Here is a 57,671-nt window from a genome sequence, read left to right on the forward strand (position 1 = left end):
AAATCGGATATGGCATTTATGGACCATTCTGAACATTCAAATAGAATAAACGAAGTCCAAGGAACAAATCCACTATCAGGAGTCTACGACAGTTATTTTGTAGTTAAGGACGCCTTGGTTAGAACAGATGGGGTTTTGGCTTCTACAAACGCTAAAACGCTCTTAAATGCCATTAATGAAGTGAAAATGGATCAACTTTCAATGGGCGTCCATATGTTGTGGATGAAAGTGTTGAAAAATTTGAAAGAAGATGCATCAAAAATCGCTGATACAAAAGTCATTGGTCAACAAAGGAGCAACTTTGACTCACTGTCAAAAAACATATATGAGGTAATGAAAGTTTCCAAACAAGAATCTCCAACCTACTACCAATTTTGTCCAATGGCAAATAATGGAAAGGGAGCCAATTGGTTGAGCAAGGAGGAAACCATAAAAAATCCGTATTACGGTTCACAAATGATGAGTTGTGGTAAAACTGTGGAAACAATCGAGGAATAAGAAAATGAATAAAAAAATCAAATGGCTGATTGTATTCATAGGAATGCTCTCTATACCTATCTTATTTGCCCAAAATATTGTCCGCTACGATTTAACCGTTACCGATACCATTGTCAATTATTCCGGAAAGGAAAAAAGAGCAATCGCTGTAAATGGTTTAATTCCTATGCCAACACTCACCTTTACCGAAGGTGACATTGCAGAAATTGTAGTGCATAATAAATTAAAAGAAAGTACATCCTTGCATTGGCACGGTCTTTATTTACCGAATAAGGAAGACGGTGTTCCCTACCTCACTCAAATGCCAATTGAACCAAATGAAACGTTTACCTATCGTTTTCCAATTATTCAAAATGGAACACATTGGTATCATAGCCATAGTGGATTGCAAGAACAGATTGGGATGTATGGCTCTTTAATATTATTAAAAAAAGACGATGATCCAACTTTTCGTAGGGGGATAGACGATGTACCTGAAGCACCTATTATTTTAAGTGAATGGACAGATATTGACCCTGAAAATGTTCATCGCATGCTTCACAATGCAAATGATTGGGCAGCCATTAAGAAGGGAACCGTTCAAAGCTATTCGGAGGCAATAAAGGCGGGTTATTTTAAAACCAAATTAGGGAATGAGTGGAAAAGAATGCTGGCGATGGATGTTAGCGACGTTTATTACGAAAAATTCTTAATAAATGGGCAGAATGAATGTAAACTATCCCAATTCAAAGCTGGTGAAAAAGTCCGCCTACGGATTTCAAATGGTGGTGCATCCTCTTATTTTTGGCTGAACTATGCTGGTGGTAAAATGACGGTTGTAGCCAACGATGGAAACGATGTTGAACCAGTAGATGTAGATCGATTAATCATAGGGGTTTCTGAAACTTATGATGTTATTGTTTCCATTCCAAATGAAAATACTTCTTATGAGTTTTTGGCTACTCCTGAAGATCGCACAAAATCTGCTTCAATTTATTTAGGCAATGGTATAATTCAGCTTAAAAGCAGAATGCCAAAACTAAAATATTTTGAAGGAATGAAGATGATGAACGACATGATGAATATGGATGGGACCATGGATGATATGGGAATGGACATGTCGTTGCAGAAAATGGACATGAATACGGTCATGTATCCAGAAATAAGTGGGGATCCAGATATGAAAATGGATGGTATGAAAATGGATGAAAAAATGGATCATTCCAAACATTCAACCAACACAGTCCAAGACCTAGTAACCTTGAATTATGGAATGTTAAAATCACCTTTCCCCACCACCTTACCAAAAGATGCGCCAGTACGTGAACTTAGATTTGAACTTACAGGCAACATGAATCGCTATGTTTGGAGTATGGACAACAAGGTCCTTTCGGAAAGCGATAAGATCCTAATTAAAAAAGGAGAAAATGTAAGGATAACACTTTATAATGGTTCTATGATGAGACATCCTATGCACTTACATGGGCACGATTTTAGGGTATTAAACGGTCAAGATGAATATGCACCATTAAAAAATGTGCTAGACATTATGCCTATGGAGACAGATACTATAGAGTTTTTGGCAAATGCAGAAGGAGATTGGTTTTTTCATTGCCATATTTTGTATCATATGATGGCAGGTATGAACAGGGTATTTTCTTATGAAAATCAAGCTCCAAATCCCTATTTACCCAACAAAGAGTGGGCATATAAGAAACTTCAAGCAGAAAGTAATACATTTCATTTTATGGCTGAAAATGACTTTGCGACCAATGGGAATGATGGTATGCTGATGATGCAGAATACACGTTGGAGTATTGGCACAGAATGGCGTTTGGGTTATCATGATGAACACGGTTATGAAACAGAAACCCATATTGGACGATATATTGGAAGAAATCAATGGTTAATGCCTTTTGTGGGTTTTGATTGGCGTTATAGAGAACAAAATGGAGAAGTTGAAAAAAACCTATTTGGCCAAACAAATACGAAGGACCAGAGAGCAGTTTTGAGTTTAGGAACCGAATATACTTTACCAATGCTTGTTAAACTGCAAGGCGAAATTTTCTCGGATGGTAATGTGCGTTTTCAGTTAATGCGAGAAGATATTCCAATTTCGCCGCGAATTAGATGGGCTTTTATGGTAAATACAGATAAGGAATACATGACTGGGTTAAAATACATTGTTACTAGGAACATGGGTATATCAACACATTATGATAGCGATATGGGTGTTGGTTTTGGAGCAACCATAAGTTATTAAAACAGGTTTGAAACTTTCAATAGTTCTCGTTATTTCCACAAAATATCGATTATTTCTCATAGTGTCATGATTTAGCTAACCTTCTTTGAGAAATATAAACGAAGGAATCAGCTGGGTGAGTTAGGAAAAGGAAACTCGCGACCCTCATTATGGGGAGGCTATGATGACATGTGGGGAAGTCAAGTAAGTCATTTCAAATCAAGGATAAAAATTAATTCTAAATGTAAAAGGATATATACCTTCCATGGATCCCATGACAATTAGCAGATAGCAAAGAAATTCATTTGAGGAAGAAGTACTACAACTTTAAAATATTTTTGACTTCAGAAAGTATATTCTAAGATAAAAAAAATACACATCTTTTTATTTGTGCTAACATGCACAACCTTATTAGCCCAAGAAAAAATAACAATCACCGGTCAATTACTAGAAGAATCTACCAATGAACCTTTGTCCTTTGCCAACGTTAGCGTAACGAACTCAGCGACCAATACTTTAGTTACGGGAGCTATCACAGATGAGAATGGAAGATTCAAAATTTAAGACATTCCTTTGGGTAAATACCTGATTAGTTTTTCATTTATAGGGTTTTCCCCTGTAGAACAAAAATTAACCGCTAGCGGACTCAATACCATTTTTGATTTGGGTAAGATTAACATGAAACCATCTGCTCAAGAACTTTCAGAAGTTGAACTCGTGGTCAAACAGGCTACTACCAACGCCGATCTAAAAAAAACATTTAATCTGGCGAATACTATTGCACAATCTGGGGGTTCTGTCTTAGATGCGATGAAGACCATGCCAGGAGTGGCTTTTGATCAAGATGGAAAGGTAATACTAAGGGGCAGTGATAAAGTAGTTGTTTTAATCGATGGGAAACAATCAAGTCTCACTGTTTTTGGCAATCAAAAGGGATTATCAAATATTCCAGCATCCAACATAGAGAAAATAGAAATTATAAATAATCCCTCGGCCAAATACGATGCCAATGGCTTTGCTGGGATAGTCAAAATCATTTACAAAAAGGAGAAACAGAACGGTTTAAACGGTGAAGTAGGCCTCTCTTTTGGGGTGGGTGCTCTAGGGAAACGAAAACATGATACAGAAACAGACCTAGGTTCGTATTCCGTTAATCCTAAATTAATACCAAGTATTAATCTTAATTATAGAAAAGGACCCTTAAATTATTTTTTACAGTCAGAATTTATAATTCAGGAAGCCCTTCTTAATAATGAATTTAGTACAAGGAGCTATGCTAATGGTGATAACATTATTTCCCAAGTCCCAGAGAATAGAAGGCAGTTTAGGTCTATTATCACCTCTGGTATAGACTGGGAAATGGATGACAATAATTCAATGACCTTTTCAGGAATGTTCGATAGGGAAAAACACATAGATACAGCCCAAGTAGCCTATATAGATTTGGACACCGATCGGAGAATAAGATATTATAATTGGCAAGAAGAGGAGGTGACCAGTTATATTAATGTTGCTGCCAACTACAGGCATAAATTTGAGCAAGTGGGCCCTACACTCTCCGGTAACATTTAATATACCAGAGGTTTGGAAGATGAAAGTTATTTTTTAAATGATAGTTCTTCGGTACGCGTGGGTTGGGATGCCACTAATAGTAGGGCCATAGAGCACACCACCAGTATTTCTACGGATTATGCAAAATCTTTACCCTATGGAAAAATAGAATTGGGGGCAAAGGCCCGCATACGAAGGTTGCCGGCGGATTATACTATAACTAAAGGAACTAATTCTATTATTTATCCCGATTTGGGTGATTTTTCTGATTGGGGAGAAAATCTTTATGCAGGGTATGTCAACTATATATTGGAAAAAGAAAATTATTACATTGAAGGAGGATTGAGGGCTGAGCAAACCAACGTTTTTTACAAAGTAGATCCTACAAATATCTATTATGCAGATAATGATAAATATGATTATTTTGAACTTTTTCCAAGTGTTCGTTTTACCTGTAAAATGAATCAAAGGAACAAGATATCTCTATTCTATAACAGGCGTGTGGATAGACCTGGGGAACCCGAGCTTCGTATTTTTCCAAAATATGATGATCCCGAACTATTGAAAGTGGGGAACCCTTATTTAAGGCCCCAATTTACGGATGCAGTGGAATTGGCACATAAGTTTTCTTGGGACAATGGTTCCTTGTTTTCTGCGGTTTATCATAGAATGATCAACGATCAATACCTGAGAATATTGAGTATTGATGATTCTAATCCTGATTATGATATAGTAAGTAGAATTTATCAAAATACGGGTAATGCAACAAATTCTGGAGTGGAATTGTTATTTAGTCAGGATATTTCCCAAAGCTGGAAATTATCGGGAAGCATCAATTGGTATCAAAACAATATAATTGCCTATCAGGGAACCTTATTATTTCCATTTGAAAGAACTTTTTCCATTGCATCTTCCAGTGATTTAGCAGGTGATTTTAAAATTAGTAATGAAATAATGCTCCCAAGGGATGTTACGTTCCAAATCATAGGGTTATACTATTCGCAAAAGAATATCCCACAAGGAAAGGAACTTGGACGTTCATCCATCGATGTGGGGATTAAAAAGAAATTATGGGATTCAAAAGGAGAGCTATTTTTATCGGCATCTGATATTTTTAATAGGTTTGGAATACGTCAAGAATTGGTCACTGAAGGATTGGTAACCCTTTATGCTAATTATTATGAAACTCAAATTATCAGATTGGGCCTGAAATATAAATTCTAAATAGGAGTTACTTGCTTTTTTTCTTTAAGGGTAGTATATAGTATTAAAACGAAAAGGAAAGTCAATAAAACGATAGATGAACCAATCGTTCCTAAATCCATTCCTCCTTTATCTAAGGGTTTGGTCAAAAAGTCCCCAAAGGTTGCTCCAAACGGTCTTGTCAATACAAAAGCTATCCAGAACAGGAAGATAGTAGAGATTTGGGTGAAATATTTTGCGAAGACCACAACCAATAGTAGGGACCCAATTAACAAAGCTCCCCCTGCAAAACCTAAACCTGAATCATCGGCCAAATAATCTCCCAATGCTGTTCCTAGAGTGTTGGAGATCAGAATAGTAATCCAATAAAATAGTTCTGGTCTAAAGGTTTTTATATTGGTGACCGACAAGCTTTTTTCGCTTTTATACCATATGAAAAGGATGATACATAGCAAAACAACCAATATGAGGGATCCCTTGGCATAACCCAAGCCCATGGTCCTATCCATATAATCGGACATGGTAGTACCAGCTGTGCTTGTTGCAATGATAACCAACCAATATATAAATGGAATGTATTTCTTTGAGTTTAATTGTATGATTAAACTAAAGATAAAAAAACTGATTAAAATAATAGAACTTAACCCATATCCAATATTCAAGGTCATGGACAACATGTCGCCTCCCGTCTCCCCAAAGGTGGTAGCACAAATTTTCATGATCCAAAAGATTAGATTTACTTCGGCTATTTTGCGCATGGCATTCAAGTTAAAGAATTGATGGATGTTTTTCTTTGTCCTATTTCTCAGTTTAAATGTATTTGGCAATTCTAAAGAGAACTTTAAGTGTGGGGTAAATTAAGATTCAAAAGTAATTAAGGTTTGCTTTAAATTTTACACCTACTTTTACTCAGATATTTTAAATACCAGATATGAAGTTTTTAAAAATAGTAATTGGGGCATTGTTCATATTTGGTTCTGTTGCATTTGTTTTAAGTATTAATTTACCCCAAGATGTAAAAGAGGCTTTCTCTGATAAATATCCTAAGGCAACATCGGTTCAATGGGACAAGGATTCCTACTCTCAATGGCAAGCAGAATTTAACATGGATGGACAAACATACATCGCCATCTTCCAGGACGATGGTACTTGGATGACTACCAAAAAGGAGAAAGTTTTGATTTTCAGAGATTAGCTAAAATTAGCAATCGATGAGGTCTAGGAAATGATCACAAGAATTACCGGTATACTTTAATTTTTCTTAAGATTTGGACAGTAGTTTTACTGTTTAATATTAAATACCCTTTCGCATTATGTGGGCCAAAATTTTCCCTAAGCGCTTTTCTGTATTAAAAGCATTTGTTTTATTGTTTTTGTTCATTTCATTCTTAGTGAGGTTAAGCCTTTTTTTATGGGCTTTTAACGAGGTAGATAAAAATTTTTCAGAAGTTCTGAGGACCTTTTTTACCGGTCTCTTTTTTGATATTGGCACCATTTCTTTTTTCACCATCCCATATCTAATTTATTTAATGATTCTCCCCAATAGGTGGGTGGGTTCTATTTTAGATAAATCGATTACTTTTTTCGGTTTCTTTTTAGGACTTTTTATTATCTATTTTTCGTTTTTGGGAGAATTTACATTTTGGGAAGAATTTCAGAGACGTTATAATTTTATAGCTGTTGATTATCTGGTGTATACCTATGAGGTGGTTAAGAATATTAACGAATCTTATCCGTTGCCCATCTTGATAAGCATATTATTGCTATTGGTGTTCTCTAGTTTGTATTTGGTTGTAAAATTGGGTCTCTTTAAAAATACATTTCACGATAAGCCATCTTTTAAATCAAAATTAAATGGGATGACGCCCTGGGTATTGATCATGATTTTTTTCAGTACAGTGGTTACCAACCAACAGTCAGAATGGTCATTAAATACTTATAATAACGAACTTTCTAAGGCTGGGATCTACTCTTTTTTTGCGGCTTTCAGAAACAATGAACTTTCCTATAAAGAATTTTATCCCAATATAGACCTAGACAAAGCTTTTGATGTGGTGCAGGCAGATTATATCAAATTTGGGGATAAAATGTTAGACCCAGGAAACAAGTCTATATATAGAGGTATTCATAATACCGACAGTCTGGCTGTTGTGGCAATACCCAATGTAATCTTTATATGTATTGAGAGCTTAAGCGGTAAGTTTATGAACGCTTTAGGTGGAGATCAGAATATTACCCCTGTTCTAGATTCTCTTGCCAATGAAAGTATATTTTTTACCAATTTATACGCCACGGGAACAAGAACAGTAAGGGGAATGGAAGCCATTACGCTTTCTATACCTCCAACTCCCGGGAGCAGTATTGTAAAGCGTCAGAACAATAGGGATCTTTTTACTATTGGGGAAGTTTTTAAGGTGGAAGGTTATGAAAGAAATTTTTTCTATGGTGGGGATGGATACTTTGACAACATGAACACCTATTTTGGGGGAAATGGTTTTAATATTGTAGATAGGGGTAGGGGTTTTTTGTTGGATACCAGTATTAACACAAAACGGACAAATATTGAAGACAGTGAGGTAACCTTTGAGAATGCATGGGGGGTTTGTGATCAGGATGTTTATAACAAAGTGATCATGGAGGCCGATAAGGCCCACGCTTCTGGTACACCTTTTTTTGATTTTGTAATGACCACCTCAAACCATAAGCCATATACCTATCCTGAAGGAAAAATAGATATTCCGTCAGGAACGGGAAGAAATGGGGCCGTGAAGTATACGGATTTTGCTATTGGTGAATTTTTGAAAATGGCTAGTACTAAACCTTGGTATAAGAATACTGTTTTTGTGATTATGAGCGACCATTGTGCAAATAGTGCAGGTAAAGGAGAATTGGATGTTCAGAACTTCCATATTCCTGCCATGATATTTAATGCCCCTAATGGTACTTCCAAAAAAGTAAACACCTTGTGTTCTCAAATTGATATCTTTCCAACGTTATTCGGTCTATTGAATTGGGATTATTCTTCCAATCTTTTTGGATATGATATTTTTAAAATGACCCCAAAGGAGGAGAGGGCATTTATAGGTAACTACAGGAAATTGGGATACTTAAAGGGCAATAAGGTTTTAGTGCTAGGAGATCAGGAAACCGCCAATTTTTATTCGTGGAATCCGTTGGATAATAGTCTAAAGGCATTGCCCATGGACAATGAATTTCTAGAGGAGAGTATTTCTTTCTATCAGGTGGCAGATTACCTATACCACAATGATGGTTTAAAATTAAAGCAGTAAGGATAATGGAGTTTATACATTTTATAGTCAATCCTGTTGCTGGGTATGGTAAAAACCCTATTACGGAGCCTTTTTTAAAAGCATATTTTGAAGAGGAAAATTATACAATTCAGGTAAAGTATTCCACCTTTAAAAAACAGGCCATACTTTTAACAAAGGAATCTATTTTGGAAGGGGCCACTATCATTGTTGCCTGCGGTGGTGATGGAACTATAAATGAGGTGGCATCCTGTTTGGTAAGAACTCCTATTATTTTAGGCATTATTCCTATAGGGTCAGGGAACGGTCTAGCATCCAACCTTCAGATACCTTCAAATGTAGAGAAGGCTATTGCCATCATAAAGAATAAAAAAAACACCCAAATTGATGTGGGTAGTATCAATGACAGATACTTTTTTAGTAATACAGGAATAGGTTTTGCCGCTAGCGTAATAAAAAATTACGAACAAAAAAGGACGCATACCCTTTGGGGATATATTACGGCAACTTTTAAATCGTTCAAAGAATTTGGTGATGCTGTGGATAGTGAAGTGAGTATAGATAAAAGTCAAATCATGGATAATCCATTTATGATTTTCATTTCTAATTCTAATGAGCTTGGATACAAGGTGAGCTTAACACCAAAGGCATCATTACAAGATGGTTATTTGGATGTTGTTATAGTGCCTAAAATAGGTCGATTAAAAATAATATTTCTTATTCTTCTTATGCTCTTCAATAAGCAGCATATTTTAAAAGAGGTCAAGACCTTTCAAACAAAAAAAATTCAACTTTACAAAAATAAGGGAGTAGATTTTGAGCCTCAAATAGATGGAGATGTTCAGTTGATGGGAGAAAGAACATTAAACATAGCCCTAGAAGAAGGAGCATTAAATGTTTTTGTTACCCAACCCTTCGGGATAGTTATGGGATAATTTTAAAATATAAAATGATATCTCTATATAACTAACTGGTTTTATGTATCTTATACTTGATACTTTTATGATTAAAAAGTCTTTTGTGGATTTTTTTTAATCTCATATGACTAAATTTTGTTGTAATTTGTTAGTGTTTTTAACACTATTAGGTTTAAATGTTATTCAAAACCCTTGATTTTGTTGAGGTTTAAATTGTTTTTTAAGTCTTTAAAATTAACAACATATCCGATTGTAATTTAAATACATTTGTAGCGTTTTAATAAGAAAGAATTATTGATGAAAACTGGCTTGAAACTTCTCTGGATTGTTTGCTTATGCGTTACGGGAGTATACGCACAAAACGATTTGCCCTTACAAGGGGATAATTCTACAATTAAACCTCTTCAAAGCCTTTTTAGTTCTAGGTTGCAAGGTAATTTGGAAAAGCAACTAATGTCCAATCCACAATGGAAAAGACTAATAGAACAAAAGAAAATGGCCGTGGGTATTGTGGATCTCAACGATCCAAATAATGCAAAATTTGCAAGGGTCAATGGAAATTATATGATGTATGCCGCCAGCCTTCCTAAAATCGCCATTTTATTAACAGCCATGGACGCTATCGATAAGGGAGAGTTACAAGAAACAGCTGAAGTGAAAAAGGATATGCGATTGATGATCAGTAAATCGGATAATCAAGCCTCAACCAGGATGATTGATAGAGTAGGGTATGAGAAGATAGAGTCCGTTATGACGGATCCTAAATATGAATTTTACGACAAACAACATGGTGGCGGTCTTTGGGTTGGCAAGCGTTACGGCGGCGGTGGCGATACCAATAGGGAGCCCCTTAAAAATTTAAGTCATGCTGCCACGGTTACCCAAGTATGCAGGTATTATTATCTTTTGGCCAATGGCCAATTGGTCAATGAAAGACGCTCCAAGCAGATGTTGAATATTATGGAAAATCCAGAATTACATCATAAGTTCGTAAATACTTTGGATCAAATAGCCCCTACAGCGCGTTTGTTCAGGAAATCTGGATCTTGGAGAACCTATCATTCAGACTCCATTTTAGTTTGGGGTAATGAACCCAACAGACGATATATATTAGTAGCACTAATAGATGATGCAGGTGGTGAACAAATCATAAGAGACCTTGTGAAACCTGTAGAAAAAGCCCTTCGAAACACCTTGTTATAGCATTTCATTTCTTTATCAAGGAAAATTTATCTAAAACCATATTGGCAATACTTTTTCTGCGAAGTAATTTGGCTTTGCATCACATCCCTATTTTGTTTTTTGACCCCTTTGGTGGTGTATATTCTTTAGCTACCTTTAGGGCTTAAAGTATAGGAAAAACAGCTTATTTTTATAAAGGTTAATTCCGGAACTTTGCCATTAAAAGTAATAGAAGTACGAACTACATGTTGATTCTGAATACCTTAAAAGGTTATGTACTAAAAGTATTTGATATAAAGGAAGAAGAGCTTTATAAAACACTTTTACTACAACTAAATATTTTTTTATTGATTACGACTTTACTCATCGTAAAGCCAACTATCAATTCTTTATTTCTCTCGGAACTAACCTCAGATGCATTGCCTTTGGGTTACGTCTTAACCGCCATTATGGCAGTGATAGGCTCTTATTTTTACGATAAGATCTTAGAGAAATATCCCTTGAATTTTGTTATAGAAAGAACGCTGATTGGATCAGTTATTTCGTTGGTGATTTTTGGAATCGCTTTCAATTTTAACCTTGGAAAGGGATTTCTACTCTACATTCCTTATGTATGGGTAGCCATCTTTGGATTACTTACAGCTTCTCAATTCTGGATACTTGCGAATCTGGTATATAATGTAAGGGAAGCCAAACGTGTCTTTGGCTTTATTGGTGCTGGTGCTATTGGAGGGGGGATCTTTGGGGGATACCTTACCTCCCTTTTAACCACCTTTATCAGTTCTCAAAATTTATTGTTTTTTGCAGCTTTGCTTTTAGTGTGCTGTTTGCCTCTTACAAGACATATTTGGAAGAATGAAGTCGTTAAACTAAATCCATTTCAGGTTTCTCAACGTTCCGATCCAAAAGGAGAATCGCCCTTTAAACTCATTCGCCAGGATAGACTACTTAGTTTAATTGCAATCGTCATAGGAATTAGCGTGCTTGTGGCTAAATTGGTGGACTATCAATACAGTGATTATGCTTCCCGTCTTATTGATGATAAGGATGAATTGACTTCCTTTTTTGGCTTTTGGTTTTCTAGCCTAAGTGTTATTTCTTTATTGATTCAATTATTCCTAACCCAGCGTATCGTCGGGACCTTTGGAGTAGGTAAATCCCTGCTATGGTTACCCTCCGGAATTCTTATTGGTTCTGCTATTCTCTTGTTAATTCCACAGCTATGGGTAATTGTTTTTATAAAAGTAGTAGATGGCAGCTTAAAGCAATCTGTAAATAAGGCCGCAACGGAGTTACTTTCTATACCAATTCCTATTGAAACCAAAAAGAAAACCAAAACCTTTACAGATGTTGTTGTAGACAGTATAGCTACGGGATTAGCAGGATTTATACTTATATTTTTTATCAATGGGTTGGATATTTCTTCCACCTATATCAGTTTAATTATTATCGTCCTTATATCCGTTTGGCTTTATTTTATTTATCATTTAAGAAGAGAGTATATTGTTTCGTTTAAAAAATTATTGGAAACTGCCCACACAAAAAAAGAAAAGAATAACAGAAAGGAGATACCCGTTACTTCCATCGTAGATACTGTGATTCGTGTTTTTCACTCAGGGGAAGAAGGACAGATTCTTCATATGTTGCAGAAAACATTAGAGGTTAAGAATGAGCGATTCTTTTTTGCAATAAAAGGATTGTTAGAACACGAATCGGCTGAGATAAGGGCATTGGCTATTGAAAACCTTTATTTTTTAAAAACCCAAAATTTATCGTTCCAAATGGAATCCATGGTGCATGATAAAGATCAGCACGTAACGACTGCCGCCTTTAGGTACCTGTTGAAGAATTATAACAACGATACTGTTGAGCTTTTTAGAAAGTATCTGAACAGCACTGATGCCACCATTGCAAATGCGTCTTTGATAGGGCTATCTATGGAGCTGAGAAACAATCAAAGATTACAAGATCGATTTAGTTTAGACCATAGAATTGGACAAGCATTGGAACAGTATGTTGAAATTAAATCCCAAGTACACAAAAAGAATAAATTAGTATCTATTCTGGAAACGATAGGTAACGCCAAGACGGAAAGATATTACTACATTATCAAAGAACACCTTTCCTCAAAAGATGTAGATGTATTGAATACAGCCATTTGTAGTGCTTCTAAAACGTTAGATAAGGAGTTTATAGAGCTAATTGTACCTCATCTTTCAAAAAAGGAATCTAGAAAAGCGGCTACGGAAGCCCTCTTTCATTTTGGGGAACCCATTTTGGATATGTTGGTTGATACCATCCGTAATGAGCACATAGATCTAGAAGATGCTATATATATAGTTCCGGTGATAGAAAGATTCGCTTCACAGAAAGCGATTAACACTTTAATTAAAATAACAGAAGACACAGAACATGCTATTAAAATTGAGGCTATAGAGGCGCTTAAAAGATTAAAATGGGAATACCCCAATTTACAAATAAAGGATCGATTTGTAGTTGATAAAATATTGGATGAATGCCATCTATATCAAAATACCTTGTCTGTTATTCATTCTCAGATTGTCATTCAATATAAAAAGAAAGACCAAAGTCCGGAAACCTTGCAAGAGAATGAAGCCAGAAACGGCCTGATCCATTTATTGGAGCAGCGATTGGACAGACAATTACAACGTATTTTCAGATTTTTGGGTATAAAGTATCCTCCAGGTGATATAGACTCTATCTTAAATACTATTCTAAATGGCAAGGAAGAGCAACGTGTTCATGCCGTGGAGTTCTTAGATAATATATTAGACAATCAACTTAAAAAGGAACTGATTCCTGTAGCAGAATCCACTCTCATGGAAACTATTTCAGAAGAACAAATTAAAAAGTTGAATCTCAAGGTGTACAGTGAATCCGAATGCTACCATGCTCTATTACTCAGAAGAGACGTGAAATTGAAGCAGGCAGTGCTCTATTTGATTGAAAAGACCAAGGACAGTAAGTTTATTCCCTTGTTAGAGATGGCCCTTGATGATAAGAATGAGAAGATAAGAAAAAAGGCTGCCGAATTATTAGACAGCATTAAAGTTTAAGTACTATTTCTTGCGCACTATTTTATCTATACTAGAAGCTAGCATCATATGGTCCGTTGCCGAATTTTTGCGAAGTACGTTGGTCATAAGGACTACCATATACCTGCAATTATCTGGATGTTCTATAATAGCCACGGAATTCATAAAGTTACTTACGTTCCCCATGTATTTACCGCAAGTTTCGCCTTTGGTACGGTCACATTTATATAAACTACCAGATTTAAAATATACTGCGGCCTCTTTTAGCACAGGAGATTGTGCATAACGTATCCTGCGATCTGTCATATACATCAACCGTTTCATTTCCAAACTCGATGCCTTATCAACAACATTTCCTTGCTCTAATTGAACTAAAAATTTCATTAGTCCAATAGGAGTCCCAATACTACCGCCTTTATCACCAACATAGGTATTTGCCCCTTTGGTGAAAAAGCTCCCCAAGCGCCATTCATCGCTAGTAATGCCCAATGTCCGTAGAGGTAGATTAACTACATCATTTCCCAGATCGGTGAGTTCCTTTCTAGGGGTGTTTTTAAAATAATCATCTGCCTGCTCTTGGGTTAAAGCGGGGTAATCTTTCCCAAAAGCAGCCATCAACAGTACCTCTCTCCATACAATACTTGCAGCACCGTTATTACTAACAGATATCATATGGTCTGCCCATTCATATAAAGTAAACACATCGCTGGCTATCACCTGCCTTTTTACCAATTTTTTTGTTTCAATAGTATAAATGGGTATAGTATGTTCGTCCGTGAGACCCCAAACGCCAGCTTTCACTGATTTATCCCTCAACAAGGCTGTTCTCTGTTCCCAGGAATCAGGATAAATCTTGGCCAGTTGGGTAAAAAGACCATTCAAGACGGCCAGTTTGCCTACGCTTCCGGGTTGATAGCCCGACGTTTCATTTCTTTCTGCGTATCTGATGTTGTCTACATCCGAAATATCCAGCACGGTTATAGAATAACTCCTATCCAAACCTCTAAACAATCCACTGATCTCTTTCTGAAAATCTGCATCTGTCACCAATATGCTTCCAACGCTGTCCTGGCTTCTTGATGTCAGATTAAGCTCAATTTCTGAATAGGATTTTAAGGCTCCTAGAGGCAAGGTAGTTACATCTTTTAATTCCCCGCTTTTAATGAGCTCTAACCTTTTCAATCTCTTGATACCGGTTAGTTCATATCCATCTATGGGATAGTAGGAGATGGTGGTAAAGGCAGTGCACACGATTAGTAAAACAACATATTTTAGGTATTTTTTCATTTTAAAACTTATTAGAAAGTGCAATTTTTTTAGTGGTATCTATTTTTGGCGTGATGGATTCCAAGTACCCGGAACTCAAAGCCTTTTTATTTTCTACAAAAGGCCTTATCTGGAAGAGCCATAATTTATTATTTTGAAAACCCATCTCTACGTCGTAAGCACCTTTGTAATCAGAACTAGTAGCTTTAGGCAAGGTTTCCCGAATTGTTGTGGCCAATTCTCGTATATCCTTGATATTTTGTGCATTGAGAATGGTGTTTTCAAAGGTGACTTGTTTTTTTCCTGTTCCTCCGGTAACAGGAAGGGTATTGTGGTACGGTTCCCTAGCTGGGGCAAGTAATTCCTCCCCTCCTGATGCTTTTACCAAATAAGATTCTGCAGACTGCCCATCAACCGCACCCCCAGCACCTCTACTAAAGGCAATGGTTAGATCCTTATCGTTCCCAGAGCTTATCCCTTTGGTAATCATTACGCCAGAGTAATCTACATCCACACTTGGAATGACCAAAATAGAGGGGAATACATTTTCAGGGTTTAATAAATATTTTTGCCTCCATTTAAAACTGCGCTCGGTATAAGGTGAAGCCCATACGTCTTTGATACCCTGAATTATTTTTTCACGGTCAACAACATTAAAAATAGTAAGGTTGAGGCCGGCTCCCGAGAAATCCTTTAGATCTTCCATATTGGTATCACTTCTAAGGAAAACAGGGATTTCTCCTAGTTTTTTACCAAATATGGATTGGAAATCCTTACCGAGTTGGTCTACGAACTGTGGTTGAAGTTTTATCTTTTTTATGGCGTTCCTTAATATTTCCAATTGACGCAATTGATAGTTTTCAACTTCTGCCTCCACGATTTCCTGCTCCCTCATTCTGTCAGCTTCTTTGAACATATCATTGAGAAACTTCCAGTAAGAAATTGTTTGTCCTTCCATTTTTTGGTCCATATGAACCCTGAATATTCCAAAGGGGATTACCAAACCCTCAACGACTTTGTCGGGGAACATTTTTTTGAGCTGACCTAGGTTGGCTGCTTTCGGACCACAAAGTTTACCGGAGTCTGAAGCGTCAACGCTTCTTAGGTTTAAAATATTAGTTTCGTCCAATCGAATTTGTTCAATGGGTACTGCGATTTTTTCAGCGCTACGCTCTTTTTTGGAAAAAAGGGACCGCTCTTCTTCGGTCATTTCGCGTTCTAATTTTAAAATAACATTTCCTTTATTGGAAACGGCATAGAGTACTTTTTGACCATCGAATCTTTTTAAGCTTTGTAGGTTTTGGTCTGATAGTGCTGCATTGGGGATACCGAGGTTTCGGGCCAATAGCTGCACATGGGAAACCATGTTCCCTTCAGAAACCGTAGCTATGCCTGCTACCGGTTTAAGGTCCGACGGTGGCCGTTGAAAGATATAGATCTTATCAGAAGCTACTTCAATATCATCGGAAGTACCATCAATTACAACAAGCTCTCCATAGGCATACCCCGGATTTAGGCCGCGCATGGCACTTTGGTTGGGAACATCTATAACCTTATTAGACAAGGAAGATTCTTTGGCAAGGTAGTCGCCCAATTGCCCTACACTCTCCCCTAAATTCAAGGCAATGGATCCTCGTATCCTGTCGTCTATGAATCCGTATGCCTTTGGCTCAAAGGCGGTATATTCATTCACTATATCCTCATAATTGGCCTTTACCATAGAAGCACTCCATTCCACTTGTCTCCTAGCAGTTTCGAGAAGGGAGTTCAGTTCTGCTAACGTCATTGTAGGGTTGTGATAAGCCTGAATATTGCTATTGATCTGCTCCCATTCGCTTAGTTCAATATATCCAGATCCAGCGGTGGCCATTCCCAAATAACATATTTTTTCTAAAAGTCCTTCTAGTTCTGCTGGCTTCCAATTAGAGGACGATTTAAATATTAGTTCCTCTAATTTTAAGGATATATCTAATAATTGTAAACGGGCCAGAGGCCTTTTCTCAGTTAATAATTGTTCCCTTATTTGAAGTATCACCTGCGCTGTCTCTGGAATCAATTGTGAAATATCAGAGCTATTGTAATTTTTGGATACGTAATCTGTGATTACTTCACCCAATGGAGTATTCTTTAACAAGGTAGCCTTTTCGGAAAGGGACTTGATATCAATAGGTTTGTGAAAATTGGTCATTGTAGCCACCAATTCTTTGAATTTTGAGTTTAAATCTGGAGTTAATTTAGGAGCATTTTTATTTTGGAAAGATTTGACTCTTTCTATATCTCCAAATTCAGGTTGTCCGTGAATCTTTACCCTAAGGTCCATGAAGGGTTCGTATAAATCAGAAATTACTTTAGACTCACTTCTCATTTGTTGCGCGAGGTTGTCATCGCCCTGATGAGGTATGGCTTTTAAGGATTGTCGTATCAAATAAAAATTTTGGGCAATTACTTGATCCTTGGCCAATAGCCATTTATAAAAATCTATGCCCCACGCTTCTTCATCTTCTGCCTGTACGGATCCTCTATAGAATTGTCCCTTTCTTAGAATCCACCCATCATCAACACTTCTTAGATATTTTTCCAATTGGTATTGCTTTAACCTAGAGTGGTTGTGCTCTGCATCCCAAAAATCTTTTTTATCCGTGTAGGCTAAAATTTGGCCGAGGTAAATATGGTTGTTTTTGCCAAGATTAACCACTGCATCTTTATAACGCGCATGCTGAACCCCAGGACCTATTTCTTCTGGGCAAGGGTCTTTAGGTTGGCGGATGCTTCCATCGCTACAGAACCAACGGATATCCCTATAGGGTCCACGAATATCATTTTTATAGAGCGCCACTTGCCCAGTAATCTGCTTGTCCGAAACTTTTTGGGCAGGTGCTACATTGCAGAAGAATATTAAGACTACGGTAAAGGCAAGAAAATTTCTCATTTAGTGAGGGATATGTAATAATTTCATGCTCAAAACTAATGCCAATTTTGGCATTAGGCATTTGTAAAGCTAATAATTTTAGAATAAATTCTTATGCTGACTTAAGTTTCTTGTAGAAATAGTAGTTGTTATTTAGTTAAATGATTTACGACTACTAAAGTGTAAAGTTTTAATTAATTGAATGCTATGGGTAAGGTGCTTCAAATAGTAAGGTATGTTAATGTCACAAACCATTTTCGTAACATCTTTTTCAAAAACAAATACCTCTTTTTTAAGTTTTAAAAAGGACAATATATAATACCTTTTGAGGTATAATAACTTTTGATAACTTTGAACGTGATTTTTTTGAGTAAAAACCTACTTTTGTAACGTAAAATATAGAGAAGATTTTGATTATGTCAGAAAAAATAGAAAGAATAAAAACATTGATTATAGGTTCTGGACCAGCAGGATATACTGCTGCCATTTATGCTGCGAGGGCAGATTTGAAACCTGTAATGTATACAGGAATGGAGCCTGGTGGACAATTGACCACAACTACTGAGGTAGATAACTTTCCAGGGTATCCTGAGGGGATAGATGGGCCTACCATGATGGTGCAGTTGCAACAACAGGCAGAGCGCTTTGGAACCGAGGTTCGTATTGCGATGGTAACGGCTATAGAATTTAGTAAAGAAGTTGGCGGGATACATAGAGCTACAGTAGATGATAACAAGGTTGTTGAAGCCGAGACTATAATTATTTCTACTGGCGCAACAGCAAAATATTTAAATATCCCTAGTGAACAGCGACTTAGAGGTGGGGGAGTTTCTGCCTGTGCTGTATGTGACGGTTTTTTCTATAAAGGACAAGAGGTCGCTATTGTGGGTGCCGGAGATACGGCAGCAGAAGAAGCTTCCTATTTGGCCAACATCTGTAAAAAAGTGACCATGTTGGTTCGTAAGGGCGAAATGAGAGCGTCCAAAGCTATGCAGCACAGGGTTAACAGTCTTTCGAATATTGAAATGCGCTACAATACTGAGGTAGACGAAGTATTGGGAGAGCAAGTTGTGGAAGGATTGAGAATGGTAAATAATCAGACTGGGGAGAAGGAAGAAATAGCTATTACCGGTTTGTTCATTGCTATTGGACACAAACCAAATACAGATATTTTTAAGGGTCAGTTAGAAATGGACGATACCGGGTATATAATTACCAAGGGAAAAACTACCAAAACCAATAAGCCAGGAGTATTTGCAAGTGGTGATGTACAGGACAAGGAGTACAGACAAGCTATCACTGCTGCTGGAACAGGATGTATGGCGGCCTTGGACGCAGAGCGCTACTTGGCTACCATTGAAACTACAAAAGAAGCGGTATAATCCAAAAATGTTTGATTTAAAAATAATAAAAAAACAGCTATACAATAGCTGTTTTTTTATTTAGCATAAGTATTGTTAATCAATGCGCTTATAATTTTCGGAGAAAATCCTATTCCCGTTCTCATCCAAGTTAATCTGGCTATAGGTGTCATCTTTCAAGATTAGTTCAAAGGAAAATTGCCTTATGGTATCCAAGGCCTTAATCATCTCCCAATCCCCATATTCTATTGTTTCAAGAAGCCTGTCCGGGGTAATTTTATAGGTCCCATAACCAAACCTTCCCGTTTTTTCGGCGGGAGAGGTCCTAGACCACATTATTTTTCCATTGTAATACATTTTTACCTGTCGGTATCCTTTTGCAGTAGGTGTTGTATCTATGATTTTTTGCCCATCATATTGATAGAAATCTTGAAGTTCCCAAGTACCTTCTATATTGTGCATAGTAGGTTCTTTATCAGCTGTGTATTTAGTGGCAGAAACCAAAATGAGCATAAGAAATATAAATCCTAAAATTTTTTTCATATCTGTAAGGTTTTGTGATGGTTGTTAAATAATCACTAAAAAGTTACAATATATTTTATAAAGTACATAATTATTCAAACTTTAAATTTAAAGAATCAATAACCAATGAGTTGGATCAGATTTGATCTGAAAAATATTCTTGGATATGTCTAGTCAACTTTTGGATATCTTTTTTTTTGTGGCAAGCACTGATCACAATTCTACTCATTGTTTGGGAATCCTCATTTGGATAAGGGAAATTGGTAACAATTACTTTTTTGTCCTCTAAATAATCTGTTAATCCCTTATTGGAAAAACTAATAGTAGGATGTCCATCCATTATAATATGGGGAAACTTTTCGGTCAGCCCCTCCTTAAACTGGTGCATTCGTTTTTTTAATTTTTTCCTTTTCTGGGACATCAATTCTTGGGAATCCATTAGTGTTGCCATATTTGCTGGGGTGGCGGGACTAGCCCCGCCGTAAAAGGATGTTTCTGTCATGGCATTAATCCTATCCACTGTACCAAAAATAGCTCCTGCCTGAATACTAAACCCTTTGCCAAGGGAACAACAAACTACAACTTCCCTAGCCCCCAAGCTCATTAACATTTTAAAAACACCCTCTCCATGCTCCCCAACTATACCTATTCCGTGGGAATCATCTACCACTAGAATGGTGTTTGCCAATGGTAAGCTTTTCAATGGATTAAAATCGGGATAGTTACTTCCTGAAAAATCAATGGAATCTAAAAAAACAACAGCGACAGTTTTTTCTTGCGCTTCTAAATGTTCTTCTAAAGCTAATTTTAAGCTAGAATAGGTTTCCTGGCATGCATCATTTGTAAGCAGTAGGGCTGAGTGTGCGTTTGGGGCAAAGAATCTTTTAAAAAATTTATAATTAAAATAATTACGAGTAAACTGTCCTGCCAAATATCCAGATGAAAGTGATATGCATGCTTCACTTCCAACTAGTTTAGCGAGGTAGCTTTCCGATTTTTCAAAGATGGATAAGCGAACATTGGAAATTCTTGATGCACCGTAGTTAGTGCCATATTTTTTAATATTGTCTATAAGTAGTTTTTGGAAATATGCATCAGATTGAAGTCCCAAATAGGCGGTACCCCCAAAATACAAATAGTCCAAATTGCGCACTTTGATCTTTCTTCCAGGAAATTTATCAACGTAATGGATCATACCTTTAAGGTTATGCCACTACCTCCCAAAGTTGGGAATATCAGTTTTCCGTGGTCTACTATTTTTATTCCATCTGCAATATCCTCCTTTAATAATAAGGCCCCATCCATATCCACATAGTCCAATTGGGGCAAGAGTTGAGCAATGGCTGAGATACCAACGGTGGATTCCGTCATACAGCCCACCATTATCTTTAAGCCTAATTCCTTTCCCTTTTTTATCATCCGCAAAGCAGGGGTAAGTCCTCCGCATTTGGTAAGTTTTATATTTATACCATCATAGTGTAAAGCACATTTTTCTACGTCGGTTTCTACAATACAACTTTCATCAGCTATGGTTGGCAGCACACTGTGGTGGGATACTTGTTCCATGCCCTTCCAATCATCTGCTTTTAAAGGTTGTTCCAAGAATTCCACACCCAATTCTTTCAATAAAGGGGCATTGTGTATTGTCTCTTCAGCTGTCCATGCGCAATTGGCATCTACTCTAAAGATGGCATCGGTATGTTTTCGCAATTCACGAATAATGGCTACATCATTATTTGTTCCCAATTTTATTTTGTAGATCGGCCATGGAAATTCTTTGATTTTTTCAACCATTTTTTCTAACGTATCCAGACCAATAGTATAATTGGTGATGGGATAGGAGGTGATATCGGTATTCCAGATGCTGTAAAGTGGTTTATCCAGAAGTTTACCATAAAGGTCGTGGGCTGCTAGATCAAGGGCACAAAGGGCAAAATTACTTATGTTTTTTGCTCTTAAAAAGGCATGAAATTCTTTAGGGGTTGTAAAGTCAAATGATTCAATATCGGATTTTATAGCCTCAATTTCATGTTCCAGACTATCTAGGGTAATCTTATAATAGGGATTAGAAGTAGCTTCCCCGTAACCCGTTTTACCTTTATGGGACAAACAGGCTATTAAGGTATCTTGAAAATTGTGTGACTTCCTAGAAATACTAAAAGTGTGTTTTAGCGGTAATACATATTTTTTCAAACTGAGATTCATGAGCATATGTTTCTACTAAGATATGTATTAGGAAGTGACAAAATAATCAAAACCCACTGAATTTTCAGCGGGTTTATTAAAGTCTAATTGTAGTTTTTTAGTATTTATGTACACTACCAGAAGAGGACTTGTTTTTTTGAACACTAGCTTGTCCAGTGTAGGATATATCTGCACCACTACTTGCCTCCGCTGTTAGGGATTCTGATACGTTCAAAGAAATATCTGCACCGCTACTAGCATCGGCATTACATATTTTGGTCGTGAGATCTTTGGCCTTTATGTCAGCACCGCTACTGGCGTCTGCATGTAACATATTGGTTCGTCCGGTTACCTGTATATCTGCACCACTGCTGGCATCCGCGGTTACCTCATTGGCAACTAGCGAAACTTCTAAATCTGCACCACTACTAGCATCCAAGGAGATCTTCTCAGCCTCTATGGTGTTTACGGTGGTCAATTCAGCACCACTAGAGCTGGACAATGCAGAAATATTGGGTAAGGAAACATGAATTTTTTTAGTGGCTCTACCAATGTTTTCTATAGCGTGGATAGTGAGCTTGCCATTTTTTATGTCCGTACCTATTAGATTTAAAATATTTTCATCTGCCTCCACTATTATTTTAAATTCATTGGCTTGGGTCACATATACATCCAAGCCTTCAGACGCAGAGACCACGGTAAAAGCTTCAGAAATAGCTCTACTGTCTTCAACTATAGTGCCATTGCCCTTTTTGCCTTCCCCAAAATTTAAATCGAAGGCACAAGAGGAAAGGAAGAGTGCTAAAATAAGTGCAATTGTAATTCTTGCTAGTGTTGTCATGATTGTTGTTTTTAGTTGATTAAAGGTCTGATTATTGATTGATTTTTAATATTCTGGATAACTGAACTGTGGTATTTTGGTGATGAACTGTTCTATAATTAATTATCGTCAGATTTTATTTGGACTCCTTTTTCATTGATCTTAACACGTATTTTGTCATTTTTGTCTTTAATGTCAATATCCACTCCATTCTCGTCTATTATGATGTGTCCGCTTTGATTTTTATTCATTTCATCGTCCATGTCGTCAGGACAATTTAAACATTGCAATATCCCATTACTATTCATTTTCCAGGTATAGTTGAACATATCACTTCGGTATACTTCCTTATCGTTTTCTGTACCCCAACCCACATGATATTTGGTATTGTTGTTTAAGGAAACGGATTTATTAATGGGCACATAAATGGTGACATATACCTTTTGGTCCCTCACTTTGTTTTCTGATGATGTAGTTAAAAAATTGTCTAGGAATAAACTATTTTCTTTAACGGTATATCTATAATTAATGCGATCTGCTCTTTTTCTGGCATTTTCAAACGAACTGCCATCTGCATCTTTACGTATTCTAATATACACTAGGGAGTCCTCGGATTTTTTAATATCAAAACGGATATCTTCCGTATACAATAAACGATCTCCTTTTTCATTATAGGCCACGGACATTCCATCGAATCCACCATTTTCTACTTGGTTGTATAAATCTGATGAGTTCATGCCTATCATCAGTGTATCCAAATTATTTTCAAAATATAATTCTTCTTTTACTGCAGTACTTCCATTGTATGCATGGGCTGAAGCTTGTTGAATGCCAAGAATAGTTAATCCAATTACGGATAGTAACCAAAGACCCAGTAGTGAGAATTTAATAATATTCCCTATAGATTTTAGGTTGGTGACCAATATTTTTAGACCCAGATATAAAAGAAAGAAAAATGGAATCCCGAATGCAAAAAGACCTAAAACCGATACCAGCCATACAGGGGCATCGGTGGAATTCACCATATCATAAAAATCCACACCGGGGATATGGAACATATCCAAAACACCTACGGTAAACATTCCTATAAATATTCCTATCAAAGAAGTGGCTCCGATAAGGATTAATAATATTCCTATGAATTTTCCTACGATCTTAAAGAAAAACATGATAATATCTCCTAGTGCATCGGCAAAAGATTTGCCGCTACTCTTTACCTTATCACCCATTTTTTCGTAATCCACGTTTTTTACCTTAGAAGCAACATCATCAAAACCCTCTTTTACCTTGCGCTCAATGTTACTGATATTTACAGGCTCTCCTCTCATATCTAATTTTTGGGAAGTGGTACTGGCTTCAGGAACTAAAATCCATAATAGGACGTAGGCGATAAAACCAAATCCAGTGGATAAGGCCAAAAGAATAAAAATTATTCTGATCCAAAGTGCATCTATCCCCATATAATATTCTAATCCAGAACATACACCACCGATAAATTTGGAATCTGTATCGCGGTATAATTTTTTAACTTTAGCCGTTTTACTAGCACTAGTATTCGGAGTATCTTCAAAGATATCCTCGTCTACCATGTAGTCCTCAGGTTGTCCCATAATGTTGATGACTTCGTCCACTTCCTTTAAAGTAATCACTTGTCTCTCGTTCTCTATTTTCTCTTGGAACAGCTCTGCTATTCTTGCTTCTATATCCCTTATGATTTCGTCATTACCGGAAGTGTTTGCAAAAGAGCGTTTTATAGCTTCTAGGTAACGACTCATTTTTAGATATGCTTCCTCATCAATATGAAAAAGAATATTTGCGAGATTTATGTTGACTGTCTTGTTCATTGTTAGCTGTTTTTTGAATTGGTTACGAGATTTGTTGCTTTTCTAAGTTCGTCCCAGGTGGTGTCTAATTCTTTAAGGAACATCATACCTGTTTCCGTAAGGGTATAGTATTTACGTGGGGGTCCAGAGGTGCTTTCTTCCCAACGGTAATTGAGCAACCCCGCATTTTTTAATCGCGTTAGTAAAGGATAAATGGTACCTTCCACCACTAGCATCTTTGCATCTTTTAGGGTTCCTAGGATTTCAGAGGCATATTTGTCTTCTCCATTTAAAATGGACAGAATGCAGTACTCCAAGACCCCTTTGCGCATTTGTGCCTTTGTGTTCTCTATGTTCATAGCTTCATGGTTCTATTAAATTAACTGTTCGTTTTTTTGCTGTACCTATTTTTTGATTTGCAGAGAATGATGAGTTCCCTTGTACATAAATGCAGCCATTTTTTGATTGATTGATGAATAAACTCACTTGCCTTTATTTTATAAAATTTATACTAATTGGATATTTAAAAGTTTGTCCCTCGTTGGTGCGTAAGGTTCCTAGTATTGTATATATTATGTTGAGGATAACCAGACCTCCTTGAGCAATTACGGCTATTCCAAAGGGAATAAACTTATTTCTAAAATTAAAATTATCCCCATTAATGTTCCAATGAAAGCCTTTAAAAGAATTAAAGAGTATATGATCTACTTCAAATACATTTGGAAATGCACCAAACAAAAAGGGAATGGATAAAACTCCTAAAACTAGGGCGTAAAGAAGTAGGCTTATCTGAAAGTTCAAAACTTGTTTTCCATTATAGTCCACAAACTTGTAATCCTTTTTGTTAATGCTCCAAAGAATCAAGGGTAATATGATATTTCCTAAGGGTAAAAAATACCTTGAAAAAACGGAAGCATGAATAAATGCCGATAAATTTCTTTCGTGTTTACTTAGCGTGTCTGTCATGGCCTATTAGTTTCTTATGCAAATATATGGCTTTTAAAAGGTATTATGCAAAACATAGTACTAAAAATTAACACATTGTTAACATTTTCTATTGTGTTTTAGACTTGGAGATTAGGTTTTAAACCCAATCATTCTGAGGGTTTTTGTAGCATAGGAATTCAATTTTATATATTTTTAAAAAAATTAAAAATAGATGTCCATTAGCCCAAAAAAGTTTAATACCTATACCTTTTTTAAACTCCCTGCTGCCTGGTGGAGTGGAGTCCGATTACAACATATAAACCAAGAAAGTGCCGTGGCCACGGTAACCTATAAATGGTTCAATCAGAACCCATTTAATTCTATGTTTTGGGCCATTCAAGGTATGGCCGCTGAATTGTCTACAGGGGCAATGGTGAGTGACCAGATACTTGACAGTGGCAAGAAAATATCTATGTTAGTAGCCAATAATAATGCTAATTTCTCAAAAAAGGCAACAGGCAAAATAACGTTTACCTGTAAAGACGGGGCGTTGATCCAGAAGGCATTAGAACAAACAATTGTTACTGGGGAAGGCCAGACCTTTTGGATGAAATCTGAAGGAGTTAATGAAGATGGACTTTTAGTTTCTACCTTTAATTTTGAATGGACAATTAGGTTGAAAAAATAAATAGGAACCTACTTTAATTTTATAAGGGATGTAACAATATCGTTTTTTTTACAACTTATTACCAATACTAGAAATGTACTGAAAAATGAATGCACACGAAATTGATTACCAGATTTTTGGGGAAGAAATGCAATATGTGGAAATAGAATTGGATCCACAGGAAGCTGTGGTAGCAGAAGCCGGAAGTTTTATGATGATGGATTCTGATATTAAAATGGACACTATTTTTGGGGACGGATCCAATCAGGATAACGGTGTCTTAGGAAAACTTTTTTCTGCCGGAAAGAGGCTATTAACAGGGGAAAGTTTGTTCATGACTGCCTTCTTAAATAATGGATATGGTAAAAAAAAGGTAAGCTTTGCATCGCCTTACCCTGGCAAGATCATTCCTATAGACCTCACAGAATTTGGGGGCCGCTTTATTTGTCAGAAGGATGCCTTTTTATGCGCTGCAAAAGGGGTATCCATTGGAATTGAATTTTCTAAAAAGCTCGGTAGAGGCCTATTTGGAGGTGAAGGTTTTATAATGGAGAAACTGGAAGGAGATGGTTTGGCATTTGTACATGCGGGAGGTACAACAGCTAAAAAAGTATTGGGAGTAGGAGAAATTTTGAAGGTAGATACGGGATGTATTATTGGTTTTACAAAGGACGTTGATTACGATATTGAATTCATTGGTGGAATCAAGAACACGGTTTTTGGTGGGGAAGGACTGTTTTATGCTACCTTAAAAGGCCCAGGAACGGTGTTTATCCAATCTTTACCTTTTAGTAGGTTGGCCAATAGGGTATGGGCAGCAGCACCAAAAGGTGGTGGTAAAGATAGGGGTGAAGGTAGTATTCTTGGTGGTATAGGTAATATATTGGATGGTGATAATAGATTTTGAGTAACCAATAACTTCTTTCCTTAGGGAAAATATACGCCACGTTTAACTTTCCAAATAGCTATAATACACGTTATGAATTTTAAAATACTATTCGATTTTCTGCGCGATTTGGAGAGAAACAACTCCAAGGAATGGATGGATGCCAATAGGAGGCGTTACCACGATGTTAGAGATTCTTATATTTCTTGGCTAGACGATCTAAATCACACCTTGGAGGCAATAGACAAGTCGTATTATTCTACGCCAGGTAAGAAGGGAATAAATCGGATCAATAATAATCTTATGTTTCATCCTAATAAACCTGTGTATAAAGATCATTTTGGTGCAGGATTGGACAAAGCACCAAATACAGCGGATTTTTACATACAGATAGGCATTAACGAATCCATGTTGGCTGGTGGATTTTGGCGACCAGATCCTAAATCGTTACAAAGTATTAGGGATGGTATTGATTACAACGGGGAAGAGCTCAAAAAGATTCTCCAAAAAAAATCTTTTCAGGACACTTTTGGCGGATTGGTGCTGGACCAGAAATTAAAAATGGCGCCCAAAGGCTTTAGCAATGACCATGCTCATTTGGACTTGCTTAAAAACAAAACCTTTGCTGTTATGAGTCCTTTAACAGAACGAGAGATTCTGCAAGATAATTTTAAAGAAACAGTAGTACAGGTCTACAAGGAAATGTCACCCTTTAGGCGCTATTTGAACAAAACAGTAACAGTTTAAACTAAAAGCACTCATAGTTGGTACCCTTAAAAACCTTTGACAATTGAAGAACGGCACGGTTAAAAATATTAAAGAAGAACTATTATCGGATCATTGGTACACCCTTAATAAATTCACTTTTGAATACCAGAAGGAAAATGGTACTTGGGAAAAACAGGTAAGGGAAGTTTATGATCGCGGTAATGGTGCCGCTATTTTGCTTTATAATAGGGCAAAAGGAACGGTCATATTAACCAAGCAGTTCAGGATGCCTACATATGTGAATGGAAACCCTACAGGGATGATGATAGAGGTTTGTGCTGGACTTTTAGATGGGGATCATCCAGAAGACTGTATTAAAAAGGAAGTAGAGGAAGAAACAGGATACCGCGTTAATGATGTGAAAAAAGTTTTCGAATCTTATATGTCACCAGGTTCAGTATCAGAGATTCTTCATTTCTTTATCGGTCAGTACGATGATCAAATGAAGGTAGGGGAAGGCGGGGGTGCTGCCCATGAAACGGAGAATATAGAAATTTTGGAATACGCTTTTGATGAGGCAATGGATTTGGTGCTCCAAGGAAACATCAAGGATGCCAAAACCATCATGCTGCTTCAATATGCAAAGGTAATCGGGTTATTTGGATAGGATTATTTTGTGGTCCAATGGATCTATAAAATAGGATCATTTATAAAAATCAGAATATAAAATTTAAATAAAAGAAGGAGCCCATGGGCTCCTTCTTTTATTTGTTAAAAAAATCATTTTTACCAAATACGCACTCTTTTTTCAGGAGCAACATACATTAAATCGCCCTCTTTGATATCAAAAGCAGTGTAGAACGCATCCACATTTTTAAGAGGCTCCGTTGCCCTATAACGCGCTGGGGAATGAGGATCTGTTTTAACTTGTGTCCGAAGAGCTTCCTCCCGTTGAAGTGTACGCCATACCGTAGCCCAACTCATGAAGAAACGCTGTTCTGCAGTGAAACCATCAATATTTTCTGGTCTTCCGTTCTTTTTAAAGTCGTTCTCCAAACCATCATAGGCGGCAAGTACACCACCAAGGTCCCCAATATTTTCGCCTAAAGTAAATTTCCCGTTTATATAGACACTATCCAATACTTCTACATTATCGTATTGTGCTGCCAAGGCATTACCCCGTTCAGTGAAATTTTCAAGGTCAGAGTCGCTCCACCAGTTCACAAGGTTCCCATTGGCATCAAACCTGGAACCGCTATCATCAAAGGCATGGGATATTTCATGACCTATAACTGCACCGATTCCGCCGTAATTGACTGCATCATCTGCTTTATAGTCATAAAAGGGTGGTTGTAAAATAGCTGCGGGAAAGACAATTTCGTTATTAAAGGGATTGAAATAGGCATTCACGGTTTGTGGTGACATTCCCCATTCAGTTCGGTCAACTGGCTTGTCAATTTTATCCAAATTATCTTTTAATCCCCATGCTGCCACGGCCACCATATTGTCATAATAGGTATTTCTTGGGTTTACTGCCATGGAAGAATAGTCCTTCCACTTATCTGGATATCCTATTTTCACGGTAAATTTATCGAGTTTTTCTATGGCTTTCAGCTTGGTAGAGTCGCCCATCCATTCCAAATTATTTATCCGATCTTTATAAGCATCAATGATATTGGCTATCATTTTTTCTGCTTTCGCCTTTGCTTCTGCTGGAAATTTTTCATCAACATACAATTTCCCCAGAGCCTCACCAACACTACCATTTACTGTGGATAGGGCTCTTTCGTCTGCGGGTTTTTGCTTTTTGCTACCATAAAGGGTCTTATTGTAAAAATCCCAATTTGCTTTTTCTAATTCAGTGGTGAGCATTCCAGCAGCATCGTTTAAGGTAGACCATCGCATCACCGTTTTCATTTCTTCTATACTTCCTTTCGAAAACGTTTTTTGAAGGAATTCCATGTAGGCAGGCTGCATAACCATTACGGTATCCAATTCTTTTGACACTCCCAAGTCTTTAAACGCTTGTTTCCAAGAAATGGCTGGCACCATTTTTTGTAATTGCACTAGTGTTCTTGGATTATTAAAGTTTCTGAAATCCCTACTGGCAACCTTGTCCAGTCTTGGAATGGCCAATTTGGTTTCAAAGGCAAGAATAGTTTCTGCCTGCTTTCTTGCCGCTTCTTCATTATCTCCTAAAAATTGGAGCATTCTTGTAATATGATCAACATATTGTTGTCTTATTTCAATTGACTTAGCATCTGTATTGGTATAATAATCCCTATCTGGCAAACCTAAACCTCCAGGAACAATATATGCAGAATTCATAGCACTGTTATTGGGATTTGAAAAAGCTGCAATCCCCATAAATGGTTGGGAGATGGTACTTGCATTTTCTGTTATCACCTTTTGTAAATCGGAAATAGTTTTGATATTTTCTATTTTATCCAGTGCTGGTTTCAAAGGCTCAATACCTGCTTTGTCTCTTGCAACGGTATCCAATTCTGATTCAAAAATCATAATAGCTTTAGCTTGATCCGTACTTGGAGCATATTTATCGCTTTGTTTGGCATTCGCTATTATCTTTAGCACATCCGCATCTGTAGACTTTCTCAAGACAGTGAATCCACCCCAAGTGGTTTGGTCATCTGGGATTTCAGTAGTCTTCATCCAAGAACCATTGACGTAATTGTAAAAGTCGGTTTTTGGACTTACCGTAGTGTCCATGTTTGCCAAAATGATCCCGTGTGGCCCATCATCGGCATCTGCTTTTGTTTTTTCCTTATCACCACAAGAACTAATAAACATAGACCCTAGGGCAACAATACATCCCATTTTTAAAACATTAATTTTCATTTGTTTCGAGTTTATTTTTTAATTTTAAATACGTGCTAAACTAGCGACTTTATTTATGAAATATATTGGTGTTATTTCAAGGTAATAAGTTACAAGTTTTAATTGTTTTATTCTGGGTATTTTCAAGATTACCGATAAATACGTCTTCCACATACCCACAAAGCCAAAATATGGAGGAAGAACCGTTCTTTTTATAGAATAATTCTATTGGAAATGATAACTTCTAGAACTTTTTACGACTAGTTAGTTATGGATACAATTCGCAAGATTGCATTTGGCGGCGGCTGTCACTGGTGTACGGAAGCAATTTTTTTATCACTTAAGGGTGTACAGAAGGTAGAGCAAGGTTTCATAGCAGCAACAGAATCCGCTTCATCGTTTTCTGAGGCCGTCATCGTTTCCCATCAAGAGGATCATATATCCCTAAAAAAACTTATTGCCATACACCTACATACGCATAAGAGTACTAAGGACCATTCCTCACGAACCAAATACAGGTCGGCTGTTTATGTCTTTGATACGAGTGAAATAAATGAGGTTAAAAACATCTTACGATCCTTACAAAATGATTTTGTTGATCCCTTGATCACACAGGTATTGCTACATACTGATTTTAAACCCTCTGAGGAACAATTTAAGAATTACTACTATTCTAACCCTGAAAAGCCCTTTTGTGAGAGGTATATCACGCCCAAATTGAATAAAATAAGTAATGATTTTTCGAATCTCATTGATAAAGAGAAGCTCAGTAGGTATCCCTTAACAGCTCAAAAATAGAAGTCATTTCCTTTTTTATGTTGTTTGTAGATTGTCGGTAGTGATTATTCATAAAGCTAAATATCAATGTTTTTCCAGAATTGGTTAGCAAATAGCCGCTTAAGCAATACGTATTGCCCATTGATCCTGATTTGGCAAAAACATAGGGTTTTGGATTTCCCTTGAATAAGTCAATTAGTGTCCCTTTTTTTCCTCCCGCAGGAAAGAGACTAAAGAGCCTGTCTTTTGGTAGTTCTGCATACATCTTTTGGAGAACAATCATCATAGATTCTGGGGTGAATAGATTATAGCGGGATAGTCCAGAACCGTCTACCCACCTTGGAGGTTGTCTGAGGTTAGACAATTGATTAACTAGGATATGATCTCTGGCTATTGTGCTATTTATAGTGTCATTTAGAGTGGAAGATGAAACAATTAAAAGTTGCTCCGCTATAAAGTTGTCACTTTCGTACATCATTCTCTTGTATAGGGAGTCTGAAAGTATGCCGTATAAAACTTCCTTTTTGCCAGCAGGCATCTCCGAAACAAGTTCAATCTTCTTGTGTGTTGCAGTTTCTAGTAGTTCCTTGGTAAGGTTGGCATATGTAATAATTGGCACCTCTAAAGTGTCTTTTCTCAGGGAATCAAAATAAAAAACATTTTGATGCAATTTTCTTTTTTTTGCAGCTGTTGAGAAAACAATGCTGTCCTTAAAATAGGATGGAATTATCCTGAGAGAATCTATATTACTTATAAAAGTTACATTTCCGTAAAGTGGTAAGGAGTTTCTCTCTGGGGCGTAGTAATGGTCATAATCTTCCCAAGCCCACCCTGGACCAAAACTATTTCCATCAAAATTATTAAGATGAAGGGCAATATTCTTTGCCTTTTTTAAAAAATGTAATAGGGTACTGTCCTTAAAAAATGGATGAAGGGCAGAAGGATCACCTGTACCCTCAACGTAGAGGGTATCGTTTTGAGAAATATATTTGATACTTGGAATTCGATCAGCCAATAATTGAAGAGCTGTATAAAGAGTAAAGATTTTGGTGTTACTAGCAGGAAGAAAGTATTTTTCTGAATTATAATTAGATATAGTGTCCTTAGTTATTGGGTCAAAAACGATATAACCGGTAAATTGATTTTTAAATTGTCTGCTATTGATAATAGTTACTATATTTTTATGCAGTCTTCTTTGTCTAGAGGCGGAACAGCCGGCTAATACTAGGGATAATGAAAAAATTAGAATTATTCTATTCATAGAAAGTGGGTGCGCATACAGGTTTTTGGATATGATAATTTTCTCCATTACTAGGAGATTATTTAACTTTTAACGAATATAATACAATTTTTTCCCTCTTATTTCGTTAAATTAGCGACAGTGACCTAAATAAAAACTTTGAAATATGGCTAAATCTATGCTGGAGTACACCAAAACTGTTCTTCAAAAAGTTAGTTTCGACTCAATGTTATTTTGTAAGGAGTTGGAAAAAGCTATTTCTAGATTACTACCGATAGAGGTAGAGGAATTAAAACTTTGGTTAAGACAATTTATTAACGACAAACCAGAACTAAAACAATGTTTAATTTACATTCAACCATAAATAAAAAAGCCACTTGATCAAGTGACTTTTTTATTTATTGGATGTTCATAAAGCAATTTTTCCTAGATAAGAGTCCTTGTAAGGAAAGATTGAATTTTGGACAGGTGAATACTTCACCTCTATCTTGACCTTAGTTTAACCCAGTCACCAAAAAGGGGATTGTGATTATTTTTTTGTTATGGGACTAATTATTTTTACATCCTGAAAAGTAATGGCTCCCCTAACAACACTCGCTATTACCTCTCTAATGGCTTCTGTGATCTGAATTTTCAATTCACTTTTGTGATAAATTAAACTTACTTCTCTAGCTGGTGAGGGACTATTGAAATACCTCAGATTTTTCTTTTTCTTATCATCCAATTCCAATGTATTCAGATAAGGCAAAAGTGTCATACCTAGGCCTTCATTGGATAAATTCACTAAGGTCTCAAAACTACCACTTTGTAATTGAAAATGCTCATCTTCGAAACTTTTGGCTGACTTACAGAGATTAATGATTCCATCCCTAAAACAATGACCGTCTTTTAGTAGGAGTACTTCGTTAATGTCTAAATCTTCAGGGTTTAGCGTTTCTAATTTGTGAAGTTTATTGCTTGGAGGCACATAACCCACGAAAGGTTCGTAATACAAGGGACGCTCTTTAATGAATTCTACTTCCAGTGGAGTGGCCGCAATGGCGGCATCCAAATGTCCGTCTTGGATATTTCGGATTAGTCCATCTGTATTCTGTTCCTTTATAATTAGATTGACCTTTGGATATTTTTTTATAAAGGTTTTAAGGAACATAGGGAGTAGGGTAGGCATAATGGTAGGAATGATACCCAGGGTATACTCACCACCAATAAACCCTTTTTCTTGATCCACAATATCTTTGATCCGATTGGCTTCATTGACAATGTTCTTTGCTTGGGCCACAATCTTTTGACCCACTTCGGTAACAGATATTGGTTTTTTACTTCGATCAAAAATCAATATGTCCAATTCATCCTCTAATTTTTGAACCTGCATACTCAAGGTAGGTTGGGTAACAAAACTTTTTTCTGCTGCGAGAGTGAAATTTCGGTATTCGGCTACTGCCAAAACGTACTGCAATTGGGTGATGGTCATAGCAATAATTTTAAGTTATAAAATTATAAAAACTATCGATAAAACCTATTCGATGAGGCAGCTTTTATTTCTTATCTTTATGGTACTAAAATTGACAATGATGAAATTAAACAGTATCGGGCTAGATGCCAACAAATCAAAAACATTGAGCAATGATTTAAATCTTTTATTGGCTAACTTTCAGAGGTATTATCAAAACTTAAGGGGTATACACTGGAATATTAAGGGGAAACGTTTTTTTGACCTTCACGTAAAGTTTGAGGAATTGTACACAGATGCCAATTTGAAGGTAGATTTGGTTGCCGAGAGGATATTGACCTTGGGAGGAGTACCTCTTCATACCTTTGAGGATTATATTTCCAATTCCAAAGTTCCTGTAGGTAAAAATATTAGTGAGGATGAGGCTGCTATACGGTTGGTGGTAGATTCATTAAAGGAACTTTTAGTGATAGAGCGTAAAATCTTAACTGCTTCGGATGATGCGAATGATGAAGGAACAAATTCCATGATGAGTGATTTTATTACAGAACAAGAGAAAATTTTATGGATGATGAAAGCTTGGTTAGACGAAGCTATATAAGGCCATTATAATGAAAATTAAAGCTTGCCAATTGGTAAGCTTTTTTATTTCCTTCGACTATAGAAGAGCATAATTCCTTTTTTAAAGACGCTTGAGCGATATAATACGAGGCGTTAAAGTCAAGTTAAACGGCCAAGATTAAGGATATTCGCACTCATTTTTTGTAAATTAAATGTAAATAAAAAAAAGTTATATGACAGAAGTAAAAGCATACGCAGCGAAGACATCCAACTCGGAAATGGTGCCATTTAAATTGGACAGAAGAGATATCACTGCCAATGATGTGAAAATAGATATTGAATTTTGTGGCGTTTGTCATAGTGATCTACACCAAATAAGAAACGATTGGAAAAATTCTGTTTATCCGGTAGTTCCTGGTCATGAAATTATAGGCCGTGTAACGGAGGTAGGAGCCAACGTTACTAAATTCAAAGTTGGTCAGCTGGTAGGGGTAGGATGTATGGTAGATTCTTGCCAAAAATGTAGTGCTTGTAAGGATGACATGGAGCAATTCTGCGAAAATGGGGCTACTTTTACGTACAATGGTTCTGATAAACATTTGGGCGGGCGGACCTTTGGGGGATATTCTGAGCAAGTGGTTGTTGATAAGGAATTTGTGTTGAGTGTACCTAAAAATTTAGATCCGAGAGCGGCAGCACCATTATTGTGCGCAGGTATTACGACGTATTCTCCACTTAAGCATTGGAATGTTAAGAAAGGAGATAAAGTAGGGGTAATAGGACTTGGTGGTCTTGGACACATGGGAATTAAATTTGCTCATGCAATGGGGGCTCATGTTGTGATGATAACAACCTCTCCTTCAAAAAGTGGTGATGCTAAAAGACTGGGAGCAGACGAAGTTCTGATATCGAAGGATGAAGAACAGATGAAAAAGCATGTTGGTTCTTTCGATTTCCTTTTGAATACGATTCCCGTTGGACACGATATGAATCCCTATGCCAATTTATTAAAAAGAGACGCTACAATGGTATTGGTAGGAGCTATTGAGCCATTGGATCCATTACATGGAGGCAGCTTGATCATGGGACGTAAGCGTATTGCAGGATCCTTAATAGGTGGTATCAAAGAAACCCAAGAAATGTTGGATTTCTGTGGAGAACACAATGTGGTATCCGATATTGAAATGATAGACATACAAAACATCAATGAGGCCTTTGACCGCTTGGTTAAATCTGATGTAAAATATCGGTTTGTCATAGATATGAAATCTTTGAAAAAGAGTTAATTAATATTTTAGTATTGAATTCGTAAAAGGCCATCAGTTCTACCTGATGGCCTTTTTATTTTAATGATTATGGTACATATTAGGACTAAGTTTTTGTTTTGTACCCAAAAACCAAAAAAAAATAATATTTTTTATTTTCGGGAATATGCGTCTTCAGGGAGATATAAGCGAGAAGTCTTTTGTTATAACCGCGTAATAATTTAGAATATAGATTTCTTTCAGAATGTAGTTCATCGAAAAATTCAATCGTTTTAACCAATAATGTATATCTTCACTATAACCCAAATCTCAAATACTAATAACCTATGTCGTAAAATTACTTCCTAAAAAATAGAATTCAAGCCCTCATATTTTTGCTAAAAGATATGATGAACCACACTAAAGGAACTGATTTTATGTGCATAAAATACTTGTGCCATGAAAACCCCGAAAAAAGACTATTGCTTTTTATCAAAGGTGAACCTATTGCCCGCTCTATTTTTATTTTTAATGCTACTTCCATTGTCATTTTCTTTGAATGCACAAGAGGAAAATCCTTACCTGAATTACGATGTGCCTTTTCAAAATTTGCTTAAGTTCAATAGGTTTTTGATCAACCCTACTTTTTCTACTGTCAGGGAGGATAAATCCTACATCAATTTTTTTCATCGAAGCCAGTCGGCTTATTATGAAAACAATTCACAAAATTACTTTTTAAGTTATAGTGGAAGAATCAACGACCGCACCGGTTTGGGGCTTAGCCTTTACAATCAAACCGAGGGGGTGGTTACCAATATAGGTATCTTGGCCAACTATGCTTACGGAGTTCGTTTGGGAGCGAACAGTGTTTTCTCCTTTGGCGTGAACATTCCTTATTATCGCAGCAATGTAGACCAAAGCAAAATTGTTACAAGAGAGGAGGATCCTTTTTTGGACGGTTTAAATGAGAGCTCCATTTTGGCTTTTCAACCGGGGATGAATTTGGCTATGGGAAAATTTGATATTGGTGTTTTTGCAGAAAATTTGTTTGATTTTAATCTAAAAACGGGAAAGTCTCTTACTAATTTCACTGAAAAGACCTTCTCTACACACCTTCAATATACCCACGGCCTCAACAACAAGAATGGAATTTTCGAAAACGGTAGACTTTTGCCCTTGGCTAGGCTAAGGTTTAAGGGGCAGGAAACTGTTGAATATGGTGGTGGGATAATCTTAGATCTTCCCAAAGTGGGATGGTTGCAGGGCGGGTATGACAGTTTTTATGGGGTTTCTGCTGGCACAGGTTTTAATTTAAGTCGCAGATTATCTTTGGGGTATAATTTTGAAAAAGGGTTGTCTAACGGTAATGAAAACCTTGGGGTTACCCATGAAGTATCCGTAGCCCTTTCATTTACACCTAAACTTACCGAGGATATGGTGAATTTAGATGATGACAGCTATGAATCATTTGTAGTTAATGAAAACCCTACAGAAAAAGAACACCCTTTGGTTAAGGATATGGATAATTTTGATAGAAATAGCGGGGAAAACTATGCCCTGCTTCAACAACTTCAATTTAGACTGGATTCTTTGGAATCCAATAGGGAAAGGGACTTGGAACGTCGTTTTGAAATGGTAATGCGCATCGTTAAACGGGAAACTAAAGGAGCCCGACCAGACCTAGAGGAAACTGCTAAAAAGGTGTATTTTGTAAATAATGATAAAAGTTCGCCTTACAATACAGAATTGGTGGATCATATAGTGACCGACCCCAACACGGATGATATCCAAGTAGTTTCCAATACTATTGAGGTTTATAATACGAAGGTTAGGGAGAGACCTGAATACAATCATCCTGAAGACATCATCACCCGTAAATATGGAAAAATTCCGGGGATAGATCAAGGGCACTATATAGTGGCCAATGTTTTTGGAAATAAGGTCTATATGGAAAATTTCGTCAAGGAATTACGGGCAGAGGGTTTAAATGTAAACCATTTTAGAAATCCTGAAAACGGATTGAACTATGTGTACTTGGCACATTTCGATGATAGCGCAGCGGCTCGAGAGGCTTATGTTTCCAAATTAAATGGCAATTATGGTAAGGAAATATGGATCATGGATATTGATAATTCCCGTTATTCAGGGATGGCTACCTTGGAATTTTCAGAGGATTAAGAAAGATGTAATGCTTTTATATTATTTCTTTGGACCCATGAGGTCGGCAATGGTATTTGACCCTGGACAACCCTTATTTTTTAATTCATAGATGATGTTGGGATGATCTTCTTTACGGCCTTGGGATAATTTATAAGCGGCTTGGATATCTTTAATTACTATTTGAAAACCTATGATACCTTCAATTTGTCTCATCGTACTTGGAGACAAATTAGGAATTGATATTGGATCGGCTGAATCTCGTTCATATTTGTCGACCAGCTTATGAAGGGATGCCAATACAGCCTCTTCATCCAATAGCTCTAGTCTTCCATAGATGTGAACAGCGATATAGTTCCAAGTGGGCACTTCCTCTTCTTTGTACCAAGAGGATGAGATATAGCTATGGGGCCCATTAAAAATACATAGTACTTCTTGTTCTTTCCTAAAATCTTCCAATTGAAAATTAGCTCTTGAGATGTGACCTAATAGTACCTCCTGCCCATGTTTATCAACATCCAATTCCAAAGGAATATGGCTGGCCCATGGTCTGTCGTTTACTTGGTTGACCAAAATCCCAAAACTGTTTTGTTTTATAAACTCCCTTACTTCGTCTAAGTTTTCATTTTTATAATGTGCAGGAATGTACATGGCGTTATGTTAATATTTGGATTGAGCTAATCGTGATGTGTTTTGGAAGAGGCGGCCACCAACTCGTTAATGCCGTTCAGTTCCTGTGTCGTAAGATATCGCCACTTACCTACAGGCATATCCAAACTGATGTTCATTATTCGCACCCGTTTTAATTTTACCACCCTGTATCCCAAATATTCACACATTCTTCTAATTTGTCTGTTTAGGCCTTGGGTAAGTACTATTTTAAAAACATTTCTGCCTATCTCTTCTACATGGCATTTTCTGGTAACTGTATCCAAAATTGGGATCCCCGCACTCATTTTTTGGACAAAATCTCGAGTAACGGGTTTATTAACAGTAACAATATATTCTTTTTCGTGATTGTTCCTAGCCCGTAATATTTTATTGACAATATCCCCATCACTTGTCAGTAAAATGAGGCCCTCGCTAGGTTTATCTAACCTGCCAATTGGAAAAATGCGCTTTGGATATCCTATATAATCAATAATATTATCTTTTTCTACACCTGTATCTGTGGTACAAACAATCCCTATAGGCTTATTAAAGGCTATATACACTTGTTTTTCCTTAGGTTCTGTGATAAGCTCACCGTTTACGCGGACTTCATCACCAGGTACGATTTTTGTTCCCATTTCGGGCACCGTTCCATTTATGGTGACTTTTCCTTGCTCAATAAGTTTATCTGCTGCCCTTCTGGAGCAATATCCTACCTCACTTAAGTATTTATTTATTCGTGTTGATTGGGCTTCTTCCATCAGTCGCTTTTCTTTTCATTCAATTCAAAATTCCTTTTACAGCGGCTTCAGCGCACCTTTCTCCATCCATAGCAGCGGAAACGATACCGCCGGCATAGCCTCCACCTTCACCACAAGGAAACAGACCTTTGATTTGAGGATGTTCCAAGTGTTCATTTCTTGGAATATTCACAGGAGAAGAGGTTCTAGATTCTACACCAATTATATTAGCCTCTGCGGTATAGTAACCGTGCATTTTGTCTCCAAATGCTTTGAATCCTGTTCTAAGCCTACTTCCTATAAGTTTAGGCAATAGGGAATGTAAGGGGGCCGATTTTAATCCTGGTTGATAGGAGGTATCATTCAAGGTAACAGAAAGCTTACCTTCAACAAAATCTGTTAATCTTTGAGCAGGAGCAACCTGACTTCTTCCTCCAGAAGTATAGGCTAATTTTTCTAGGTCTTTTTGATATTCCAAACCTTTAAGGGCACCAAAATGGTTGTATGTGGGGATATCTTGCTCCACATTAATTTCAACTACTATTCCAGAATTTGCATAGAGGTTGTTCCTTTTTGAAGGAGACATACCGTTAACGACCACTTCTCCATCTGCCGTTGCAGCCGGAACAATAAAACCGCCTGGGCACATACAAAAAGAATACACCCCTCTTTCCTTTACCTGCTGTACTAGGCTATACGCTGCTGCTGGCAACAATTCATTCCGTTCCCCTTCACAATGATATTGGATACTGTCTATGATATGCTGTGGATGTTCCACTCTTACTCCCATTGCAAATGATTTCGCCTGAAGGGCTACATCTTTATTGTGTAATAAATAATAAATATCCCGTGCTGAATGGCCGGTTGCCAATATCACAGAATTTACATTCATTTCTGTGCCATTCTGTAAAATAAGGGCTCTAAGGGTGTTGTTTTTAATGATAAAATCTACTACCCGACTTTCAAAATGAATCTCTCCCCCGTATTCTAAAATGGTCTCTCTTATATTTTCAACAATTTTAGGAAGTTTATTGGTGCCTATATGGGGGTGTGCATCTATCAGAATCTGTTCTGTGGCCCCATGGTAAACAAGATTCTCAAATATTCTTCTTACATCTCCTCTCTTAAGACTTCTGGTATACAACTTGCCATCGGAATAAGTGCCGGCTCCGCCTTCACCAAAACAATAATTAGAATCCTCATCAACCGTATGTTGTTGGTTAATTGCCCTAAGGTCCCGTCTTCTCTCCCTAACCTTTTTTCCACGTTCAATGACTATGGGCTTATAGCCTAGCTCTATGCACCTTAGAGCAGCATACATGCCCGCCGGGCCAAAACCAATAATATGTATTTCCTTGGCTTTTGATACATCTTTATATTCAAAAGAATATCCGGAATTTTTGGGCAAAGCTTCTTGGATGTAAACAGCTACCTTATAATTAAAATAGATTTGGGGTTTGCGAGCATCGATGGACTTCCTTATAATTTCTATACCAGTAATCTCATTTTCATCGACATGTAGAAGGTCTGAGAGTTTCTTTTTCAAGATACCCTCTATCGTTTCTTCCTCGATACTTATCCGTAGCTGAATTGTTTTCACCATGGTGCAAAATTAAGGTAATTCTTATAATAAAGAAGATGAAAATAGCGAGGGTTTGATATTTGATTTTAAACAGGTTTTAATTAAGAAGGAGGCGCTTTTATATGTATCGATTATTTATTTAAGCAAATGAGTACAGGGGTAGTGGTTAGAAAGATTACCTTGGCGGTATCATAAGCAGGTTAGAACTTAGTTTCTTCGATAAGAACGAACTAGCTTTAAAAAAAAGAGGATGTAGGGGTACATCCTCTTTTTTGTTTCCATACTTCTGTGGTTCTTTAATAATTACAGTTGTATTATTGTTCAAGCACCATTAGCAACTCTGCTGAGGTAAGATTTAAAAGTCCTGATTTTGGTAAACGCTTTGTAAGTTCTCTCCAATTAGTATCCTTTTCAAAAACTATTTTGAAGATAGGAAGAGATTCTTTGAGCCTATTATTGTTGGCTAAGGCGATTGCTTTCCAATATTTCATTTCTAAATTATCCGGAAATAAATTTTCGGCAGTTCCGTAGGCTACTAGGGCAGCGTCCATGTCGTTTCTTTCTACAGCTAAATCTCCTTGGTTCATGTATTCGTATGCCCTATGAACCTCTAAGAGTCGTCCTAACTCTTGTAATGGCTTAGAATGGTCATCTACGCGTAAATCTACCTTTTTATCCTCCCAGGGATGTTCTACGGCCTTGGCGCCGACCACCAAGATAGCTGCAGATTGTTTTCCTCTGATGTCACCTCCAGCCGCTTGGGCAGCCAAAAGAACCTTAACTACCCTTTCTGCAAGTGGCAACTCACTATTTTCTTCAAAAGCCTTCGCCATGGCAGGAACTACCTCATCATTTAACATCATATTGGCCTGTACGGCGAAATTATCCCCCACCATATGATGTGCAGAAGCAATACATTTTTCTCCTGTAAAGGCAGAGGCCTTACCATTGGTATCCAAGAAAGCTACTTGTCTAAAGTCCCTACCTTCATCTTGGGCCACAAGAACCTTCAATGCCTCGTCGGCATTTTGTCCCTCCTTCATTAACTGAATGCCATTTTGGCCATATGCAGGGTTGGTAAAGGACTGGGTAGCAACAACCCCCACGCCTGATTGGCCCCAAGAAACCGATGTACCCACAGAAAACCAATGGCTTTGAACTCCTACAGCCATATCACCGGTAGTAGCATCTCTTGCCACAATAGAGAAGGTGTGTGCAAATTCATTTTTATAGACACTTTGTGACGAAGCCTGTTGAAAAAGTAAAATACACAATAGACTAATGACTAAACGGGATACGCTAGACTTCATAAAAAATAGATTTAGATTCATAAATGTAAATCTAAGCTAGATTGTAAAAGGATACAAACTATTATTAACAGACTACAAAAAAATGGTACAGCCTTTTTATATTATAGGAAACGTTAGAAGAAGGACTTAGTAAATAAATACAATACATCCTCACTATAGCACAATTCGGTCTTTCTTTTTTTTGCTCTTTGCGCATTTGTTAGAGTTTTGTTGGGAAATCATTTAAGTCTAAAATTCATGCAAAAATTAGCATTAATCTTAGCGACCTTCATTGTTAGTATGGTGACCATGGTCCAAGAAGGACAAGGAGGGCCTAAAGAAAAAGACGAAACAAAGAAGATACTTGTTGCAGGGGTTTATAGTAGCAGTAATGATACAAACTCATGTTTTATAAACAGAGAGTTTTCGAGTAAGGGGTACAATTCATAATTAGGGCTAAGGTAACTTGAGCTTTAAATTGGATTATAGTAGGTAGAATACTTCTTCAATCTTTTTGCTAACTTTAAACTAAGGGCAGACAGGATAGTGTAAAGGAACTTTAAATAAGCGTCACATAAAAAGAAAAAAATCATGCTTAAATTTTTTAAAGAGTTGGGAAAAGGGTTCATCATAGGAAACGCCATCTTCATCATTATTTTGATAAGCTATTATGTGAGGGGCACCTCCGTGTTTTTTAATGAAAGGTTATTTTAATACTCTTCTTTATGCCGTAACCATCTATTTGGCCAATGCCTATATTTGGAACTATTTCAGTAAAAAACGCGGATCAGGAGTCTTTACCTTGAGGAATATGGTCATTGGGTTCTGCAGTAATATTGTAATATCCATAGTAGCAATATTATTAGTGAGGATAGTAGCAAATGTTGGATTTGGCAATATGCCAATTTCCTCCTTTCTAGCCGCTGAAAACGGGAGCTTCTATTATGTTGCTTTTTTGATTGCCTTGCTTTCGACCTTGATTTTTTGCGCGTTTTTCTATTATAAATATCGTCAAGAGAATAACGTAAAGGAACAAAAAATCATTGCAGGTACTGCCTCTGCAAAGTTCGATGCACTTAAGAATCAATTAGACCCCCATTTTTGTTCAATAGTTTAAACGTATTAACGAGCCTAATAGAAGAAGATCCAGTGCAGGCGCAAAAATTCACCACCTCACTTTCCAAGGTATATAGATATGTTCTGGAGCAAAAAAATAAGGATCTGGTTAGTGTAGATGAGGAATTGGAATTCACCAGGACCTATGTAAGATTGTTAAAAATGAGATTTGAGGGCAGTATTATTTTTCATATTCCCGATCATAGCAATAGTCCTGACGTGAAAATAGTGCCCTTATCCTTGCAACTTTTACTGGAGAATGCGGTAAAGCACAATGTAGTAACTTCAAATAGGCCATTAACCATAAAGGTTTTCGAACGTTATGGGATGTTATGTGTTAGCAACAATCTTCAGGAAAAGCAAGTGGTTAAGAAAAGCAGAGGGGTAGGGTTGCATAACATACAATAGCGATATCAAATCTTGACAGATAAAAAAGTAATTATTAACAAGACAACATCGGAATTTAGCGCACAACTCCCGATGCTGGAAAAACAAATTTCAATTATGGAAACTTGGTTTCCTATTGCATCGTTATACCCTTTTTGGCCTATATCAATTATAGGACCACCAGCTTTCCTTGGGTTATTTTTCCTGCTTTGGGTTGGGGTTTTGGGGTAGTAGCAAATGGCATGGAGGCCTATGGATACAATCCTATATTTGGAAAAAGTTGGGAGGAGTGTAAAATGAGGGAATATATGGAGGATGATAATTTTTAGTGCCCAATGTATTGTATTGGGGGATAGAAATACGATTCAGTAAAAGAAAAATGCAGTTGGGTAATGATTATTTACTAGGGTCGCCCTCAAGAATTTTTTATATATAAAGAAACCTAATAAAAACTAAAAACAATACTCATGGAATCATTAGACAGAGAGAATAAGTACCTAAGAGCAAAGGAACGCGTTGCGGAAATAAAGAAATTTTATTCCAACCTAACCTCTTACGCGGTATTCATATCCTTTTTGGCTATCGTTAACTATTATACCAATTAATGGAGTTATCCCTAATTTTTATGGGCGGCTTTTGGATTGGGCATTGGTCTATTTTTTTAAGCTTTGAAGGTGTTTCAGTTTAATTTACTTTTTGGTAAAAATCGGGAACAACGAAAAATAAAGAAGTTTATGCAAGATGAGGAAAATCAAAGAAAATGGGAATAATATAGTATTGAACAAGATAAAATAATCAAGAAATGGAAAATAATAATTTAATTAAAAAGGAAAGAGCCCTACATCGGATTAAGGAACTAAAGGAATTTTATATTCATTTGACAGTGTATATAGTCATCAATAGCTTCATTTCCGTGAATAAGGTGATCAGAAATATGTACAACGGCGAAACCTTTGAACAGGGCTTTTTAGAATTTGGGACATTTGCAATTTGGTTCTTTTGGGGAATTGGTCTTGCCTTCCATGCCATCAAAGTATTTTCCTTTAATCCCTTTTTTGGAAAAGATTGGGAGGAACGTCAAATTAAAAAGTACATGGAGAAAGAAGAAAATGAATCTAAAAAATATCTGTAGATGAAAACTGCCTTGACTAACTCTACTAATTTTCAAAAAGCAAAGAAGCGATTGGATCAACTTAAAAGCTTTTACACTCATCTAACGGCCTATTTCAGAGTTAATACCATGCTATTTATTGTTTACTTCTACTCGAAGAATTCTATTTTTTAAGAAACAACGAATAAGGAAATCATAATTTGGGTTGATTGGAACGTTTTCCTGACTCCTATAATCTGGGGCTCCTTTTTAATTGCCCATGCCTTTTGTGTTTTTCAATGGAGGTTGCCGTTTTTAAAAAGGTGGGAGGAAAGGCAATTAAAGAAAATTATTGAAAACCAAAATCAAGGAATGTGAAATAGTATCTTTAAATCATAAAACCAATTTTAACCAACCATAGACCTTTATAAATGAATACCATTATCATTGAAGATGAAAAACCTGCGGCACGAAGATTGGGTAGATTGTTGTCCGATTTAAATATTGAGGTAACCGTAATGTTGCATTCTGTTGAGGAATCTATTTTATGGTTCAAAAACAATTCCCACCCCGATTTGATCTTTTTAGATATTCAACTTTCAGACGGACTTTCCTTTGAGATTTTTGATGAAGATGAGGTGCATAGTGCTATTATTTTTACCACTGCCTATGATGAATATGCCCTCTAGGCTTTTAAATTAAATAGCATAGATTATTTGTTAAAACCTATTGATGATGTAGAGTTGGAAAGTGCCCTGAAAAAGTACAATTCATTACGTTCTAAAAAGCAGCCAATTGTCATTGATTTTGAGGACATAAAAAGTTATTGGTAAACCCAATTGAACGGGAAAATAAAAAGAGGTTTACCGTGAATGTCGGACAACATTTAAAAATTATAAATGCAGAGGAAATAGAATTTTTTTACAGTGAAAACAAGGGCACCTATGCCGCCACTTCGGATGGAAGAAATTATTTATTGGACACCACCTTAGATAATCTTAATGATGAGTTGGAGTCTCAAAAATTTTTCAGGGTAAGCAGAAAATTCTATATCAATATCAATCACATTAAAGATATAATATCCTATACGAATTCTAGACTTCAAATTAAGTTATATCGGTTTTCTGAACAAGAAATCATTGTTAGTAGGGAACGGGTAAAGGATTTCAAGTATTGGTTAGAGTAATAGTTATTAATTAATTGGAATACAATATATTAATTACTTATTGTTTCAGCTATAGAAAATCCTTATAGTAGCGTAAAAGAGACATTTAGGGTATCTAATCTACCCTATTCTCATCAAAAGCAGAAGGTAAAAGTTTAGGGATTAATTTAATAAAAATGGGTAATAAAACCGCCCCTCCTGGGAGTATAAAGATAGCAAGGGAAGGGATGCTTTTGCATATATCTATGAGCTGCCCCTGTACTTTTTTCTTTTCCTCAGGTGTTAAATCTCGCATGGTTGACTTAGACAACAGAGCTACTAATTCTTTGCTTTCCGACAGTTCTTTAAGTAACCTTTTGCTGTTTCTAAGGATTAATTTATTAACAATTTTAGACATGCTTTCATAAAATTGCACGGCCAAGTTATGGTCCTTTAAATGAGGAATTATGTTGGCATTTAACTGAAAAAAAGTGGTGACATCTTCCAAGGATTCTGCAATATTTCCATAATCAAATCCAAGGTCTTTTCCGATGCCATAAATGAAAATAGATTCCTTGTATTCAAGTGAGAAATCTTCCCAAACTGTAAGGCAGGAAACGTCTAAAAAATATTGATTTTCCTGTACTGAAAACTGACTGTTAAGTCGATCCCTATAAGAGCCATCAAAGTTGTCTTTTTGTCCGTCAATAAACGAAAGCGATGAGGCAAATAATTGCGCCAGTCGTTCATCATTTTTATTTTTTTCTTTCGAATTTAAGGTGTGATAAGTGAGGTTTATAGTGATATGTTCTAAATCTTGTGCGTGCTTTTTAACATCTACTTCTCCTTGTAAATATCTTTTAAAGGTAAGGGTGTCTATAAATAGGAGTGAGTTTGTTATGATACTATTAAAGGTCTTACTAATCATATTATCCTCCAAGTAAACTCGAGAATCGATCAATTTTTCCAATTGGGAAGAGGTCTTTTTTCCTGTCAAAATTTTATTCAGAAAGGAGATCTGGCTTACTTCCAAAAGTTGGTAGTACTTAAATATTGATTCTAGAAATTCCTTGAAGTCTGGTTTTTTGATTTCAAAAACATACGTGAAGTAAAGTGCTGTAAGCAGATTTACTTTTGCATTTTCATCTTCGGTAAGATGATGCTCTGCCGCTATGAACTTAGGAACGGATATGTTTATTCCATAAATGAATCCACAGGTCTTTAAATCACCATATAGTTCATCGAAATTATGGTAAAGATGGGGTTTATTCTTTACTAGAGATCCAAACTTATCTATCCAACCGGATGAAGAGGGGTTCATTATTTTTTTTTTGAGAGTCAAATTAACGGAAAATATGCGACTTTATAATTTTTGGTTTCTTAATATATAGTATCAATAAATCTTCCTTAACAAATATTTAACATATTAAAACCAAACCCTCCCAAACTAGGTTGCGTAGGTAAGGCAGTAACAAAATCTAAAAACATAGAGTAATGAAAAAAACAAAAATTTATTTAGGGCTAGCAGTATTAGCGGTTGCTAGTATTATTTTAGTGTCTGCCGACCACATTGACGCACCTTCTACTAGAGGTACCACTGCGGATATTGCAGATTTTTACGGATTTGAACCTACTCCAGGTTCTAACAACACAGTATTTGTAGTTGATGTGCAATCTAGTGTATTACCCGAGTTGCCTTATGGGGAATTCGATGAAAATGTATTAGTTGAAATTAATATTGATACAGACGGGGATTTGGTAGAGGATAGAGTAATCCAAGCCATTCCAAGAGATGGTAGAATGTATTTCTTTGGACCAGTTGCTCCAGGACAAACAGGATTGGACAGTCAAGTGTTGGTTAACTCTCCACTAGGTGATGTTGAAATATCTGGTGCCTCTGCAATTACAGAAACTACTTCAAACGGAGTAAAGCTATTTGCAGGACCAAGACAGGACGCTTTCTTCTTTGACTTTTTCCAATTCAATGCGGTTATTGGTGGAATGGCCCCAGGTGGGTTTAAGACTTCTGCTGAAGCAGAAAACACCTTTGCAAATGCCAATACTATGTCTATTGTAGTAGAAATACCTAATAGTGTATTAGGAACTACAACGGCTACAAATGCATTGGGAACACCAGTTTACAAGACTTGGGTTACTACAAACGTAAAACAATAACAACAATAATTTTAAAAAGAAATACAATTATGAAACTATATAATATAAAAATAACTTTCTTATCGGTTTTGGCTTTAGCGGCTTTGGCTTCTTGTAGCAATGATGACGATATGAACACTGAGCCTGCCCCAATGGCAACAGATTTCTCTGGTACGTATTCACAAGCGGACCATATGGGAAGACCTGGTATCAATACCGTTCTTAGTTTTGACATGATGGGTCAAGCTAGTGTTAAAGATGAGTTTAACGTAACTATTCCTTCTGAAATGGGAAAATTCCAAGTGGGATTTGAAGCAAGACTAGAGCAGTACCATGATGTGTATGCTGATTTGTTAGGATTTCCTCGTGAGGATATTAATTACGAACCTAATATTTTAGGATTGGATGCTACTACGCTAACCACAGTACTAGCAAGTGATGCATTAGATGTAGCACCAAACATGCCAACCTCATATTTCAACGGTACCCAAGTGTTAACAGGACGTAATTTAGAGGATGATATTATCGATATTTCTTTGATCCTTCTTTTTGGAGGAGAAACGGGTGATCGTTTTAATGGACAGCCATTAGGTGATGGTAGAAACTTACCAATTTTAGTTTCTGATGGGGCTAGCTTAACAGCTACTTTGTCTACCTCATTCCCTTACTTGGGAACACCTAACTAGGATTATTAACTATGAAAAGGAGAGTAGGGGAGGATATTTGTATCCTCCCTTATTTTAAAAGATTACAATTTCAATACACCTAAAAACATTGATTATGAAATATCTATTCCTATTCGTACCGCTGTTAATATTGTTCTCTTGTCAAAACTCAGAGCAAGCACAAGTAACGAATCAAAAAGATTACAATAAATTTTTAGTCTCCAGCCCATCAAGGACCACATCCAAATATTATGAGCTATGGAACTCTAAAATTAAACCTGATAGTATGCAATTGACCAGTTTTGGCATTGTTGCAGGAGAATACAATCGTTATTTTCAAAATACAGGTGACATTACGTATTTAAAAAAGGCAGAACAGGCCTTGGAGAAGGCTGTAGAAATCGCCGCTATTGGAAAAGCAGGATATGAGAGGGCTCTTGCTAGAAATTATATTTCTCAGCATAGATTTAGGGAAGCGTTGACCTTGGCAGAAGATGCAAGAAAATGGGGTAGTGGAGTAGAAGATACTCAAAGCTTACTTTTTGATATCCATATGGAATTGGGAAACTATTCCAAAGCCGAACAATATCTCGATAGTATTAAAAATATGTCCCAATTTGGCTACTTGATCCGAGCCGCAAAATGGAACGATTATAAAGGGGATTTGGATACTACCATACGATTTATGGAAATGGCAAAGCAGAAAGCAGAAAATTCCAAGAATAGTGCTTTAATGCTTTGGTCTTATACCAATATTGCCGATTATTATGGACATGCAGGAAAAATAAAGGAGTCTTATGACTATTATTTGAAATCCTTGCAATTAGATCCTAGAAGCGCCTACGCTAAAAAGGGAATTGCTTGGATCGTATTTTCCCATGAAAAAAATCCAGAGGAAGCCTTACGCATCCTAGATTCTGTTACAAAGAATTATAGCGCTCCAGATTATTATCTGTTGAAATCAGAGATTGCAGCTTTTCAGAAAAACGAGCTAGAGTCCCTTGCAAATTTGGACAAGTATTACATGGCCATGCAAAACCCATCTTACGGAGATATGTACAACGCCTATAATGCTTCATTATATTTAGAACAGACTGGGCAATATGAAAAGGCACTAATGATTGCAGAGAAAGAGGTAGAAAACAGGCCTACCCCACACTCCTATGATTTATTAGCTTACGGTTATTTAAAAATTGGGAAAAAGGATAAAGCACTACAAGTGGTCGAGGATTACATAGAAGGCAAAACTTTTGAACCCAATATTCTTTACCATGCGGCGGAAATCTACAAGGCCAATGGCAGGATGTCCAAGGTAGTGGAACTTAAGAAAGAATTATCTGGGGCAGCCTATGAATTGGGACCAGATATGGCTAGTAGAATAACAAAACTCTAAAATCCTTCATTTTTATTTTTAATGGAACGGTCCTAATCGCATTACGGGCCCTGCAAAAAATTGTCTATAATGAAACATTTTATTCTTTTTCTAAAGCTACTTTTTGGGCAAAATTTATTTTGTCAGCTCATCCAAGGAAAGCTTGTTGATGAAAATAAGGATGCAGTGGAAGGTGCCTATATTTTAAATGTTGATAGGGATATGCATACCCATAGCAACGAGGTGGGATATTTTAAATTACAAAATTCTTATCCGGGTGACACTATTTATGTAGGTGCACTAGGATTTAAAAAATTAGAATACATTCTTAGTTCTGATGATTCTAATACCCCAGTGACCTTAATATTAAGGGAAGATCTTTATCAATTAGAAGAAGTAATTATTAGGCCTAATGTCAACGGGATTAATGTAGTATCGGAAATTGATTTAAAGACCGCCCCAGTGAAATCTTCTCAAGACTTGTTACAAAAAGTACCTGGTCTAATCATTGGCCAGCATGCTGGCGGTGGTAAAGCGGAACAGTTGTTCTTAAGGGGATTTGATATAGACCATGGAACAGATATAGCTATAGCGGTAGACGGGATGCCTGTAAATATGGTATCACATGCGCATGGACAAGGTTATGCTGATTTACATTTTGTAATCCCTGAAACTTTGGATAACATAGATTTTGGAAAAGGTCCTTATTATGCTGATCATGGAAATTTTGGAACTGCAGCTTACGTAGATTTTGGCACCAAGCAGCGTTTAAAAAAGAGTACCGTGCAATTTGAATTTGGAGATTTTGGGTGGAACAGAACGTTGGGTATGTTTAATTTAGTAGCAGATGACACTAATTCGGCCTATGTGGCCACAGAATTTATAAGGTTTGACGGTCCTTTTGAATCGCCACAAAATTTCTCAAGAGTTAATATTTTTGGAAAATATACCTCAAAATTAAGTAATAATGGGCTATTTTCTTTATCAGCTTCACATTTTACAAGTACTTGGGATGCTTCGGGACAAATACCACAACGTGCCGTAGATGATGGTAGTATTTCAAGATTTGGTGCTATAGATGATACGGAAGGAGGTTCAACAGAGCGTACTAATTTCAATGTTTCCTTAAAACAAGTCTTAGACGAAGATTCCTTTATAAAGGCGAATGCCTTTTATTCCAATTACAAATTTCTATTGTATTCCAACTTTACTTTTTTTCTTGAAGATCCGATAAATGGAGACCAGATTAGGCAAAAAGAAGAGCGAGCTATTTTTGGACTTAATACAGAATTAAATAAGACGCTGGATTTCATGGATACTCCAGTTTTATTAAGAGTAGGAGCTGGCTTCAGGACAGATGATATTGAGGATAATGAATTGTCACGTACTTTGAATAGAAAAACAACCCTTCAAAACATTCAGTTAGGAGATGTTAGGGAAACTAACGTATTCGGATTTGCCAATCTTGAATTTAAATGGAATAAATGGATGGTGGCACCCGCACTAAGGATAGATGATTTCAGTTTTAATTATGTAGATAAGCTTCAAGAAAATTACGAGAACCAATCGGTGAACAAAACTAAGATTTCACCAAAATTGAATATTGCTTATACCAGTTCCAATGATCTTCAGTTTTTCCTGAAATCGGGCATTGGCTTTCACTCTAATGATACACGAGTTGTAGTTGCACAAAATGGGAATTCTATATTGCCTGCTGCTTATGGTTCTGACTTGGGGACTATTTGGAGGCCTACCAGTAACCTATTATTAAATGCCACGGCTTGGTACCTTTATTTAGAGCAGGAATTTGTATACGTAGGAGATGCAGGTATTGTTGAGCCAAGTGGTAAAACAGAACGATTAGGGTTAGATTTAGGTCTTAGGTATCAATTTACGGATTGGTTATTTTTCAATACAGATGCAACATTAACCCATGCAAGAAGTTTAGAAGACCCAAAAGGAATGGATTACATTCCCCTGGCGCCCGACTTTACCCTGGTTGGGGGATTGAGTATTGTTAACTTGGGACGGCTATCCGGAGGTCTTCGTTTTCGTTATTTGGACGATAGACCCGCCAATGAAGATAACTCCATCATAGCAAGGGGGTACGCAGTTACAGATATCAATGCCAATTATTTAATGACCAAGAACTTATCCTTGGGATTATCCATAGAAAACCTTTTTGATACAGAATGGAACGAGACACAGTTTGCCACTGAATCTAGGTTGCAAAATGAAAATACACCAGTTGAGGAGATTCACTTTACTCCCGGAACCCCTTTTTTTATAAAAGGGAGTCTGAGCTATACATTTTAATGTTAAGGCACTAAGCAGTGTGGTTGCTTAGTGGTTTTTAGGTGGACACCTCGACATTTATGTTGCGGTGTTTTTTTTTGGCAAACGGTGAATATAATAGATAAAAGGTAAAACTTCTACTATCTATTATTCGTAAGTATTCAAAATAGGAAGAACGGGCAATGGCCCAATTAAATAATATGAACCCAAAAAATTACACTATGGACTACTTTCTTTTTATACTTTGGATTTATTCTATGATACATATTACCATTCGACTTTATTTAGCACAACAATCACTTCAAAAGGTACTAAAACGTCAGTCAAAATATATAGTAGACTGAAATTCAAAGGTTTGAATAAAATAGTGACCTGCTTTAATTCTGCTTTTGCCATAGGCCTCCAACTAAATTGGAGGCTTTTTTAATTAAAACAAAGTATAGTATATTTTGCCTGTAAGAATATTAAGAATTAATTAACAATTTATGTAGGAAATATAGGTTGAAATGTATATTTTTATCGTTCTAGTGTATTGATCTTCGTTGTTTTTGATATTCTACGGAAATGAATAACCAGTGTATGTTTATTATCATCTCTTTTTTGCGAACCTAAATCTTTAGTATTATGGCCTACATCCTATTTTTCCTTTGGCTTGCTTTAATGGTATTTTTTGGAGGTTTAATATTCTTTGCATATAGATCCTTGCAGCGAATATTAAAAACGGGGAAATAAACAGCTTGATGAAGTTTACAAAAAGGTAGTTCGTGCTATTGGCCGCCAATAGCGTTAAAATTTACTAGAAATTGTAAACATGTATTTTAGTTGTTTTAACTAAAGATCTCCCCCACTAATACTACGCAAAAAAAAATCTTTTGAAGTGGATAAAAAGTAAACTCCTTAAATTCTTCAAAAGATTTTTTATTTATGTTGGGTCCTATTTAAACTGCTCCTAAAGTATATAATTGTTCTAAGTTAGGAGATTCACTACCTCCCGCAGGTTCTAAGGTAATACCAAAAGCTTCTGACTCGTTAGGGTTAGCAAAGGCAAATACCTTATTGTCATCGCTCTTAAAGTCTTCTAAAAGACCCATGCTAGTTGGTGTAAGTGGACTTAATTTTAAAGACCAAACTTGATAAACCATTCCGTCTGGGGGTTCAGGAAGTCCCTGAGCATCAATAAATACTTTTTGCTCAGCTTTGTTCCAATAGGCTTTTGCATAAGAGGTTGGTGAAACGGTTTGACCGCCTAAGGCAATCACCTCTATATTTTTATCTCTAATGGTATTTAGTAGTTCCTTTGATTTTTCTAAAGTTGTATTCGCTTCAAAAATTTGTTGTTCCAAAACCTCATTAGTTTGTGAAGCAACATTGATTTCAGATTTTAATTCGGTATTTTGATTGTACATCCACAACATTCCCGATGCAAGAAGCACAGAAGCTGCCCATCCAACATAGGTGAACCAATTGGTTTTGGTATCGGTCATTGTTATAACCTTGGTATCACTCAATGACGCTAAACGATTCTTTATGTCATTAAATCCTTTGTTGTCGGAGCGAACAGGAGCTGCGGCTTTGCTTAGGGCTAAGATGGCTGCTTCAATGGACAAAATCTCCTTCTTTATTTCGGGATATTGTTCTGCATTTTGGCTTACCTCCAAATTTTCCTCCTCCGTTAGCGTACCAGCAACGTAGAGCTCTAGAATTCCTGATGTTATATATTTATTTACGTCCATTTTATATCGCTATGTTACCCCTAATTTGTGAAATACAATTTCTGTTTCTGGTTTTTACGGTTCCCACGGGAATCTCCAGTTCATCTGCTGCCTCTTTCTGTGTATATCCCTTAAAATAAAGGAGGTCAATTATTTGAACACATTTTTCTTTTAAGTTCTTCAGTAAGCTTTGTATACCGATTGTATTCATTTTACTATTAAGGTCATCTTTGTTTTCAAGGATACCTACGAAAAAATCGGAAGATAGGTTTTGTTTACTGTTCTTATATGATTTTGATCTTACTTCATCAATTGCAGCATTTCTCGCAATATTTAATATCCATGTAAAAAACCGGCCTTTGGAAGCGTTATAACTTTCGGCATTGTTCCAGGCCTTCATAAAGACATCTTGACAAATTTCTTCGGCAAGATCTGTGTTTTTTACAATGGTATTGATGACTCCGCATATATTCTCAGAATACATTGCATAAAGCTTTTCAAAAGCTTTCATGTCCTTAGACTGAAAATGTGACACTAATACCTCTAATTCCATATACTTTTTTTATGCTTGAATGATAAAAAAAAGCTACTTATTTAAGTAGCTTTTTTATTTGTTATTAGTTCTAATTTTTATCTATTTAATGATGCCCGTGCAACTTACTCTAGCACCTGCATCACCTGAAGGTTGTGATACAAAATCATCCACTCCTTGATGCACGATAACTGCTTTGCCAACAATATTCTTGGTCATATCATCACAACCAATGCACCATTCATCTGTTTCAAATTGCACAGTGGCATTACCTGATGCATCTGCTGTAAAATTACCAATATCTCCTCTGTGGTACCCTTCGGCTACTCCCCATTTTCCGTGATCTTGAAAAGTAGGGTTCCAGTGTCCTCCAGTAGACTTACCATCAGCCGAAGAACAATCGGCTTTTTCATGAATATGAATAGCATGTTCTCCTTCAGTTAAGCCCGTAAGGTTTGCAACCATTTTAACTTTACCTTCAGCCCCTGTAAACGTTACTTCTCCGGTAACTTTGCTATCACTTTTAGGTTCCATGGTAAATTTAATCACCTCTTCGCTAACCTCCTCTTTTATTTCTTGCATGGTCTCTTCCATCTCATCAGTAGCATCTTTAGCTTCTTTTTTTACCTCTTTACAGCTATAAGAAAGAGCTAAGATGGATACAAGAGACATTAATTTTATTTTTTTCATAATTGCTGGTTTAAATGTTCGATTAAAGTTACGTATAATTTAAAGTCCTATCAATCATATAGGCCATAGTTTTCCTGTTTTATACTGAATTATTGGTGGCCATTTTTTTATAAGTTAATTATTGGATGATTAGGGTTAATCAATCAAAACCGATAAAATTTGGGAAGGACTAATCAAGGTTTTATGTACTGGACACCTGTTGGCTATTTCTATAATTCTGACTTTTTGCTTATTATCTAATTTTCCAGTGAGTTTAATTTCGCGTTTAAATGTATCAATAGTTGCATTAGACTCTTGTTCTTTAGGCTCTCCTACTTTTACTGATTTACTACAAGAAGTATGCACCTCTACATTTTGGAGATCCCAACCTTTTCTTTTCGCGTACATTTGAATGGTCATAACCGTACAGGCTGTTAACCCGGCAGCAATCAATTCATGAGGCGATGGACCATAATCCTGTCCACCTACTGAAATAGGCTCATCTGAGGTGAGATAATGTGACCCAACCTTCATCTGAGTGGTAAAACCATCTGCTGCATCTAAACTTCCAATAACTTGATGCTTTGTTTTTAATGTGAGGGTATTGCGATTTTCTATATATTTTCTACTCCATGCAGCAATTACTTCACCGGTATATTCAGAATCATTTTTGTCCATTAAAAGATGGTCTGCATTATCCAAAGATATAAAACTTTTAGGATGGTGTGCAGCTTTATAAAGCGCTTCTGCGTGGCTAATACCAACGATCTTATCAAGGGGTGAATGAAGAAATAATGTTGGAATTCTTAATTGTTGGACCAACTCTAGAAGGGAGCGATTCTCAAGATCATCTAAAAATTGTTTTTTTATGGTAAAATCGCGACCGCCGAGATTAATGGTTGCTTTACCAGTTCTTTGGATTTCATCTAGATTGTTAGTTAGGAGCCCTTTTACATGATTTACATCTGAAGGGGTGCCAATGGTGGCAATGGCCTTTATAGTTGTGATTTTTTCGGAAGCTAATAATGCTGCCACTCCTCCTAAAGAATGACCTATAATAAGGGTTGGGGCTTTATAACTCTCTTTTAAAAAGGATGCCGCAGATAACAAATCCGCCACATTTCTGGAAAGATTTGTTTCTGCAAAATCACCATCACTTTCTCCCAAACCGGTGAAGTCGAATCGAAGTACCCCAAAACCCTTTGATGTTAGAGCCCTACTGATATTTTTGACGGCTAATAGATTTTTATTGCAGGAAAAACAATGGGCGAACACCGCAAAATTATGGGGTTGTTGGTCGGCAGGTAATTCAATCCTGCCTACCAAGGTTTCGCCTTCAGTATTTTTAAAAGTGACCTTCTGAAGATTCATCTATTTTTTCTTTTTACTTAGATCTGGATTAATGAATACACCTATCTGTATCCTATCAAAATTTCCTGAGGTAAAGTGGTTTTTAAGATATCCTAACTGCATACTGCTATTCTTGGTAATTTGGATACCTAATGCTGCATAAAGCCTATTTTGGCCGAAAGCTTCGTCTTGAAGATTAATAAAAATTTCATTATAAAAATTCAGAAAAAATGTATCGGTTAAAGGCAAAGTGGCCTGTAAGCGGTAGCGTGCACGGTGTTGGGTTTCCGTACCATTATTGCTCAAATCCCTAGTATCAATAAAGCGTTGTTCCAATCTGTATCTGTGTTCAATAAGAAACTCCCAAAGTTTGTTTTTTAGGATCAATTGCTCAAAAATTCGGTGTTCTAAAATTTGATTGCCAAGAAATGAGGCATCTTCGAAGGTGGGATCGGTATCTATATAGGCATATCCAAAAGTAACAAAAGTATCTTCGTTCATGTGATAATTAAGCCCTGTTCGTAAGAGTAATTGGTTAAAATTACTTGTTGTCTCATAGTATCTGAATTGAGCTTCTGAATGAACACTTAATTTGTCAGCTATTTTATTGGTGCCAAAATACATGTACCAAGCTCCAAGCTGGTCTTCCCCGGTTTCTTGGGCATTTATACAGAAGGTGAGCATTAGGAT

General features: G+C 36.6%; 53 protein-coding genes and 2 pseudogenes (2 of these 55 cut by a window edge). 32 read left to right on the top strand and 23 right to left on the bottom strand.

The annotated features are described in order from the left end of the window. The 5 genes from ABXZ36_RS13565 to ABXZ36_RS13585 form a co-directional block, all read left to right on the top strand. Window positions 1-498: the 3' portion of a DUF3347 domain-containing protein gene (locus ABXZ36_RS13565; protein WP_354616222.1), read on the top strand. 366 nt of this gene lie to the left of the window's left edge; the window shows 498 of its 864 coding nt (coding positions 367-864); its start codon lies beyond the left edge, outside the window; its stop codon occupies window positions 496-498. Between the two features lie 4 nt (window positions 499-502). Continuing rightward, window positions 503-2,740: a multicopper oxidase domain-containing protein gene (locus ABXZ36_RS13570; RefSeq protein ID WP_354616223.1), complete on the top strand. Its 2,238-nt coding sequence runs from the start codon at window positions 503-505 to the stop codon at window positions 2,738-2,740. A 369-nt stretch (window positions 2,741-3,109) separates the two neighbouring features. After that, window positions 3,110-3,283 carry a carboxypeptidase regulatory-like domain-containing protein gene (locus ABXZ36_RS13575; protein WP_354616224.1) on the top strand — a complete coding sequence of 58 codons (174 nt, stop codon included), beginning with the start codon at window positions 3,110-3,112 and terminating at the stop codon, window positions 3,281-3,283. A 9-nt stretch (window positions 3,284-3,292) separates the two neighbouring features. Further along, window positions 3,293-4,291 (top strand): TonB-dependent receptor, encoded by a 999-nt coding sequence (locus ABXZ36_RS13580; protein ID WP_354616225.1) that lies wholly within the window; start codon window positions 3,293-3,295, stop codon window positions 4,289-4,291. Between the two features lie 12 nt (window positions 4,292-4,303). After that, window positions 4,304-5,494 (top strand): outer membrane beta-barrel family protein, encoded by a 1,191-nt coding sequence (locus ABXZ36_RS13585; RefSeq protein WP_354616226.1) that lies wholly within the window; start codon window positions 4,304-4,306, stop codon window positions 5,492-5,494. Here ABXZ36_RS13585 and ABXZ36_RS13590 read toward each other — a convergent pair. Further along, window positions 5,491-6,231 carry a COG4705 family protein gene (locus ABXZ36_RS13590; protein WP_354616227.1) on the bottom strand — a complete coding sequence of 247 codons (741 nt, stop codon included), beginning with the start codon at window positions 6,229-6,231 and terminating at the stop codon, window positions 5,491-5,493. The two genes, ABXZ36_RS13585 and ABXZ36_RS13590, sit on opposite strands and share 4 nt — an antisense overlap. Window positions 6,232-6,404: 173 nt before the next feature. On the opposite strand from ABXZ36_RS13590, the gene ABXZ36_RS13595 reads away from it, so the two are divergent. The 5 genes from ABXZ36_RS13595 (at window position 6,405) to ABXZ36_RS13615 (ending at window position 13,918) form a co-directional block, all read left to right on the top strand. Then, window positions 6,405-6,668, top strand: coding sequence for a hypothetical protein (locus ABXZ36_RS13595; RefSeq protein ID WP_354616228.1), 264 nt, complete (start codon window positions 6,405-6,407; stop codon window positions 6,666-6,668). A gap of 118 nt (window positions 6,669-6,786) precedes the next feature. Continuing rightward, window positions 6,787-8,763 (top strand): LTA synthase family protein, encoded by a 1,977-nt coding sequence (locus ABXZ36_RS13600; protein WP_354616229.1) that lies wholly within the window; start codon window positions 6,787-6,789, stop codon window positions 8,761-8,763. A 5-nt stretch (window positions 8,764-8,768) separates the two neighbouring features. Beyond that, window positions 8,769-9,677, top strand: a complete 909-nt coding sequence (locus tag ABXZ36_RS13605; protein WP_354616230.1) for a diacylglycerol/lipid kinase family protein — start codon at window positions 8,769-8,771, stop codon at window positions 9,675-9,677. A 279-nt stretch (window positions 9,678-9,956) separates the two neighbouring features. Then, window positions 9,957-10,862 carry a serine hydrolase gene (locus ABXZ36_RS13610; protein ID WP_354616231.1) on the top strand — a complete coding sequence of 302 codons (906 nt, stop codon included), beginning with the start codon at window positions 9,957-9,959 and terminating at the stop codon, window positions 10,860-10,862. A gap of 224 nt (window positions 10,863-11,086) precedes the next feature. Continuing rightward, on the top strand, window positions 11,087-13,918 hold the full coding sequence (locus ABXZ36_RS13615; RefSeq protein ID WP_354616232.1) for an Npt1/Npt2 family nucleotide transporter: 2,832 nt from the start codon (window positions 11,087-11,089) through the stop codon (window positions 13,916-13,918). Window positions 13,919-13,921: 3 nt separating this feature from the next. Here ABXZ36_RS13615 and ABXZ36_RS13620 read toward each other — a convergent pair whose 3' ends face one another. Then, on the bottom strand, window positions 13,922-15,184 hold the full coding sequence (locus ABXZ36_RS13620; protein ID WP_354616233.1) for a serine hydrolase: 1,263 nt from the start codon (window positions 15,182-15,184) through the stop codon (window positions 13,922-13,924). Between the two features lies 1 nt (window position 15,185). Continuing rightward, on the bottom strand, window positions 15,186-18,092 hold the full coding sequence (locus ABXZ36_RS13625) for a PEP/pyruvate-binding domain-containing protein (protein WP_354616234.1): 2,907 nt from the start codon (window positions 18,090-18,092) through the stop codon (window positions 15,186-15,188). Between the two features lie 395 nt (window positions 18,093-18,487). Here ABXZ36_RS13625 and trxB point away from each other — a divergent pair, with 395 nt between their 5' ends. Beyond that, entirely contained in the window at window positions 18,488-19,453 is a 966-nt protein-coding gene (gene trxB, locus ABXZ36_RS13630) for a thioredoxin-disulfide reductase (RefSeq protein ID WP_354616235.1), read from the top strand. A 75-nt stretch (window positions 19,454-19,528) separates the two neighbouring features. Here the strand turns inward: trxB and ABXZ36_RS13635 are convergent, their stop codons facing one another. From ABXZ36_RS13635 to ABXZ36_RS13665, 7 genes are all read right to left on the bottom strand, one after another. After that, window positions 19,529-19,975, bottom strand: coding sequence for a hypothetical protein (locus ABXZ36_RS13635; RefSeq protein ID WP_354616236.1), 447 nt, complete (start codon window positions 19,973-19,975; stop codon window positions 19,529-19,531). A 115-nt stretch (window positions 19,976-20,090) separates the two neighbouring features. Next, complete coding sequence (locus ABXZ36_RS13640; protein ID WP_354616237.1) at window positions 20,091-21,149, bottom strand: aminotransferase class I/II-fold pyridoxal phosphate-dependent enzyme; 1,059 nt, start codon at window positions 21,147-21,149, stop codon at window positions 20,091-20,093. Further along, the gene (locus ABXZ36_RS13645) at window positions 21,146-22,159 is read right to left on the bottom strand and encodes a dipeptide epimerase (RefSeq protein ID WP_354616238.1); all 1,014 of its coding nucleotides are present in this window, start codon (window positions 22,157-22,159) and stop codon (window positions 21,146-21,148) included. The genes ABXZ36_RS13640 and ABXZ36_RS13645 overlap by 4 nt, the downstream gene beginning before the upstream one ends. A 97-nt stretch (window positions 22,160-22,256) precedes the next feature. Next, the gene (locus ABXZ36_RS13650) at window positions 22,257-22,979 is read right to left on the bottom strand and encodes a head GIN domain-containing protein (RefSeq protein ID WP_354616239.1); all 723 of its coding nucleotides are present in this window, start codon (window positions 22,977-22,979) and stop codon (window positions 22,257-22,259) included. A 98-nt stretch (window positions 22,980-23,077) separates the two neighbouring features. Next, window positions 23,078-24,802 carry a PspC domain-containing protein gene (locus tag ABXZ36_RS13655; RefSeq protein WP_354616240.1) on the bottom strand — a complete coding sequence of 575 codons (1,725 nt, stop codon included), beginning with the start codon at window positions 24,800-24,802 and terminating at the stop codon, window positions 23,078-23,080. Window positions 24,803-24,804: 2 nt separating this feature from the next. Continuing rightward, on the bottom strand, window positions 24,805-25,140 hold the full coding sequence (locus tag ABXZ36_RS13660; protein ID WP_354616241.1) for a PadR family transcriptional regulator: 336 nt from the start codon (window positions 25,138-25,140) through the stop codon (window positions 24,805-24,807). Window positions 25,141-25,273: 133 nt separating this feature from the next. Continuing rightward, window positions 25,274-25,747, bottom strand: a complete 474-nt coding sequence (locus ABXZ36_RS13665) for a DUF4870 domain-containing protein (RefSeq protein ID WP_354616242.1) — start codon at window positions 25,745-25,747, stop codon at window positions 25,274-25,276. A gap of 193 nt (window positions 25,748-25,940) precedes the next feature. Here ABXZ36_RS13665 and ABXZ36_RS13670 point away from each other — a divergent pair, with 193 nt between their 5' ends. From ABXZ36_RS13670 to ABXZ36_RS13685, 4 genes are all read left to right on the top strand, one after another. Continuing rightward, the gene (locus ABXZ36_RS13670; protein WP_354616243.1) at window positions 25,941-26,396 is read left to right on the top strand and encodes a DUF4442 domain-containing protein; all 456 of its coding nucleotides are present in this window, start codon (window positions 25,941-25,943) and stop codon (window positions 26,394-26,396) included. A gap of 85 nt (window positions 26,397-26,481) precedes the next feature. Beyond that, window positions 26,482-27,282, top strand: coding sequence for a TIGR00266 family protein (locus ABXZ36_RS13675; RefSeq protein ID WP_354616244.1), 801 nt, complete (start codon window positions 26,482-26,484; stop codon window positions 27,280-27,282). A 72-nt stretch (window positions 27,283-27,354) separates the two neighbouring features. Next, window positions 27,355-28,008 carry a DUF2461 domain-containing protein gene (locus tag ABXZ36_RS13680; protein ID WP_354616245.1) on the top strand — a complete coding sequence of 218 codons (654 nt, stop codon included), beginning with the start codon at window positions 27,355-27,357 and terminating at the stop codon, window positions 28,006-28,008. Between the two features lie 43 nt (window positions 28,009-28,051). Beyond that, the gene (locus ABXZ36_RS13685; RefSeq protein WP_354616246.1) at window positions 28,052-28,636 is read left to right on the top strand and encodes an NUDIX domain-containing protein; all 585 of its coding nucleotides are present in this window, start codon (window positions 28,052-28,054) and stop codon (window positions 28,634-28,636) included. A gap of 119 nt (window positions 28,637-28,755) precedes the next feature. On the opposite strand, the gene ABXZ36_RS13690 is transcribed toward ABXZ36_RS13685, so the two are convergent. Continuing rightward, entirely contained in the window at window positions 28,756-30,825 is a 2,070-nt protein-coding gene (locus tag ABXZ36_RS13690; protein ID WP_354616247.1) for a M13 family metallopeptidase, read from the bottom strand. A gap of 249 nt (window positions 30,826-31,074) precedes the next feature. On the opposite strand from ABXZ36_RS13690, the gene ABXZ36_RS13695 reads away from it, so the two are divergent. After that, window positions 31,075-31,602, top strand: coding sequence for a peptide-methionine (S)-S-oxide reductase (locus ABXZ36_RS13695; RefSeq protein ID WP_354616248.1), 528 nt, complete (start codon window positions 31,075-31,077; stop codon window positions 31,600-31,602). Here the strand turns inward: ABXZ36_RS13695 and ABXZ36_RS13700 are convergent. Then, window positions 31,571-32,890, bottom strand: coding sequence for a D-alanyl-D-alanine carboxypeptidase/D-alanyl-D-alanine-endopeptidase (locus tag ABXZ36_RS13700; RefSeq protein WP_354616249.1), 1,320 nt, complete (start codon window positions 32,888-32,890; stop codon window positions 31,571-31,573). The two genes, ABXZ36_RS13695 and ABXZ36_RS13700, sit on opposite strands and share 32 nt — an antisense overlap. Window positions 32,891-32,987: 97 nt before the next feature. Between ABXZ36_RS13700 and ABXZ36_RS13705 the strand changes: the two genes are divergently transcribed. Continuing rightward, window positions 32,988-33,185 (top strand): hypothetical protein, encoded by a 198-nt coding sequence (locus ABXZ36_RS13705; RefSeq protein WP_354616250.1) that lies wholly within the window; start codon window positions 32,988-32,990, stop codon window positions 33,183-33,185. A gap of 165 nt (window positions 33,186-33,350) precedes the next feature. Here ABXZ36_RS13705 and ABXZ36_RS13710 read toward each other — a convergent pair whose 3' ends face one another. Further along, entirely contained in the window at window positions 33,351-34,292 is a 942-nt protein-coding gene (locus ABXZ36_RS13710; protein WP_354616251.1) for a LysR substrate-binding domain-containing protein, read from the bottom strand. 100 nt (window positions 34,293-34,392) lie between these two features. Between ABXZ36_RS13710 and ABXZ36_RS13715 the strand changes: the two genes are divergently transcribed. The 3 genes from ABXZ36_RS13715 to ABXZ36_RS13725 all read left to right on the top strand — a co-directional run bounded on the left by ABXZ36_RS13715 (window position 34,393) and on the right by ABXZ36_RS13725 (window position 38,254). After that, on the top strand, window positions 34,393-34,872 hold the full coding sequence (locus ABXZ36_RS13715; protein WP_354616289.1) for a Dps family protein: 480 nt from the start codon (window positions 34,393-34,395) through the stop codon (window positions 34,870-34,872). Window positions 34,873-35,065: 193 nt separating this feature from the next. Further along, a complete protein-coding gene (locus ABXZ36_RS13720) occupies window positions 35,066-36,118 on the top strand; it encodes an NAD(P)-dependent alcohol dehydrogenase (RefSeq protein ID WP_354616252.1) in 1,053 nt (350 codons plus the stop codon). Between the two features lie 417 nt (window positions 36,119-36,535). Continuing rightward, window positions 36,536-38,254 carry a PorP/SprF family type IX secretion system membrane protein gene (locus tag ABXZ36_RS13725; RefSeq protein WP_354616253.1) on the top strand — a complete coding sequence of 573 codons (1,719 nt, stop codon included), beginning with the start codon at window positions 36,536-36,538 and terminating at the stop codon, window positions 38,252-38,254. A gap of 21 nt (window positions 38,255-38,275) precedes the next feature. Here the strand turns inward: ABXZ36_RS13725 and ABXZ36_RS13730 are convergent, their stop codons facing one another. From ABXZ36_RS13730 to ABXZ36_RS13745, 4 genes are all read right to left on the bottom strand, one after another. After that, complete coding sequence (locus ABXZ36_RS13730) at window positions 38,276-38,884, bottom strand: FMN-binding negative transcriptional regulator (RefSeq protein WP_354616254.1); 609 nt, start codon at window positions 38,882-38,884, stop codon at window positions 38,276-38,278. Between the two features lie 26 nt (window positions 38,885-38,910). Next, entirely contained in the window at window positions 38,911-39,645 is a 735-nt protein-coding gene (gene rluF / locus ABXZ36_RS13735) for a 23S rRNA pseudouridine(2604) synthase RluF (RefSeq protein WP_354616255.1), read from the bottom strand. Between the two features lie 19 nt (window positions 39,646-39,664). Continuing rightward, the gene (locus ABXZ36_RS13740) at window positions 39,665-41,227 is read right to left on the bottom strand and encodes an NAD(P)/FAD-dependent oxidoreductase (RefSeq protein WP_354616256.1); all 1,563 of its coding nucleotides are present in this window, start codon (window positions 41,225-41,227) and stop codon (window positions 39,665-39,667) included. A gap of 293 nt (window positions 41,228-41,520) precedes the next feature. Continuing rightward, window positions 41,521-42,516: a DUF1028 domain-containing protein gene (locus ABXZ36_RS13745; protein WP_354616257.1), complete on the bottom strand. Its 996-nt coding sequence runs from the start codon at window positions 42,514-42,516 to the stop codon at window positions 41,521-41,523. 237 nt (window positions 42,517-42,753) lie between these two features. On the opposite strand from ABXZ36_RS13745, the gene ABXZ36_RS13750 reads away from it, so the two are divergent. The 8 genes and pseudogenes from ABXZ36_RS13750 (at window position 42,754) to ABXZ36_RS13785 (ending at window position 46,274) form a co-directional block, all read left to right on the top strand. Continuing rightward, window positions 42,754-42,945: a hypothetical protein gene (locus ABXZ36_RS13750; protein WP_354616258.1), complete on the top strand. Its 192-nt coding sequence runs from the start codon at window positions 42,754-42,756 to the stop codon at window positions 42,943-42,945. 247 nt (window positions 42,946-43,192) lie between these two features. After that, window positions 43,193-43,612, top strand: a complete 420-nt coding sequence (locus tag ABXZ36_RS13755; RefSeq protein WP_354616259.1) for a hypothetical protein — start codon at window positions 43,193-43,195, stop codon at window positions 43,610-43,612. After that, complete coding sequence (locus tag ABXZ36_RS13760; protein WP_354616260.1) at window positions 43,597-44,019, top strand: sensor histidine kinase; 423 nt, start codon at window positions 43,597-43,599, stop codon at window positions 44,017-44,019. The genes ABXZ36_RS13755 and ABXZ36_RS13760 overlap by 16 nt, the downstream gene beginning before the upstream one ends. Before the next feature lie 104 nt (window positions 44,020-44,123). After that, entirely contained in the window at window positions 44,124-44,327 is a 204-nt protein-coding gene (locus tag ABXZ36_RS13765) for a 2TM domain-containing protein (protein ID WP_354616261.1), read from the top strand. 138 nt (window positions 44,328-44,465) lie between these two features. Then, window positions 44,466-44,603: a 2TM domain-containing protein gene (locus ABXZ36_RS13770; protein WP_354616262.1), complete on the top strand. Its 138-nt coding sequence runs from the start codon at window positions 44,466-44,468 to the stop codon at window positions 44,601-44,603. 197 nt (window positions 44,604-44,800) lie between these two features. Beyond that, entirely contained in the window at window positions 44,801-45,130 is a 330-nt protein-coding gene (locus ABXZ36_RS13775; RefSeq protein ID WP_354616263.1) for a 2TM domain-containing protein, read from the top strand. Continuing rightward, a pseudogene (locus tag ABXZ36_RS13780) lies at window positions 45,131-45,466 on the top strand (2TM domain-containing protein). A 53-nt stretch (window positions 45,467-45,519) separates the two neighbouring features. Further along, window positions 45,520-46,274: pseudogene (locus ABXZ36_RS13785) on the top strand (LytR/AlgR family response regulator transcription factor). 94 nt (window positions 46,275-46,368) lie between these two features. Here the strand turns inward: ABXZ36_RS13785 and ABXZ36_RS13790 are convergent. Then, window positions 46,369-47,553 carry an LETM1-related biofilm-associated protein gene (locus ABXZ36_RS13790; protein ID WP_354616264.1) on the bottom strand — a complete coding sequence of 395 codons (1,185 nt, stop codon included), beginning with the start codon at window positions 47,551-47,553 and terminating at the stop codon, window positions 46,369-46,371. A 173-nt stretch (window positions 47,554-47,726) separates the two neighbouring features. Between ABXZ36_RS13790 and ABXZ36_RS13795 the strand changes: the two genes are divergently transcribed. From ABXZ36_RS13795 to ABXZ36_RS13810, 4 genes are all read left to right on the top strand, one after another. Further along, window positions 47,727-48,407: a DUF4331 family protein gene (locus ABXZ36_RS13795; protein ID WP_354616265.1), complete on the top strand. Its 681-nt coding sequence runs from the start codon at window positions 47,727-47,729 to the stop codon at window positions 48,405-48,407. Window positions 48,408-48,436: 29 nt separating this feature from the next. Beyond that, a complete protein-coding gene (locus ABXZ36_RS13800; protein WP_354616266.1) occupies window positions 48,437-49,072 on the top strand; it encodes a DUF4331 family protein in 636 nt (211 codons plus the stop codon). A 94-nt stretch (window positions 49,073-49,166) separates the two neighbouring features. Next, entirely contained in the window at window positions 49,167-50,444 is a 1,278-nt protein-coding gene (locus ABXZ36_RS13805) for a tetratricopeptide repeat protein (protein ID WP_354616267.1), read from the top strand. Window positions 50,445-50,513: 69 nt separating this feature from the next. Next, window positions 50,514-52,739 (top strand): TonB-dependent receptor, encoded by a 2,226-nt coding sequence (locus ABXZ36_RS13810; RefSeq protein ID WP_354616268.1) that lies wholly within the window; start codon window positions 50,514-50,516, stop codon window positions 52,737-52,739. A 917-nt stretch (window positions 52,740-53,656) separates the two neighbouring features. On the opposite strand, the gene ABXZ36_RS13815 is transcribed toward ABXZ36_RS13810, so the two are convergent. The 5 genes from ABXZ36_RS13815 to ABXZ36_RS13835 form a co-directional block, all read right to left on the bottom strand. Then, window positions 53,657-54,451: an anti-sigma factor gene (locus ABXZ36_RS13815; protein ID WP_354616269.1), complete on the bottom strand. Its 795-nt coding sequence runs from the start codon at window positions 54,449-54,451 to the stop codon at window positions 53,657-53,659. A gap of 1 nt (window position 54,452) precedes the next feature. Continuing rightward, a complete protein-coding gene (locus ABXZ36_RS13820; protein WP_354616270.1) occupies window positions 54,453-54,983 on the bottom strand; it encodes an RNA polymerase sigma factor in 531 nt (176 codons plus the stop codon). A gap of 81 nt (window positions 54,984-55,064) precedes the next feature. After that, window positions 55,065-55,652 carry a superoxide dismutase family protein gene (locus ABXZ36_RS13825; RefSeq protein ID WP_354616271.1) on the bottom strand — a complete coding sequence of 196 codons (588 nt, stop codon included), beginning with the start codon at window positions 55,650-55,652 and terminating at the stop codon, window positions 55,065-55,067. 135 nt (window positions 55,653-55,787) lie between these two features. Further along, window positions 55,788-57,002 (bottom strand): bifunctional alpha/beta hydrolase/OsmC family protein, encoded by a 1,215-nt coding sequence (locus ABXZ36_RS13830; RefSeq protein ID WP_354616272.1) that lies wholly within the window; start codon window positions 57,000-57,002, stop codon window positions 55,788-55,790. Continuing rightward, window positions 57,003-57,671, bottom strand: partial view of a DUF2490 domain-containing protein gene (locus ABXZ36_RS13835; protein ID WP_354616273.1) — the 3' portion only. The gene runs 24 nt beyond the window's last position; the window shows 669 of its 693 coding nt (coding positions 25-693); its start codon lies beyond the right edge, outside the window; its stop codon occupies window positions 57,003-57,005.

The sequence above is a fragment of the Sediminicola arcticus genome, assembly GCF_040566695.1.
Taxonomy (GTDB): Bacteria; Bacteroidota; Bacteroidia; order Flavobacteriales; family Flavobacteriaceae; genus Sediminicola; species Sediminicola arcticus.

What these genes read in the sequence shown, in the direction of transcription:
- ABXZ36_RS13695 (WP_354616248.1), top strand. Translation starts at nt 31,075, where the DNA reads ATGGATACAATTCGCAAGATTGCATTTGGCGGCGGCTGTCACTGGTGT.
- ABXZ36_RS13670 (WP_354616243.1), top strand. Translation starts at nt 25,941, where the DNA reads ATGTCCATTAGCCCAAAAAAGTTTAATACCTATACCTTTTTTAAACTC.
- ABXZ36_RS13680 (WP_354616245.1), top strand. Translation starts at nt 27,355, where the DNA reads ATGAATTTTAAAATACTATTCGATTTTCTGCGCGATTTGGAGAGAAAC.
- ABXZ36_RS13715 (WP_354616289.1), top strand. Translation starts at nt 34,393, where the DNA reads ATGAAATTAAACAGTATCGGGCTAGATGCCAACAAATCAAAAACATTG.
- ABXZ36_RS13830 (WP_354616272.1), bottom strand. Translation starts at nt 57,002, where the DNA reads ATGAATCTTCAGAAGGTCACTTTTAAAAATACTGAAGGCGAAACCTTG.
- rluF (WP_354616255.1), bottom strand. Translation starts at nt 39,645, where the DNA reads ATGGAAGAAGCCCAATCAACACGAATAAATAAATACTTAAGTGAGGTA.
- ABXZ36_RS13810 (WP_354616268.1), top strand. Translation starts at nt 50,514, where the DNA reads ATGAAACATTTTATTCTTTTTCTAAAGCTACTTTTTGGGCAAAATTTA.
- ABXZ36_RS13595 (WP_354616228.1), top strand. Translation starts at nt 6,405, where the DNA reads ATGAAGTTTTTAAAAATAGTAATTGGGGCATTGTTCATATTTGGTTCT.
- ABXZ36_RS13635 (WP_354616236.1), bottom strand. Translation starts at nt 19,975, where the DNA reads ATGAAAAAAATTTTAGGATTTATATTTCTTATGCTCATTTTGGTTTCT.
- ABXZ36_RS13795 (WP_354616265.1), top strand. Translation starts at nt 47,727, where the DNA reads ATGAAAAAAACAAAAATTTATTTAGGGCTAGCAGTATTAGCGGTTGCT.
- ABXZ36_RS13665 (WP_354616242.1), bottom strand. Translation starts at nt 25,747, where the DNA reads ATGACAGACACGCTAAGTAAACACGAAAGAAATTTATCGGCATTTATT.
- ABXZ36_RS13775 (WP_354616263.1), top strand. Translation starts at nt 44,801, where the DNA reads ATGGAAAATAATAATTTAATTAAAAAGGAAAGAGCCCTACATCGGATT.
- ABXZ36_RS13745 (WP_354616257.1), bottom strand. Translation starts at nt 42,516, where the DNA reads ATGAAGTCTAGCGTATCCCGTTTAGTCATTAGTCTATTGTGTATTTTA.
- ABXZ36_RS13660 (WP_354616241.1), bottom strand. Translation starts at nt 25,140, where the DNA reads ATGAACATAGAGAACACAAAGGCACAAATGCGCAAAGGGGTCTTGGAG.
- ABXZ36_RS13620 (WP_354616233.1), bottom strand. Translation starts at nt 15,184, where the DNA reads ATGAAAAAATACCTAAAATATGTTGTTTTACTAATCGTGTGCACTGCC.
- ABXZ36_RS13570 (WP_354616223.1), top strand. Translation starts at nt 503, where the DNA reads ATGAATAAAAAAATCAAATGGCTGATTGTATTCATAGGAATGCTCTCT.
- ABXZ36_RS13655 (WP_354616240.1), bottom strand. Translation starts at nt 24,802, where the DNA reads ATGAACAAGACAGTCAACATAAATCTCGCAAATATTCTTTTTCATATT.
- ABXZ36_RS13740 (WP_354616256.1), bottom strand. Translation starts at nt 41,227, where the DNA reads ATGGTGAAAACAATTCAGCTACGGATAAGTATCGAGGAAGAAACGATA.
- ABXZ36_RS13590 (WP_354616227.1), bottom strand. Translation starts at nt 6,231, where the DNA reads ATGCGCAAAATAGCCGAAGTAAATCTAATCTTTTGGATCATGAAAATT.
- ABXZ36_RS13615 (WP_354616232.1), top strand. Translation starts at nt 11,087, where the DNA reads ATGTTGATTCTGAATACCTTAAAAGGTTATGTACTAAAAGTATTTGAT.
- ABXZ36_RS13730 (WP_354616254.1), bottom strand. Translation starts at nt 38,884, where the DNA reads ATGTACATTCCTGCACATTATAAAAATGAAAACTTAGACGAAGTAAGG.
- ABXZ36_RS13640 (WP_354616237.1), bottom strand. Translation starts at nt 21,149, where the DNA reads ATGATCCATTACGTTGATAAATTTCCTGGAAGAAAGATCAAAGTGCGC.
- trxB (WP_354616235.1), top strand. Translation starts at nt 18,488, where the DNA reads ATGTCAGAAAAAATAGAAAGAATAAAAACATTGATTATAGGTTCTGGA.
- ABXZ36_RS13700 (WP_354616249.1), bottom strand. Translation starts at nt 32,890, where the DNA reads ATGGAGAAAATTATCATATCCAAAAACCTGTATGCGCACCCACTTTCT.
- ABXZ36_RS13625 (WP_354616234.1), bottom strand. Translation starts at nt 18,092, where the DNA reads ATGAGAAATTTTCTTGCCTTTACCGTAGTCTTAATATTCTTCTGCAAT.
- ABXZ36_RS13720 (WP_354616252.1), top strand. Translation starts at nt 35,066, where the DNA reads ATGACAGAAGTAAAAGCATACGCAGCGAAGACATCCAACTCGGAAATG.
- ABXZ36_RS13805 (WP_354616267.1), top strand. Translation starts at nt 49,167, where the DNA reads ATGAAATATCTATTCCTATTCGTACCGCTGTTAATATTGTTCTCTTGT.
- ABXZ36_RS13790 (WP_354616264.1), bottom strand. Translation starts at nt 47,553, where the DNA reads ATGAACCCCTCTTCATCCGGTTGGATAGATAAGTTTGGATCTCTAGTA.
- ABXZ36_RS13600 (WP_354616229.1), top strand. Translation starts at nt 6,787, where the DNA reads ATGTGGGCCAAAATTTTCCCTAAGCGCTTTTCTGTATTAAAAGCATTT.
- ABXZ36_RS13750 (WP_354616258.1), top strand. Translation starts at nt 42,754, where the DNA reads ATGCAAAAATTAGCATTAATCTTAGCGACCTTCATTGTTAGTATGGTG.
- ABXZ36_RS13770 (WP_354616262.1), top strand. Translation starts at nt 44,466, where the DNA reads ATGGAATCATTAGACAGAGAGAATAAGTACCTAAGAGCAAAGGAACGC.
- ABXZ36_RS13705 (WP_354616250.1), top strand. Translation starts at nt 32,988, where the DNA reads ATGGCTAAATCTATGCTGGAGTACACCAAAACTGTTCTTCAAAAAGTT.
- ABXZ36_RS13725 (WP_354616253.1), top strand. Translation starts at nt 36,536, where the DNA reads ATGAAAACCCCGAAAAAAGACTATTGCTTTTTATCAAAGGTGAACCTA.
- ABXZ36_RS13825 (WP_354616271.1), bottom strand. Translation starts at nt 55,652, where the DNA reads ATGAAAAAAATAAAATTAATGTCTCTTGTATCCATCTTAGCTCTTTCT.
- ABXZ36_RS13650 (WP_354616239.1), bottom strand. Translation starts at nt 22,979, where the DNA reads ATGACAACACTAGCAAGAATTACAATTGCACTTATTTTAGCACTCTTC.
- ABXZ36_RS13645 (WP_354616238.1), bottom strand. Translation starts at nt 22,159, where the DNA reads ATGAATCTCAGTTTGAAAAAATATGTATTACCGCTAAAACACACTTTT.
- ABXZ36_RS13690 (WP_354616247.1), bottom strand. Translation starts at nt 30,825, where the DNA reads ATGAAAATTAATGTTTTAAAAATGGGATGTATTGTTGCCCTAGGGTCT.
- ABXZ36_RS13815 (WP_354616269.1), bottom strand. Translation starts at nt 54,451, where the DNA reads ATGGACGTAAATAAATATATAACATCAGGAATTCTAGAGCTCTACGTT.
- ABXZ36_RS13605 (WP_354616230.1), top strand. Translation starts at nt 8,769, where the DNA reads ATGGAGTTTATACATTTTATAGTCAATCCTGTTGCTGGGTATGGTAAA.
- ABXZ36_RS13755 (WP_354616259.1), top strand. Translation starts at nt 43,193, where the DNA reads ATGAAAGGTTATTTTAATACTCTTCTTTATGCCGTAACCATCTATTTG.
- ABXZ36_RS13610 (WP_354616231.1), top strand. Translation starts at nt 9,957, where the DNA reads ATGAAAACTGGCTTGAAACTTCTCTGGATTGTTTGCTTATGCGTTACG.
- ABXZ36_RS13675 (WP_354616244.1), top strand. Translation starts at nt 26,482, where the DNA reads ATGAATGCACACGAAATTGATTACCAGATTTTTGGGGAAGAAATGCAA.
- ABXZ36_RS13710 (WP_354616251.1), bottom strand. Translation starts at nt 34,292, where the DNA reads ATGACCATCACCCAATTGCAGTACGTTTTGGCAGTAGCCGAATACCGA.
- ABXZ36_RS13820 (WP_354616270.1), bottom strand. Translation starts at nt 54,983, where the DNA reads ATGGAATTAGAGGTATTAGTGTCACATTTTCAGTCTAAGGACATGAAA.
- ABXZ36_RS13800 (WP_354616266.1), top strand. Translation starts at nt 48,437, where the DNA reads ATGAAACTATATAATATAAAAATAACTTTCTTATCGGTTTTGGCTTTA.